We start from the raw sequence: 57671 nt of genomic DNA, 5'->3' as shown, positions 1-57671 counted from the left end.
GCGGCATGCGGTCACGGACAGAAAGGAGCAGAACCATGGAAAAAACAGATTTGAAAACGCAACTGGCAGAGGTGGCGGAGCGCATCCGCACCATGCGGGAGATCACCGGCCTTTCGGAAGAGGAAATGGCCAAGTGCACCGGTGTCTCCAAAGAGGAGTATGAGCAGTGCGAGGCCGGGGAGAAGGACTTCAGCTTCACCTTCATCTACAAGTGCGCCCAGCGCTTCGGCATTGACCCCACCGATTTGATCAAGGGCGTGTCCCCCACCCTGTCCACCTACACCGTCAACCGCAGGGGCGACGGCCTGCCCATCACCCGGCGCCAGGGCTTCAAATACCTGAATATGGCCCCCTTGTTTAAAAACAAGACTGCCGAGCCCTTCTTTGTCACCATGCCCTATGAGGAGGCCCAGCAAAATGTGGCCATCAAGCTCTCCACCCATGCCGGCCAGGAACTGGACATCATCCTCAAAGGCACCATGAAGGTGCAGGTGGGCACCCACATTGAAGTGCTCCGCGAAGGGGACTCTATCTATTACAACTCCGGCACCCCCCACGGCATGATTGCCGTGGATGGGCAGGAGTGCCAGTTCTACGCCATTGTGCTGAAGGGGTCTGAGGAATTTGCCCCCGAGCAGGACCGGTTCCAAAAGCTCATCGACCAGCACCTGGCCCGCCAGGAGCGGGAGACCGTCTCCAGCCCCTTTGTCAAGACCGAACTGGACGAAAACGGCATTCTCAAATCCATCCGCTTTGAGAACGAGGAGAAGTTCAACTTCGCCTTTGACATTGTGGACAAGCTGGCGGAGAAGTCCCCGGACAAGCTGGCCATGCTCCACGTCAGCCGGGACAAGGTGGAGCGCCGCTTCACCTTTGGGGACATCAGCCGCTGGTCCGCCAAAACCGCCAACTACCTGGAAAGCCTGGGCATTCAGCGGGGCGACCGGGTGATGGTGGTGTTAAAGCGTCACTATCAGTTCTGGTTTGTCATCACCGCCCTGCACAAGATGGGGGCCGTCATCATCCCCGCCACCAACCTGCTGATGGAGCACGACTTCGACTACCGCTTTAAAGCGGCCGGGGTGAAGGCCATCCTCTGCACCGCCGACGGCCAGGTGGCCGACGAGGCGGAGAAGGCCGCGAAGAACTGCCCTACCGTGGAAGTGAAGATCATGGTGGGGGAGAACCGCCTGGGCTGGCACGACTTCGACAAGGAAGTGGAAGCCTTCCCCGACACCTATGAGCGCAAGCCCGACGCCCCCTGCGGCAGCGACCCCATGCTGATGTTCTTCACCTCCGGCACCACGGGCTACCCCAAGATCGCCGAGCACAACTATAAATACGCCCTGGGCCACTACATCACCGCCAAGTACTGGCACAACGTCAACCCCGACGGCCTGCACTTCACCATTTCCGACACGGGCTGGGGCAAGGCCCTGTGGGGCAAGTACTACGGCCAGTGGATGAACGAGGCCGCCATCTTCACCTACGACTTCGACAAGTTCGACGCCCACGACATCCTGCCCATGTTCGCCAAATACCACATCACCACCTTCTGCGCGCCGCCCACCATGTACCGGTTCTTTATCAAGGAGGATTTGAGCAAGTACGATTTGTCCTCCATTGAGTACTCCACCACCGCCGGGGAGGCATTGAACCCCGAGGTGTTCGAGCAGTGGAAGCGGGCTACGGGCCTGACGCTGATGGAGGGCTTCGGCCAGACAGAGACCACCCTGACCGTGTACAACCCGGTGGGAACCGTGCCCAAGACAGGCTCTATGGGCATTCCCAGCCCCTTGTACGATGTGGACATCGTTCTGCCCGATGGCACCCCCGCCCCGGTGGGCGAAACCGGCGAAATCGTGGTGCGCACGGACAAGGCTGTGCCCTGCGGCCTGTTCATGGGCTATTACCGGGATGAGGAAAAGACGAAGGAGTCCTGGAGCGATGGGGTCTACCACACCGGCGACACCGCCTGGCGGGATGAGGACGGCTATTTCTGGTATGTGGGCCGCACCGACGACGTGATCAAGTCCTCCGGCTACCGCATTGGGCCCTTCGAGATTGAGAGCGTCATCATGGAACTGCCCTATGTGCTGGAGTGCGCCGTCACCAGCGCCCCCGACCCGGTGCGGGGCCAGGTGGTGAAAGCTATCATCGTGCTGACCAAGGGCACCGAGGGCACCGACGCGCTGAAGAAAGAGATTCAGAACTACGTGAAGAAGAACACCGCCCCCTACAAGTACCCCCGCATTGTGGAGTTCCGGGAGGACCTGCCCAAGACCATCTCCGGGAAAATCCGCCGGGTGGAGTTGAAGGGATAAACCGCGAAGGAGTGTACACGACCCGCCGCCCTTTGCGAAGGGGTGGAAGCCCGTCTCCGCATACTATAATAATAAAGAAAAGAGCCTCCCGGCTGGGAGGCTCTTTTTGTTGGCCTTCAGGGTGTGGTATAGGCGACAGTAGGGCCGTCCGCGCCGCCAATGGTGCCTGTGCTGGCTGTGGAGTTGGGGTCGGGCAGCTCCGCCGTGAAGGGAATCTCCACCTCCCAGTCCTTAGCAGAGCCGTCTGCAGTCGTTTCATGGCAGGTGAGGGTGAGAACGCCGTCTAAGGAACCGTACAGGCCGTATTCCTCCTGATAGTTTGGCTCTTCCGGATGGGATGTGTTAGTGATGGCAAAGGCGAAGGTGTCATAAGAGGAGGAAGGCTCCGCGTTCCTGTTGACGAAGTAGGATCTCTCATCGTCGCTTTTTTCCACGCTCCAGGTGGGCTGGGCTTGGGGGTTTTCTCCGGGGGTGTCCGGCAGGGGGGTCAACGTCAGCTGCCGGCCGTCCGGAGCGGTGAGGGAGAGCTGCGCCTCCCAGGAGTAGTAGTCGCCGGCGTGAGGGTGGTCCAGCGCCATGTCGGTGTCCAGCGCGGCCCGCAGGTGGAGGATCCCCAGCCCCTGGTCGTAGTAGACATAGGGGGCGGTGCCGCCCATCGCTGTCAGGTAAGTGCCGGGGGCAGGAGCGGGGTATTCTGCCGGGTCGGGCAGGGTCACGGAAAAGCCTATTTCCGGGAAGAACTGGATGGGGATTTCCTCCCCTTGGGTCAGGTCGGTGGCCACCAGGTGCAGGGTGGCCTGGACAGCCCCGGAAAGACCGTGCTCCTCCTGGAAACTCAGAGGGATGGGAATGGTGAGGGGAGCGCTTTGGTAGGTGTCCTCCCCGGTCTGGGTCCACTGAGCCAGTGCCTCCAAGCTTTCGCCGTCGTACCGGCCGATGTCCGCATCGCCGCCGGGTGTCCGCAGATACAGGCTGTAATACCAGCTGTAGAGCTGCTGGGCAGCGGCGCTGTCCAGATCCATGTCGGTGCGGGCCTCCAAGGTCACAACGGCGGCCCACTGTTCCCGGTCGAAGGACACATCCGCCGCCGAGGCTTCAAAATAGGTCCCCGGGGCTGTGGGATCTTCCTGGGGAGGGGGGATCTGAATGGCAAAGGTGTTTTCGGCGGAAAGGGTAAGGTCATCCCCTAAAGAGTCCACCTGAGAAGAGCTGATCTGCAGATTAAAGGTCCCATCCAAATCGCCGTATAAGTGGTTTTCAAGCTGGGTCTCTGTATCGACCTCTACAGGGTACCCTTCGCAGCGGTAGGTGTTTTCCCCTGTTTTTTTCCACTGGGCAAGAGCAGCTGTGTCTCCCCCTTCAAAGGAAAGGCCGTTGGTTTCTGTAAAGAAACTGACGGTAGACCACCATTCAAACTCGGTCATTGCGGCGGTATCGTCCAGAGCCATGTCGGTCTTGGCTTCCAGGGTGAAAACCATTTCCCTGCTGCTTTCGTCAAAGGAAGCGTCCACCACGTCTAACTCCAGGTAAGTGCCTAGGAAGGGAGAGGCTTGTGAGACCTGGCCCGGGGCAATCACCATCGTGGACAAGAAGGCGGCGCTCACCGCTACTACGGCCACTAGGCAGGCGGCCGCCGCCCAGGCGAGGGAACGCCACCGGGGGACGGTCACTGCCTGGGCCCACTCTGCCCTGGGGGCCTGGCGCTCCAGCCCCAGCTTTTCAAAGGTCCTGTCCCGCAGGGCCCGCTTGTTCACAGGGGCGGGAGGCGTGCGCTCCAGCTCATCCAGAAAGGCGGTGGTCAGCAGACGGTCTACATCTTTCATCAGGCATCCTCCTTTTTCAAAATGGCCCGCAGTTTCTCCCGCCCCCGTTTTAGACGGCTCTTCACTGTGGATTCGTTCATGTCCATCTCCTGGGCGATCTGCCGGACGCCCTGGCCCCAGAAGTAGTGGCGCAGGAAGATATCCCGGTCCACGGCCTCCAGGCCCAGCACCGCCTCCCGCACCTGCTGGGCGTCCTCCCGCCGCTCCCACAGGGAGGAGGGCCCCTCATCCTCCCCGGGAAGGATGGCTTCCTCTAAGGGGAGGGACAGCCGCAGGGAGCGCAGGTGCTTCAAGCCCTGGTTGCGGGCCACCACCCCCAGCCACAGCTTTAGGGACGTGTCCTCCCGCAGGGAGGGGGCCTGGCGCCACAGGGCCACGAACACGTCGGAGCTCAGCTCCTCCAGGTCCTCTTGGGTGCCCAAGTTTCCCAGCACCCGCTTGATGACCCCCGCCACATAGGGGGCGTACCGGTTGATGGCCGCTTCCAGCCCCCAGGGCTCCTGGGTCCGCAGGGCTTCCAGCAGTTTTTGTTCTTTCCCCTTTTTCAAAACTCCATCCCTCCTTGTCCCTCCATCTATAAGAACCCATTGGGGGCGGGTTTGGTTGCGGAACGGGTGTGAAAAACTTTCAGCCCAAAGAAGGCGGAAAGAAAAGACGCGGCTTCACCTGAAACCGCGTCCCGAAAATATCTTTAAATCACTTATGATACAGCTTTTTGCTCTGATACTGGGGCTCGCAGGTCAAGTTGACCCCCAGCCGGCGGAAGGTGTCCTCGTCCACATGGGAGAGGATGACGGTGGAGTGGGCCTCGCAGCCCCGCAGCTTTTTCAGCTGGGCCATGGCCAGCTCTGCCGTGGGGTTGGTGGCGGCGGAAATGGACAGGGCGATGAGGATTTCATCGGTGTGCAGGCGGGGGTTCACACTGCCCAGGTGGCTGGTCTTCAGCTTTTGGATGGGCTCGATGACGATGGGGGAGATGAGGTGGATGTCCTTGGAGATGCCCCCCAGGGCCTTCAGGGCGTTGAGCAGCGCGGCGGAAGAGGCCCCCAGCAGGGCGGAGGTCTTGCCGGTGACCACCCGGCCGTCGGGCAGCTGAATGGCTGCCGCGGGCAGGCCGGTCTCCTCGGCCTGCTTCAGGGCCGGGGCAATGACAGGACGGTCCTCGGGGGCAATGCCTGCTTTGTTCATCAGCAGCTCAATCTTGTACACGACCTCTTCAGAAAGATTCCCCTGGCGCTGGCCGCACAGGGCGTCGTAGTAGCGGCGGATGATTTCCTGGCGGGCGGCGGCGCAGCAGGCGCCGTCATCCACAATGCATTTGCCCGCCATATTCACGCCCATGTCTGTGGGAGACTGATAGGGTGACTTGCCAGCGATTTTTTCCAGCATGGCGTTGAGCACCGGGAACACCTCCACGTCCCGGTTGTAGTTGACGGCGGTCTCCCCATAGGCCTCCAAATGGAAGGGGTCGATCATGTTTACGTCGTTCAGGTCGGCGGTGGCGGCCTCATAGGCCAGGTTCACCGGATGGGCCAGGGGCAGGTTCCAAATGGGGAAGGTCTCAAATTTGGCGTAGCCTGCCTGGATGCCCCGCTTGTTCTCATGGTACAGCTGGGAGAGGCAGGTGGCCATTTTGCCGCTGCCCGGACCGGGCGCGGTGACCACCACCAAGCTGCGGCTGGTCTCTACATACTCGTTTTTCCCAAACCCTTCATCGCTGACAATGAGCGGGATGTTGGAGGGGTACCCCGGGATGGTGTAATGCCGGAACACTTTCACGCCCAGGGCCTCCAGTTTGGCCTGAAAGGCCTGGGCTGCGGGCTGGGCGTTGTACTGGGTCAGCACCACGCTGCCCACATACAGCCCAATGCCCCGGAACACGTCGATCAGGCGCAGCACGTCCATGTCGTAGGTGATGCCCAGGTCCCCGCGCACCTTGTTCTTCTCAATGTCCCCGGCATTGATGACGATGAGGATTTCCGCCTGATCTTTCATCTGCAGCAGCATGCTCATCTTGCTGTCCGGCTGAAAGCCCGGCAGCACCCGCGAGGCGTGATAGTCGTCAAACAGCTTGCCGCCAAATTCCAGATAGAGCTTGCCGCCGAACATGTCAATGCGTTCCCGAATCTTCTCTGACTGCATCTGCAGGTATTTGCCGTTATCGAAGCCGATGTTCCCCATTTTCCCAAAATGCCCCCTGTTCTGTTCCTCCGTGCCGGGCTGCCGGAAAAAAGCAGACGCGCTCGCGTCTGCCTTTCTGCTGTGCTGTTCCCGGTGGTTTCGCCTTTTTTTTCTATTATAACAGATTCCCGCCGGGGACACAAGGCGGGAGAGCAGAGAAAAGTTTTGTCCGCCGGTGAAAAAGCCGTGCAAACCCCGCTGGGATGTGGTAAAATGTACATACCAATTCTATAGGGGAGGTCGTTGTACATGACGCGAGAAGAGATCCGAGAGGCGGTCCGCCAAGGGCAGGCCGTGCTGGGGCTGGAGCTGGGTTCCACCCGCATTAAGGCGGTGCTCATCGGGCCGGACCACGCGCCCATTGCCACAGGCGCTTTCGATTGGGAGAACCGCCTGGAGAACGGGGTGTGGACTTACTCCCTAGAGGACGCCTGGAAGGGCATCCAGGCCGCTTACGCCCAAATGGCCCAGGAAGTGGAGGCCCGGTATGGCCAGCCCCTGCGCCGCCTGGGGGCCATGGGGGTCTCCGCCATGATGCACGGCTACCTGCCCTTTGATGGGGAAGGGAGGCAGCTCTGCCCGTTCCGCACCTGGCGCAACACCATCACAGAGGCGGAGGCCAAAGAGCTGACGGGGATGTTTGGATTCAACATCCCCCAGCGGTGGAGCATTGCCCACCTGTACCGGGCCATCCGCCTGGGAGAGGGGCATGTGGAAGAAATCCGCACCTTGACCACCCTGGCCGGGTACGTCCATTGGAAGCTCACCGGGAAGCGGGTGCTGGGCGTAGGGGAGGCCTCTGGCATGTTCCCCATCGACAGCGCCGCCTGCGATTTCGATGAGGCTATGGTGGAGCAGTTCGACCGGCTGGTGGCGGAGAAGGGGTATCCTTGGAAGCTGCGGGAGATCCTGCCCCAGGTGCTTCCCGCCGGGGCGGACGGGGGCTGCTTGACGGAGGAAGGGGCCAGGCTGCTGGACCCCACCGGCACCCTGGAGCCCGGCGCGCCCCTGTGCCCCCCGGAAGGAGACGCGGGCACGGGCATGGCGGCCACCAACTCCGTCCGGGCGCGGACGGGCAATGTCTCCGCCGGGACCTCTGTGTTTTCCATGGTGGTGCTGGAGAGGCCCCTCTCCCAGGTGTACCCGGAGATCGACATGGTCACCACCCCGGACGGGCTGCCGGTGGCCATGGTCCACTGCAACACCTGCACCTCAGACCTGGACGCCTGGGTGAAGCTGTTCTCCCAGCTGCTGGAGGCCGCCGGGGCCAAGCTGGAGAAGCCCCAGCTGTATGACCTGTTGTACCAGCAGGCTTTGCAGGGCGACGCCGGATGCGGAGGGCTGGTCAGCTACAACTACTACTCCGGGGAGCCTGTCACCGGCGTGGAGCGGGGCTGCCCCCTGCTGATGCGCCGCCCCCAGGACGCCTTGACCCTGCCTGATTTTATGCGGGCTCAGCTCTACGCCGCCATGGCGACTTTGAGCATCGGCATGGAGATCCTGTGGAAAGAGAACGTCCAGGTGGAGAAGCTCACCGGCCATGGGGGGCTGTTCAAGACCCCCGGGGTGGGCCAGCGGCTGCTGGCAGGAGCCCTGGGCGTGCCGGTGGCCGTTATGGAGACTGCCGGAGAGGGCGGCCCCTGGGGCATGGCCCTGCTGGCCGCCTACCGGAAGGACCGGGAAGCGGGGGAGAGCCTGGCGGACTACCTGGAGAAAAGGGTGTTCGCCGCGGCGGCCGGAACCTGTGTGAGCCCGGACCCGGAGGACCGGGCGGGTTTCCAAACGTACATTGCCCGGTACAAGGCGGGCCTGGCCGTGGAAAAGGCCGCGGCAGAGGCCCTGGCCTGACCTTTTGGAAAAGCTCCCTCAGGCGGGGGAGCTTTTTCCTTGCGCCTCTTCAGAGTTTTGCGCTATAATAAAAGCCATCGCTTGAAAAAAGGAGGAGAGCCCATTGAACGAAAAAGAGGTGGGAGAGCTGCGCCGCCGCTTCCGGCCGGAGAAGAGCAGCGTCACCCATGTGCGGGGATGCTACGTCAGCGAGCAGGGGGAGGTGGTCTCCCAGTTTGACCAGTCTCTGGCGCTGATGCCCCAGGAGGAGGGGGAGAACCTGCTGGCCCTGTTGCGGAAGACCTTGTCCGGCAGCCTGGGCCGGAACCTTTTGAACCTTTCCTTTTCCACCGCCCAGGTGGTGGACAGCCCCGAGCACAAGCTGCTGATGGCCCTGCGGGACTCGCAGCTGCAGGACGGGGCCGCGGTGGAGACGTTCTTCCAAACCGTAGCCCAGAGCTTCCGGCTGGAAGGGGGATACCTCATCCTGCTGGCCTACGACTGCTACGACGTGCCCTACCGCGCTAAGGACGGGGGCAGCCTGGAGGACGCCTCCGAAACGGTGTACTCCTACATCCTGTGCAGTCTCTGCCCGGTGAAGCAGACAAAACCGGCCCTCAGCTACCATATCCCGGAGAACCTGTTCCGCAACCGAGAGGTGGACTGGCTGGTTTCCCCGCCGGAGACGGGCTTCCTGTTTCCCGCCTTTGATGACCGGTGCGCCAACTTGTACGAGGCCCTGTACTACACCAAGAACACCTCGGAGAGCCATCAGGAGCTGGTGGACGCCCTGTTCCGCCAGCCGCTGCCGCCTCCCGCGGACCAGCAGAAGGAGACATTTCAGTCCATCTTAGCGGACACCTTGGGCGGCGACTGCAGCCTGGATGTGGTCCAGTCCGTGCAGGGAAGGCTGGTGGACATGATGGCCCAGCACAAGGAGGATAAAGACCCAGAGCCTTTGGTGCTCTCGAAGGGGGCGCTGGACATGGTGCTCTCGATAAGCGGTGTGGAGGAAGAGCACCGAGAGGCCTTTTCCCAGCGGTTTGAAGAGGCTTTCGGGGAAAACGCCCGGGTCTCCCCCCAGAACCTGGTGGATAAAAAGCGCTTGGAGGTCTGTACCCCAGAGGTGAAAATCCAGGTGCCCCCAGAGCGGGGAGACCTGGTGGAGACCCGCATTATCGACGGGGTGGGATATATCCTCATCCGGGCCGAGGGCGGTGTGGAGGTCAACGGGGTGCCGGTGCGGCTGGCCCGGGAGCAGGACGCGCCGCAGTGAATCATTGTCCGAAAAACAGGACAGAGAAACCGGATAACCCCCAGAGGGGAAAAGAACTGGCCCCAAGGGGAATCTATTGCTTGACAACCGGGGGATTTCCCGATATACTTAACTTGTCATGGGACCGTGTGCTCCATGCAAATACTTCTCTGACCACCCAGTGCGCTGGGTCAAGGCCATACGGACAGCCGGGTCAACTGCCGAAGGATGAAAAGCCGGGCCGTGTTTTCAGCTTGGGCGGGAAAAGCCGCCGGGCCGGGCGTTCATCGTTATTGATTGAGTTAAAAGCTCAATTTTATAAGTTGGTCACTTTATAACCAGCGCGTTTCGCGCATCAACTTGTAAAAGGTCAATAAGCGTGGGTAAAGTGAGTTATTTGCACTGGAGACCAGAGCGCCCTTTTTGCGCCCTGCTTTAGCCGGCAGGGGGGAAGGGGGGTTGTTCCCGGATGCTTTCTGACAAACCATGGACTTTACAGGCGGTGCGCGTTGGGCGCACCGCTTTTTACATATCTATCGAGAAAAAAGGGGTATGGGGCTATGGGAGAAAAATTAAGGCTCTATGGATTTAACAACCTGACAAAGGCGCTGAGTTTCAACATCTATGATGTGTGCTATGCCAAAACTCCCCGGGAGCAGCGGGATTACATTGCCTATATTGACGAGCAGTACAACTCCGAGCGCCTGACCAATATCCTCACCACCCTGACGGATATGATCGGCGCCAAGGTGCTGAACATCGCCCGGCAGGACTACGACCCCCAGGGGGCCTCTGTCACCATTTTAATTGCCGAGGGCTCCATGGTCCCGGCGGGGGAGACCCAGCTGGCCCACCTGGACAAGAGCCACGTCACGGTGCACACCTACCCGGAGTACCATCCGGAGACCTGTCTTGCCACCTTCCGGGTGGATATCGACGTGGCCACCTGCGGGGAGATCACGCCCCTGTCCACGCTGGATTATTTGATCGGCTCCTTCGACTCGGACATCATCACCATGGATTACCGGGTGCGGGGCTTTACCCGGGACCTGGATGGGAAAAAGCTGTTTTTAGACCACGATGTGGTGTCCATCCAGCACTATATCGACCCGGAGACCCTGCGCCGGTATGACGCCGTGGACATCAACGTGTATGAGGCCAACCTGTTCCACACCAAGATGATGGTGAAGGACATCGACCTGCAGAACTACCTGTTCAACACCGATGTGTATGAGCTGCCGCCCAGAACCCGGCTGGAGATTATGCAGAACCTGCGCCGGGAGATGATTGAGATTTTCAGCGGCAGGAATATCTACTGAGAAAAGAGGAGAGCCACGCCGCAGGCGGGGAAGGTTCTTTGCCCAGCTTTCTGCGAAAGAAAGCTGGCGGGGTGTGGGGCGGCGTCCCACGGCCGAAAGCAAAGCGCAGCTTTGCGGGAAAAGAGTGCAGGTCTAAGCCCGCACGCGCCTGCAAGGCGATAGGGCGCTGGGCCGGCTCCCGCCGTGCTCTCCGGTGGGTCTTAGAAGACCGTGCCGGCGAGAAGATCCCCAATTTGTACGCTGCGTGGCCGTTCGCCTGTAGTTTCATTTTGCCATAGGGGGGATACCGATGCTTTCACAAGAGCGCGCCCCGATTTACGAGGCGCTTCAGGAATTTGAAAAACGCCGGGTGGTGCCCTTCGACGTCCCCGGCCACAAGAGGGGCCGGGGCAACCCGGAGCTGACCGAGCTTTTAGGGGAAAAATGCGTGCGCATGGACGTCAATTCCATGAAGCCTTTGGACAACCTGTGCCATCCTGTCTCCGTCATCCGGGAGGCGGAGGAGCTGGCGGCCCAGGCTTTTGGAGCGGCCCATGCCTTTTTGATGGTGGGCGGCACCACCTCCGCGGTGCAGGCCATGATCCTCTCTGTGGCCAAGCGGGGGGAGAAGATCATCCTGCCGCGAAATGTCCACCGCAGCGTTATGGGGGCCATGGTGCTGTGCGGCGCGGTGCCTGTCTATGTGGACCCCGCCTGTGACGACCGGCTGGGCATCCCTCTGGGCATGCGCCGGGAGGATGTGGAGGCCGCCATTAAGAAGCATCCCAACGCAAAAGCGGTGCTGGTGAACAATCCCACCTATTACGGCATCTGCTCCGACATCCGGGCCATCGCCCAAATGGCCCACGAACACGGCATGCTCTGCCTGGCTGACGAGGCCCACGGCACCCACTTTTACTTCAGCGATGAGCTGCCTGTGTCCGCCATGGCTGCCGGGGCGGATATGGCGGCGGTCTCTATGCACAAGTCCGGCGGCAGCTTAACCCAGAGCAGCCTGCTGCTGTGCGGCCCCGCCATGCAGGAGGGCCATGTGCGGCAGATTATCAACCTGACCCAGACCACCTCCGGCTCTTACCTGCTGCTTTCCAGCCTGGATATCTCCCGGCGGAACCTGGCCCTGCGGGGCAGGGAGGCATTCTCCCAGGTGGTGAAATTGGCCGACTACGCCCGGGGGGAGATCAACCAGATCGGCGGCTATTACGCCTATTCCAAAGAGCTGATAAACGGCGACAGCGTCTTTGATTTTGACAGGACCAAGCTCTCGGTAAACACCCTGAACGTGGGCCTGGCGGGCATAGAGGTCTATGACCTGCTGCGGGACGAGTACGACATCCAGATCGAGTTTGGCGATTTGGGCAATTTTTTGGCTTACCTTTCCATTGGGGACAGGCCCCGGGAGGTGGAGCGCCTGGTCAGCGCCCTTTCTGAGGTGCGCCGCCGCTTTGGCAGGCCGGACGCCGCCGGGCTGATGCGCCAGGAGTACATCGAGCCGGAGGTGGTGCTCTCTCCTCAGGATGCTTTCTACGCGGAGAATGTCTCCCTGCCTCTGGAGGAGTCTGCCGGGCACGTGTGCAGCGAGTTTGTCATGTGCTACCCGCCGGGCATCCCCATCTTGGCCCCAGGGGAGCGCATTACCCCGAAAATCGTGGAATATATCCAATACGCCAAGGAAAAGGGCTGCAGCATGACCGGCCCCGAGGACCCGGATATCCGCCGCCTGAATGTGTTGAAGGGAGTGTATTGACATGGAGTTTTGGTTTTCGGAGGAGCACACCCCCAATGTGAAGTTCTCCATCCGGGTGGACCGGCAGCTTTACAGCGGGAAAAGCGAGTTCCAGCGCATTGACGTGTTCGACTCCCCGGAGTTCGGCCGTTTCCTCACCCTGGACGGCTACATGATGCTGACGGAAAAGGACGAGTTCATCTACCACGAGATGATCACCCATGTGCCCATGGCGGTGCATCCCCATGTGGAGAAGGTGCTGGTCATCGGCGCGGGGGACGGCGGCGTCATCCGGGAGCTGGTGCAGTACAGCGACCTTCAGCACATCGACATGGTGGAGGTCGACCCCCTGGTGGTGGAGGTGTGCAAGAAGTACCTGCCCAAAACCGCCTGCCGCCTGGACGACCCCCGGCTCACCATCCACTATGAGGACGGGCTAAAGTTCATCCGTTCCCGCCAGGAGGAGTACGATTTGATCATCGTGGACTCCACCGACCCCTTCGGCCCTGGAGAGGGCCTGTTCACCCGGGAGTTTTACGGCAACTGCTACAAAGCCCTGAAGGAGGACGGCATCCTCATCAACCAGCACGAGAGCCCCTTCTACCCCGGGGACGCCGCCGCCTGCCAGCGGGCCCACAAAAACATTGTGGAGAGCTTCCCCATCAGCAAGGTGTACCAGGCCCACATCCCCACCTACCCCTCGGGGCACTGGCTGTTTGGGTTCGCCTCCAAGAAATACCACCCCCTGCGGGACCTGGACGAGACCCGGTGGAACATGCGGAGCATTCCCTGCCACTACTACACCACCACCCTGCACAAGGGGGCCTTTTATATCCCAGCCTATGTGGAGGAGCTGTTGAAGCATGTTGAGTAAAAATATCGAGACCTTCCTTTCCTGCGATAAAGAGTGGGAAGAGGCGGGCACGGTTCTGTTTGGCGCACCCTTTGACTCCACCACCTCTTACCGGCCGGGCTCCCGGTTTGGAAGCAGCGCCATCCGGCGGGAGTCCCACGGCATAGAGAGCTACAGCCCCTACCAGGACAAGGACCTGGAGGATATCGCCGTGTTCGACAGCGGCGACATCGAGCTGCCTCTGGGGGACGCCGCCCTGTCTTTGGAGCAGATCGAAGAGCGGGCCGCAACTATTCTGGAAGCGGGCAAGCGGCCCTTCCTGCTGGGGGGCGAGCACCTGGTGACGCTGGGCGCCTTCCGGGCGGCTTTCGCCAAGTACCCGGATATCCACGTCCTCCACTTTGACGCCCACGCCGATTTGCGGGACGACTACCTGGGGGTGCAGCTCTCCCACGCCTGCGTGCTGCGCCGCTGCTGGGAGCTGTGCGGGGACGGGAAAATCTTCCAGTTCGGCATCCGCTCGGGGGACCGGGAGGAGTTCCGCTGGGGGAAGGACCACGTCTGTACCCACAAGTTCGATTTACATGGCCTGGAGGAGCGGCTGGAGCAGCTGGGGGACACCCCGGTGTACTTCACCCTGGATTTGGATGTGCTGGACCCCAGCGTGTTCCCGGGCACCGGCACCCCGGAGCCCGGCGGCGTTTCCTTTGAGGAGCTGCGCAAGGCCGTGACCCTGGTGTGCCAGCGGGCCAATGTGGTGGCCTGCGACGTCAACGAGCTGAGCCCGCCCTATGACCAGAGCGGCGTCAGTACCATGGTGGCCTGTAAGATTGTAAGGGAGATGCTGTTAGCGCTGAGCTAAAAGGAAAGAACCGCGAAGCGGCGTAAAAGTTTCGCCAGCCTTTTCAAAGGCTGCGGGGTGTGGGGCAGCGCCCCACGACCGAAAGCAAAGCGCAGCTTTGTGGGAAAGAGAGGTAGGGCCGTTGTCATATCAGGCCGAAGGCCTGTAAACAAGGGCCCGGCCGGTTCGCGGAAGATTAGAGGATTTTCTGAAGGCTGAGTGGAAACTGACCGGCCCTGCGCCCTATTGCCCTGCGGGCATGTGCGGGCTTGTGCCTGACTTTTTCTTCCCGGCTGCGCCCGCAAGGTCAAGGCCGTAAGGCTCCGCCTTACCAACTGCCAGCTTTTTGAAAAAAGCTGGACCAAAAACTTTCACGCGCTTCGCGTTCCACTTTTTAACTTTTACTATAAAGGAGTGTTTCTCATGAGCAAAGTTCTCATCATCGGCTGCGGTGGTGTGGCCAACGTAGCCATCCGCAAGTGCTGCCAGTGCGATGACCTGTTCACCGACATCTGCATTGCCTCCCGCACAAAATCTAAGTGCGACGCCCTTAAGGCCGACCTGGAGGGCAAGACCAAGACCCGCATCACCACCGCCCAGGTGAACGCCGACGACGCCTCTCAGGTGGCGGCCCTCATCCGGGAGTACCAGCCCGACCTGGTGATGAACATTGCCCTGCCCTACCAGGATTTGGCCATTATGGACGCTTGCCTGGAGTGCGGCGTCAACTACTTGGACACCGCCAACTACGAGCCGGAGGACCTCTCCGACCCGGCCTGGCGCGCCAACTACGAGAAGCGCTGCAAGGAGGAGGGTTTCTCCGCCTACTTTGACTACTCCTACCAGTGGGCCTACAAGGAGAAGTTCGAGAAGGCGGGCCTCACCGCTTTGCTGGGTACCGGCTTTGACCCCGGCGTCACCCAGGCCTACTGCGCCTACGCCCAGAAGCACCTTTTCGACCAGATCGACACCATCGACATCCTGGACTGCAACGGGGGAGATCACGGCTATCCCTTCGCCACCAACTTCAACCCCGAAGTGAACCTGCGGGAGGTGTCCGCCCCCGGCTCCTACTGGGAGGACGGCCACTGGGTGGAGATCCCCGCCATGAGCATCAAGCGGGAGTACAACTTCGACCAGGTGGGCCAGAAGGACATGTACCTGCTCCACCACGAGGAGATCGAGAGCTTGGCCAAGAATATCCCCGGCGTCAAGCGCATCCGCTTCTTCATGACCTTCGGCCAGAGCTACCTGACCCACATGAAGTGCTTGGAAAACGTGGGCATGCTCTCCACCGAGCCTGTGGAGTTTGAGGGCCACAAGATCGTCCCCATCCAGTTCCTGAAGGCCCTGCTGCCCGACCCGGCCACCCTGGGCCCCCGCACCGTGGGCAAGACCAACATCGGCTGCATCTTCACTGGCAAGAAGGACGGCAAGGAGAAGAAGGCCTACATCTACAACATCTGCGACCACCAGGAGTGCTACAAGGAAGTGGGCTCCCAGGCCATTTCCTACACCACCGGCGTGCCCGCCATGGTGGGGGCCATGATGCTGCTCACCGGCAAGTGGTCAAAGCCCGGCGTCTACACCGTGGAGGAGTTCGATCCCGATCCCTACATGGACGCCTTGAACCAGTGGGGCCTGCCCTGGCAGATTGACGAGAACCCCGCTCTGGTAGACTGACATGGCACAGCTGAACACCCCCTATTTCCTGGTGGACGAGGGGCTTTTGAAGAAAAACCTGGAGATCCTCCGGCAGGTGCAGCAGGAGGCGGGCTGCAAGATCTTGTTGGCCCAGAAGGCCTTCTCCATGTTCGCCTGCTATCCCCTGATCAGCCGGTACCTGGCCGGCACCACCGCCAGCGGCCTGTATGAGGCCCGCCTGGGCCGGGAGGAATTCCCCGGCGAGGTGCACGTGTTCTCCCCCGCCTACCGGGAGGAGGAGTTCCAGGCGCTGCTGGGCCTGGCGGACCACTTTGTGTTCAACTCCCCCAGCCAGCTGCGCAAATACGCCCAGCGGGCCCAGGAGGCGGGCAAGCAGGTGGGCCTGCGCGTCAACCCGGAGTGCTCCACCCAGGAGGGCCACGCCATCTATGACCCCTGCGCCCCCGGCTCCCGGCTGGGGACCACCCTGGCAAATTTCGACGAGAGCCTGCTGCCCCTGCTGGACGGCCTGCATTTCCACACCCTGTGCGAGCAAAACTCCGACGACTTGGAGACCACCGCCAACGCCTTTGAGGAGAAATTCGGGAAGTACCTGCCCCGGATGAAATGGCTGAACCTGGGGGGAGGCCACCACATCACCCGAAGGGATTACGACATCCCCCGGCTGGTGCGAGTGGTGAAGCATTTCCGGGAGAAGTACGGCCTGGAGGTTTACCTGGAGCCAGGGGAGGCCGTGGTCTTAAACGCGGGCTTTTTAATCTCCTCCGTGCTGGAGATTGTCCACAACGGCATGGACATCGCCATTCTGGACACCTCCGCCGCCTGCCACATGCCCGACGTGCTGGAGATGCCCTACCGCCCGCCGGTGAAGGATTCCGGCAAGGCGGGGGAGAAGCCCTACACCTACCGCCTGGCAGGTCCCACTTGCCTGGCCGGGGATGTTATCGGGGATTACTCCTTCGACCAGCCTTTGGAGGAGGGCAGCCAAATCGTCCTGGAGGACATGGCCCTGTACACCATGGTGAAAACCAACACCTTCAACGGCATGCCCCTACCTACCATCGCCTTGCGCCATGAGGATGGCGCCGTGGAGGTTGTGAAGGAGTTCGGATACCAGGACTTCAAGGCCAGATTGAGCTAACACAGAAGCGCCGCGAAGCGGGATAAAAGTTTTTTGGTCAAGCTTTTTTTCAAAAAAGCTTGCGGGTTGCAGGGCAGAGCCCTGCGGTCTTTCCCTGCAATGGCGCAGCCGGAAAGAAACCAGGGGACAGGGCGCACGCCGCCAAAGGCGGGTAGCCTGCAGCCCCAGCCGGTGGGACAGAAACTTTTCCCTTTGACAGAAGCTCACCTTGCGGAGTTTCCGCCTGTATCCAATAAAACAAAAGGACACCCAGTTTTCCGGGTGTCCTTTTTGCGTGGTTATACATCTACTATGAGCAGGCCTTCCTGGCCGAGAGGGAGCTCCGCCTGTACACTGCCGTTGACAAACTGGGCTGCGCCGCTGTAACCGTCCCCAGAGCAGAGGGAGTTGATAAGCAGCGTGTACCAGCAGCTTTCTTAAAAATCCCAATAGAAAAGGATGTCTTTTTTCCCCTCTTGCGGGGTGCCCTGGTAGACTTTGGTATCTAAGCCGCCAATGACGAACCCCTGTTTTACATAAAACAGGCAGGCGCCCAAATTGTTGTCCTGACCCTGGGTGTAGAGGCCTTGAAAGCCGCGCTCCTTCGCGGCCGCGGCAGCTTTTTCCAGCAAAGCCTTCGCCACTCCCTGACGGCGGTATTCCCGGTTAACCTTTAGGTCATAAAGATACATATACTTGAAAAAGCCGTCGCGGAGAATGGCCAGCCCTACGCATTGTTCCCCGTCATAGGCGCCTATAAAGAGATGGTCAGACGCCATGTCCTCGTAACAGTAGTTTTCGTCTGGGAAACACATCTCTTCCACCGGTTCTAAAGGTTCGGTTGTGTAATCCCAGGTTTCGTTTGTATACGAAGGGACCATCCGGCCAAACAGGGGAAAGGGTTCATTGGGCAAGTGGATATCCACTTTGTGGCATTCGTCTATTAGCCGGATCTCAATGGCACTCATAGAATTTTACCCTTTCAAAGACTCCACAATGGCGTCCTTCAAGGCGTCCAGCTGGGCCTTGCTGTCCTCCTTCAGAGAGGACTTGAGGGTGACGGCGGGCTCCAGGATGTCCATGCCTTTCATGCCGTTCAGCTCGGCCCGCATCAGCTTGCCGCTGGCAGGGTTCCAGGTGCCGTTCTCAATCAGGCCCACCGTGCGGTTCTGCAGCAGCAGGGCCTTCATGTCGTGGATGAGGTTGGCCATGGCGGGATACATGCCGTTGTTGTAGGTGGGGGAGGCCAGCACGATGTGGCTGCACCGGAAGATCTCCGCGATGAGGGTGGAGACGTGGGTGCTGGAGATGTCGTACAGGGCGATGTTCTTCACGCCCGCCTCCGCCAGGCCGTTGGCCAGCAGGTTGGCGGCGTTCTCCGTGTTGCCGTACATGGAGGCATAGAAGATGGCCACGGCCTTCTCCTCCGGCTCATAACGGCTCCACAGGTCGTATTTATTCAGCAGGTAGCCCAGGTCATTGCGCCACACGGGCCCGTGCAGGGGGCAGATGGTGGCGATGTCCAGCCCGGAGAGCTTCTTCAAGGCCGCCTGGACCTGGGGGCCGTACTTGCCCACAATGTTGCCGTAATAGCGGCGGGCGTCCTCCAGCCAATCCTTGTCGAAGTCCACCTCGTCGTTGAACAGGGCGCCGTCCACAGCGCCGAAGGTGCCGAAGGCATCGGCGGAGAAGAGCACCTTCTCGCTTTCCTCATAGCTGACCATCACCTCGGGCCAGTGAACCATGGGGGCGGTGTAGAAGCGCAGGGTGTGGCTGCCCAGCTCCAGGGCGTCCCCCTCCTTGACCACCAGGGCGTGGCTGTCCACGTCGAAGTCGTAGAACTGGCGGATCATCTGGAAGGTTTTGGCGTTGCCCACAATCTTCAGGTTGGGATAATAGGGCAGCAGCATTTCAATGGTGGCGCAGTGGTCGGGCTCCATGTGGTTGACGATGAGGTAATCCAGGGGCCGGTCTCCCAGGGTAGCCCGCACGTTCTGGAGGAACTGCAGGGCAATGGAGGAATCCACCGTGTCCAGCAGGGCGGTCTTCTCATCCAGAATCACATAGGAGTTGTAGGAGACCCCCCGGGGGATGGGAAACAGGTTTTCAAACAGGGCCAGGCGGCGGTCGCTGCCGCCCACCCAGACAATGGAGTCGCTGACATTTCTCGTGTAGACCATGGCATATTGCTCCTTTCCAAGCATCAAGGCTCCGAGTGGACGGAGCGCGAAGGCAGTTTTTCCCGGCGCCGGCAGCCCAAAGAGGCGCCCGGCCTTCCGGCGATTTTTGGGAATGGATATTGTTTTATCGACTAAGGAGAGAGTACCACATTTTCGCCCAAATGGCAAGGGAATCCGCAGGGGAATCACTGGGATTTTCCCCCTTTTTCCGAAGAAAACGGAAGTTTTTCCCTTTTGAAGAAAAGCCGGGACAGGACGCTGGAAAAACTTGGACACTTTTCCGGGATTGCCCCGCGGTTGACAGGAAAGCTGGCCCTGTAGTATCCTTAACTCTATAACAGAAAGGGGGAATGGGCTGTGCTGGGAGTGCTGGTTACGCTGGCTGTCCTCTCTTTGGGCGTCCTGCTGCTTTTGCGGTGCCTGGCTGCCTGGGGTGCGGGGGGAAGGCTTGTTTCCCTGGTTTCCCTGGCCCAGGGGGAAGCGCGCTCCGGGGAGGAAGGGGTCCCTGGCTGGCAGGTGTTTCTCTGGTCCTTTGGATTCCGGGTCCTTTTGGTGGGGACAGGAATGCTGGCAGCGGTGCTCCTTTCCCAGGGGGAGCTGTCTCCGGAAGGGGCCTTCCGCCAGCTGCTGCGTTGGGATGGGAACCACTATAAAAACCTGGTGGAGCTGGGCTACGCCGGGTATGTGGAAAACGGCCAGCACCTGTTTTTGGTGTTCTTCCCCGGCTATGTGTGGGCCGTGCGCCTGCTGCGGCTGCTCATCCCAGACACCCAGGTGGCGGGGATGCTCCTCTCCTGCCTGTGCGCCAGCGGGGGCAGCTGCTACGTCTACAAGCTGGCCCGGGACTGCGGGGGCCCTGCCGTGGCGCGGGACGCCCTGTTCTATCTTTCCCTGTTCCCCTTCTCTTTTTTCTCCAGCCTGATGATGACGGAGGGGCTTTTTTTGCTGGCCTCTGCCGGGGCCTGCTATTATGCCCGCCGGCGCCGGTGGATTCTGTACGGGGTTTTCGGCGCGGCGGCCGCCCTCACCCGGATGACAGGCCTGCTGGTCATCCTTCCCGCTGCCGTTGAGCTGCTGGCGGGAGAGCGGCCCTTGGCGCCCGCGGCAGGGCGTTCCAAGCACTGCTGGAGAAGGGTGTTCCGCCGCCTTCCCCCGGTGCTGCTCCCCGCTGCGGGGACGGTGTTCTACCTGCTGCTCAATGCCTGGGTGGATGGGGACCCCTTTGCCTTTGTGAAGCACCAGGAACACTGGTACCAGGGGTTTTTATGGGTCTCTCAGGTGGTAGAGTATATGGTGGACTACTTCGCGGGGAATGCGCTGCTCTCTGTGGGATGGGCGGTGTGGTTCCCCGGCCTGGTCCTGTTCCTGGGCGGGATACTCCTTCTTTATTGGGGCGTCCTCCGGGGAGCGCTGCCCCCCAGCTTGCTGGCCTATGGGTTCTTTTTCTTTACGGCTACCTACTGCCTCTCCTGGCTGCTCAGTGCAGGGCGGTATCTCTCCTGCTGCTTCCCCCTGTTCCTGCTGCTGGGAAGGCTGACGGAAAACCGGCCGGGTTTCCGCAGCGCCCTGCTGGCCGGGGAGGGAATATCCCTGGGGCTTTATTACTGCGCCTTCCTCACGGGCGCCCAGGTGATGTGGGCGTGCCGTTGGCCCTCTTGAACAAAAAGGAGAAGGGGCCGCCCATTTGGGCGGTCCCTTCTCCTTTTTGTATGAGCGGATGGATTTACTCTGCCAGCGCCCGGGTCAGCCAGGCGTCGGCAATATCCAGGGCCAGGTACAGGCCGTTTTTCTCGCTGGTTTTTACGATCTGCTTGCGGGTGCGGATCTCGGGGTCGGTGTACATCAGCTGAATGGTCACCTTATCGGCAACCTCCAGGTCTCCCACCTTCTTCTTCGACTTGATGTTCATTTTGATGACATACTTATCCCGCATGCTGCCATAGTAAAGAGTGTCTCCGCTGCGTACCAGGGGTTTCCCCTTATAGGTAGGGAAGCTCTGCTTTTTCTGTTCGCTCAAAGAATCACCGCGCTTTCTGTAGATTTGCTGTTGGATCACTCGCCCAGGTAAGAACGCACCATGGCTTTCAAAAGCTCGTCGCGGTCGATCCGGCGGATGAGGCTGCGGGCGTTGTTGTGGGTCGTGATGTAGGTGGGGTCTTCCGAGAGGATGTATCCCACAATCTGGCTGATGGGGTTGTAGCCCTTTTCCTTCAGGGCGTCATATACCGTCAGCAGGATGCGCTTCATATCGGCCTCGCGCACCTCTTCCATGGAAAAAGTGATCGTGTTGTTGGTGTAATCGTCCGGCATGTGGAACACCTCCAGTTCGTCCCAAAACTTCTCATCCTTTATCATACAGGATAATCCTTGGGAATGCAAGCACTTTTTCCACTGGCGCCCCCTTTTGCTGGGGAAAACCCGCTTAAGAGCGCAGGGCTACCCCCACTTTTGCCAATTTTTCCACGATGCCGTCCACCCAGGGCTGGACCTCCTCTTTTGAGAGGGTGTGCTCTTGCGAGGAGAAGGCAAACCGCAGGGTGATACTCAGCAGGTCGCCCTGCTGGAAGGAGTCGATGAGGGTGACGCTGGAAAGGGTTTCCGCGTCCAAATCCGCCCAGGCAGGGGCCAGCTGGGCATAGGTCATGCCTTGGGGGAGGGCCAGGGACAGGTCGATGTCAATGCCGGGGAAGCGGGAGGGCTCCCGATAGGCAATGTCCGTCTCCTGGATGGCGGCGAAGGCGTCCATATCCAGCTGCGCGCAGACCACGGCGGCTTTCTTGTCCAGCTTGGCAGCCACCGCGGGATGGAGGGCGCACAGCCAGCCCAGCTCCTGCCCCTTGCAGGAGACGAAAGCCGTGTTCCGGGGATGCTGCCAGCCATGCCGGGGTTCGCCGTTTTTAAAGGTGAAGTCCGCCCGCTTGATGTCCCGGCCCAGGGCGGTGAAAATCTCCAGCAGCTCCATGTACAGTTCCTTTTCGCTGCGGGTGCGGCTGTACAGGGCAATGCCCAGTTTTTTCCGCTCGTTGCACAGGCCGTCCTCCTTCACCCCCTCGCAGACGCGGCCGATCTCGAAGATGCCGAAGTCCGGGGCAAAGGGCTTGTTCTCATTCACAAAGCTGAGCAGCGTGGGGCCCATGTTGGTGCGCAGGGTCTCCAAGTCCGGGCTTTGGGGAGAGAGCAGCTTCACGTTCTCTTCCAGGGCGATGCCCAGCTCCTTGCACTTCTTTTGGTCGAACCAGATGTAGGAGTGGACCTCGTGCAGGTGGTACCGCTGCACCAGGATGTCCTTGGTGAAGTTGTCGGCCTTGTTGCCGGCGCTGCGCTTTTCGGGGTAGAGGGCGCTGCGGGTGGTTTTGATTTGGAAGTTGTCATAGCCGTAAATACGGGTGATCTCCTCGATGATGTCCGCCTTGATGGTCACGTCCTTGGTGGCCCGCCAAGAGGGCACCTCCACCTGGAACTCCCGGCCGTCGAACTGGGCGCCGAAGCCCAAAGCCCGCAGGGTCTCCAAAATGCGGTCGTTGCTGATTTCAATGCCGGTGTAGCGGTCCACATAGGCCTTGTCAAAGGTCAAAGAGACCTGGGGGTACTTCTTGCAGTACACATCGGTAAGCCGGGAGATGACCTGCGCCTGCGGGTCGATGTCCAGCAGCAGCTTTACAAACCGGGCGATAGCGGTGGGGCACATCTCCGGGTCCAGGGTCTTCTCATAGCGCATAGAGGCGTCGGTGCGCAGGCCCAGCCGGGTGGAAGACTTCCGCACGCTGACTGCGTCGAAGTTGGCGCTCTCCAGCAGCAGGCTGTCGGTGTCGTCCTCGATTTCAGAATCCAGGCCGCCCATAATGCCCGCGATGGCCACGGGCTGGCCCTTGCAGCAGATCATCAGGGTATTCTCGTCCACGGTGCGCTCCTGGCCGTCCAGGGTGGTGAAGGCGAAGGGCGCCTCAAAACGCTTGACCTCAATCTGGTCCACCTTGGCGCAGTCGAAGGCGTGCATGGGCTGGCCCATCTCCAGCATCAGGTAGTTGGTCAAATCGGCCAGCAGGTTGATGCCCCGGCTGCCGCAGTAGTACAGGCGGATGCGCATATCCACAGGGCTCACCTTTTTCTGGATGTTGCGCACCTTCAAGCCGGTGTAGCGGTAGCACAGGTCGTCCTGCACGTCAATCTGAATGGGCTCTAAATTGTCATAGGCTTCCAGGGAGACCGTCTCCAGGGGCTTCAGCTCCCGGCCGGACAGGGCGGCAAACTCCCGGGCGATGCCGTAATGGCCCCACAGGTCCGGGCGGTTGGTCAAAGACTTGTTGTCCACCTCGAACACCGTGTCCTTAATGGCGTACAGGTCGCAGATGTCCGTGCCCACAATGGTGTCCTCGGGCAGCTCCATCAGGCCGGCGTGGTTGTCAGAGATACCCAGTTCCTTTTCAGAGCAGCACATGCCGTGGGACTCCACCCCGGCAATGGAGGCACAGGCGATCTCCTGCCCGGAGACCATGCCCCCCTCCTTGACGAAGGGGACGATCAGGCCCTCCCGCACGTTGGGGGCGCCGCAGACCACGTCGTAAATTGTATCGCCGGTATCCACCTTGAGCAGGTGGAGCTTTTTAGAGTTGGGGTGAGCCTCCACAGAGAGGATCTTGCCGGCGACCACGTCCCGCAGGTCCTGTCCCATGTGATAGACGTCCTCCACCTCGGCGGTGGAGAGTGTGAACCGGTGGATAAGTGCCTCCAGGTCCAGGCCGGAAAGGTCCACAAAATCCCCGATCCAATTCATAGAGATATACATAGCGGTTTTCCCCCTTCTTTATTCGTGCTTAAACTGGCTCAGGGCCTTCAAGTTGCCGCTGTTCAAATCGCGGATGTCCTTGATGCCGTACTTCATCATGGCCAGGCGGGTCAGCCCCAGGCCAAAGGCGAAGCCTGTGTACTCCTCTGGGTCGATGCCGCCCATCTTCAGCACGTTGGGGTGGATCATCCCGCAGGGGCACAGTTCCAGCCAGCCGGAGTTTTTGCAGCTGGGGCAGCCCTCGCCGCCGCAGATCAGGCAGGAGATGTCCAGCTCGAAGCCGGGCTCCACGAAGGGGAAGAAGCCGGGCCGCAGCCGCACCGTGATATCCCGCTCAAATACCTCAGAGAGCATGGTTTTCATAAAGTAGATCAGGTTGGAGATGGAGATGTCCTTGTCAATCATCAGGCCCTCCATCTGGAAGAACGTGTTCTCATGGCAGGCGTCGGTGGACTCGTTGCGGAAGCACCGGCCCGGGAACACCGCCCGCAGGGGGGCGCCGTACTTGCGCATGATGGCGTTCTGGGCGGCGGAGGTGTGGGTCTTCAGCAGCTGGCCGTTGGAGAGGTAGTAGGTGTCCTGCATGTCTCGGGCGGGGTGGTGCTTGGGGATGTTCACCGCCTCAAAGCACTCATAGTCCGTGACGATCTCCTTGTAATCCTCAATGGTGAAGCCCATGGAGGAGAAGATTTCCTCCAGCTGCCGCTGCACCAACGTGATGGGGTGGTAGGACCCCTCGCTCTGGTCCACAGGCAGGGTTACGTCATACTGCTCAGCAGAGGCAATAAGCCTTTCCTCCTCCGCGGCGCGGATGGCCTCTACCTGTTGGGCAATGCCCTCCTCCACCTGGTGCTTCAGCTGGTTGATGAGCTGGCCCATCTCCTTTTTCTGGTCACCGGCCACAGCCTTCAGGCCCTTGAGCAAATCGGTGACAGAGCCCTTTTTACCCAGGTAGGCAACGCGCAGCTTCTCTACAGCGTCGCTGTTCTGGGCCGCCTGCAGCTCGCTTTCAAAGCGCTGCCGCAGGGCTTCGATCTGTTCCTTCATGTGTGCTGACCTTCCTTTCCTATAGGGGAAATATGGGGACAAAAAAACTCCGCCCCCGAAAAAAGGGGCGAAGTAATGCTTTACTACGCGGTACCACCCAATTTCAGCGGGACGTCCTCCCCTGCAAAAACAGGAGGGGCAGCCCGCCCTCGTTCCGGCCTGTAACGGGACCTTTCCCGTCGGCGCCTAGTGCGGCCCCCTTTCCCAGGGCCGGTTCAGCGCCGCCGCTCCGAAAGGAACTTCTCCCCGCCCGCCGCGCAGCTCTGCTTTCAGCCGGTGGCAGAGCCTCTCTGGCCGGGTGGAGCGGGGGTACTTTCTTTCATCCGCGCGTTTCATCTATCATAGCACAAAAAACCGAGCGGTTCAAGGGGGTGGGGGCCATTTTCCCCGCCTTGCGGGCTGACGGGCGTTTTTTTAAAAAAGCCTTGGGCTGTTCACAAAAGATTTATTGAATCTTGTAAAAAGATATGGTACAATGTTCAAGAAAATCCGCCGGGCGGCAGGCGCGGCGAAAGGATGGGATTGTAAAAATGGGCGACGTTTTTATTGAACGCATGGTAAAGAAAAAGTTCGAGTCCACGGACATGCTGGTAACAGCCGGCATTTTTTTGGCAGTGCTGGTGGTGGCGCTGATCGGCTTTGTGGTGGGCTTTATGATTGTGCCCATACCCATGCTGTCGCTGCTGGTCGCAGGCGGCGCGGGTTTTGGCGGCTACAAGCTGATTTCCATGCGGCTTTTGGAGTATGAATACAGCCTGACCAACGGCTATGTGGCGGTGGACAAAATTATGAACCGTTCCAGCCGCAAGCGCATGACTTCTTTTGAGTGCAGCACGGCCGAGGACATTGGGCAGTACGCCCAGAACGAGGCCCGCTTGAAGAACCAGAGCTTTGACGCGCGGATTTTTGCCACGGAGTACAGCGACCACCGGGATGCCTGGTATATGATTGTCCGCAGCGGCAAGACGGGGAAGACGCTGTTTGTGTTCAACCCGGATGAAGAGCTGCTGGAGGGGATTAAGAAGTTCATCCCCCGCCAGCTGAAATTCGAGAAGTTTGGAAGAAATTGACAGCGGACACAGCGGGACGGGGGGCTTTCCCTTCCGCTGGGAAAGGAAGCTGTAAAAGGAAAGGGAAGGGCGCCGGCCTGTTTAGGCTGGCGCCCTTCCCCGCTTTATGGCGGCAAGTTTATTCCGTATACACTTTTGCCAGGCCGCCCTCGCTGGTCTCGCGGTACTTGGAGAACAGGTCCCGGCCGGTTTCGTACATGGTTTTCACCACCATGTCGAAGGAGATCTTCCGGGTGTAGGTGAGGAAATTGGCCAGGCTCAGGGCGTTGATGGCGCGCATGGCCGCCACAGCGTTGCGTTCGATGCAGGGGATCTGCACCAGGCCGCCGATGGGGTCGCAGGTCAGGCCCAGGTGGTGCTCCATGGCCACCTCTGCCGCGTACTCAATCTGGTCCAGGTCCATGTGGTACAGCTCCGCCAGGCCCGCCGCCGCCATGGAGCAGGCGCTGCCCACCTCTGCCTGGCAGCCGCACTCCGCCCCGGAGATGGAAGCGTTGGTTTTGATGATGTTTCCCACAATGCCCGCCGCCGCCAGGGCGTGGAGCACGTCCGTGTCGGAAAAGCCCTGCTGCTCCTGCTTGAAGAGCAGCACCGCCGGCAGTACGCCGCTGGCCCCGCAGGTGGGGGCGGTCACCACCACGCCGCCGCCGGCGTTTTCCTCGCTGACGGCGAAGGCGTAGGCGCACACCTTCCGGTTTTCCCGGGTCTCGGGGCTCTCATCCATGTGGCGCTGGCGCACCAGGTATTTGGCCTTCCGCTGGACGCCCAGTCCCCCGTGGAGCACCCCCTCGGTGTTGAGCCCCGCGTAGACGGTGGCCTTCATCTGCTTCCACACGTCCCGCAGGTAGTCCCAGATTTCAGGCCCCTCGTTCTCCTCCACGAACTGCCAGAGGAACATCCCATTCCTGCCGCAGTATTCCTTGATCTCCCGGAAGGTGGAAAGAGGGTACACATCTTGGGGGGCCACGGCGGGCTGCCCCTCGATCTGGATCTTTCCGCCGCCCACGCTGAACACCCGCCACTGGCCCAAGGGCCGCTCCTGCTGGAAGGCTTGCAGCGCCAGGGTGTTGGGATGGGGCAGGCTTTCCTCGGGTGTCTCTGTATCAAAGACGATTTCCGTGGGAAGGGGAGCGAAGGCGTCCCGGATGGCCACGTCTGTCAGGTGGCCCCTGCCCGTTTTGGCGAGAGAGCCGTACAGGGTGGCGCGAAACCGGTCCGCCTGGGGAAATTCCTGCCGAAACAGGACGGCCGCGTGGGACGGCCCCATGGTGTGGGAGCTGGATGGCCCCCGTCCAATGCGATACAGCTCCCGCAGTGATTCCATAAGAAAATACCCCCATCTCTGACTTGTTCTTCACTGGAATACACTTATTTTCCCACAGCCCGGGCGGAAAATCAAGGGGTTCCCATGAGAGGGGGAATTTTGCCATTTCTTTTATAAAATTTGGGATATAAACAAAGCGTTTCCTATTGAAATCTTACAGAGCCCGAGTATAATAAAGGTATCAATTCCCTGTCCTAAGGGGGACAGCTGAAGGAGGAAGTAATGATGAAACGCAAACCCATGAAACGCAAACCCATGAAACGGCTCTTTGCTCTGGTGCTGGCCGCCTGCCTGCTGCTGGCCGGACTGCCCCTTTCCGCAGGGGCGACGGGGTCTGTCGATTATCCGATTTCTGTTGGCTTAAGCACATTGATTTATGGATCGATTTCAGAAGATGAAGACGGAGATTACTATGAGTTCACTATTCCAGAAACTGGAACGATTGAACTAAAAGCAGAAGCAGATGTCTCCCAAATTTACTTGCGGATTTATAACAGCGAGAACGAGAGGGTTATCGACGAATATTATCTCTGGGATTCGACAACTGAAAAATTGGTTCTCCAGGAAGAATTCTACCTAAAAGGCGGTACATATTGTTTGGCGATAAACAAGCGGAATGGCAGGCTGGGAAATTATCAGTTTGCAATCGAGTTTACTTCGGCAAATGAAACCATGAGCATAAGAGAAACTTCCTCTTCCACCAATGATACGGTGGAAACGGCGGATTATATCACCTTGGGGAATCAATACTATGCGCAAATGTCTTCTGGCGAAGAGAATGACTATTATCACATTGCAACCACGCGAGCTGGCCGCATAAACCTGCGTTTTGTTGGTGAGTTGGCTCAAGTCTATCTGCGTCTGTATGACGGACATAAAAATCAAATTTGGGGCGATTACTATATTTGGAATAGTACCACCCAACAGTTCACAGCAGATGTAAATTTGGATATAACCGCGGGAGATTACTATCTGTTGGTTTTGAAGCGAAACGGCCACACGGGAAACTACTCATTCTCTACAGAATTTTCCTCTGCCAATGAGAGCTTCAAAGAAAATATGGGAGGGAGCGATAACGGACTGGATACGGCCAATTCAATTGAGCTTGATACGCAGTATAACGGACAGATCGCTCTGAATGATGACCGGGATTTTTATGAGTTCAGTTGCTCATCGGGAACGCTTGATTTTGTTTTCTCTTCCGCAGCGGAACAGATGTATGCCCGCATTTACGACGCGGACGGAAATGAAGTATGGGATGATTATTTTATCTGGAACAGTACCACGCAAAGGATTGATGCGGAGAGAGAGGTCACATTAGAATCGGGAAACTATTATCTGTGCCTATTGGAAAGAAACAGCCGCACAGGCCCCTACACCTTTGCCCTGAGCACCGGCGGTACGCCCATTGACCCGGGCGACCCGGAGAACCCCGAAGAGCCCGAAGAACCCGAAGAGCCCAGCGGCCTGCCCTTTAAGGACGTGCACTCCGGCGACTACTTCTACAATCCTGTGAAATGGGCGGTGGAAAACGGCATCACTTCCGGCACCAGCGCCACCGCCTTCAGCCCCAACGCGGACTGCACCCGTGCCCAGGCCATGACCTTCCTGTGGAAGGCCGCCGGCCAGCCGGAACCCACCCGGACTTCCAATCCTTTCCGGGATGTGAAGTCCAGCGACTACTACTACAAAGCGGTGCTGTGGGCGGTGGAGAACAATATCACCGCTGGCACCAGCGCCACCACTTTCGGCCCCAATGAGGGCTGCACCCGCGGGCAGATCATGACCTTCCTGTACAAGGCGGCGGGGTCCCCCTCCGTCAGCGGCAGCAATCCCTTCCGGGATGTGGCGTCCGGGGATTACTTCTACCGTCCCGTGCTGTGGGCAGTGCGGAACAACATCACCGCCGGCACCAGTGCCACCACCTTCAGCCCCAATGACGGCTGCACCCGCGGGCAGATCGTCACCTTCCTGTACAAGCACTACGCTTCCTGAGCGCGGTAAAGAGAGCTCCCCTCCGGGCTTGCCGGAGGGGAGCTTTTGCGTTTATTTCAGCCGGTAGCTGACAAAGGCCAGATTCTTCCCGTCGGGGGACCAGCTGTTCACGTTCAAGGTTCCCTGGCCGCCGAAGAGCTTTGCCAGCACCCGGGTGTTTTGGCCCCCGGCGTCCATCACCCGGATCTCCACGTTTTTGTGGGCGGGGTGGTCGCCGGGCTCCACATCCCCCTTTTTGTAGGCGATGTAGGCCACCTGGGTCCCGTCGGGGGAAAGGTGGGGGAACCAGCAGTTTAAGTCCTCCTCCCAGGTTATACGGGTCTGGTCAGAGCCGTCCGCGTTCATGCGCCACACCTGCATCAGCCCGGAGCGCACAGAGTTGAACCAGATGTGCTTTCCGTCCGGGGAGTATTCCGGGCCGTCGTTCAGGCCGGGGGTGTGGGTCAGGCGGGTCTCCTCGCCTCCCTCCACCGGGATGGTGTAGATGTCAAACTCCCCGTTGCGCTCCGCGCAGTAGGCCAGGGTCCTCCCATCCGGCGACCAGCCGTGAAGATAGCTGGGGGCCATGGGAGTGATGAGCCGGGGCACGCCGCCGGAAAGGGGCAGGGTGTACACCCGGGAGCGCCCGTCCTCCCCGGTGCCGTGGCTGATGCCCACCCGGGTCCCGTCCGGGGAGAGCACATGGTCGTTGTTGCAGCAGTCCGCAAAACCGGTGTTCACCGCTTCGCTCTCCAAGGTGTCCAGGTGGAATTTCCACAGCCGCCCCCCGGCGTTGTACAGCAGGGCGTCCCCGCCAGGGAGCCAGTTGGGGGCTTCAATCAGGTGGCGGAACTCTTTGAGCACCTGCCTCTGCCCTGTGGCCGCGTCAACAGTCTCCAAAAGGGAGATGGCGTCCCGCTCCTGAAAGGGCTGTTTTTCCGTTCGCACTTCCATGATAAATTCCTCCCAAATAGATTTTAGCGCAGGGCCCCGGGCCGTATTCCCCAAGTTAGTTTTCGGGCCGATCCCCCACCATGTTTTTGGCCCAGATGCCGGAGACCAGCATCACCGTGCCAATTCCCGCCTTGAGGATATCCGCTGCCGACACGAAGAAAAAGACCCATACCACCGAAAGGCCGGTGAACTGGCACAGGCAGAAGGCAATGGGCAGGCACACCACCCAAGTGAACACGCAGTCAAACAGGAAGGTGATGAAGGTCTTCCCGCCGGAACGGATGGTGAAATAGGTGCCCTGGGTGTAGGCGGACAGGGGTAAAAACGAACCGGAGACCATCAGCAGATGGGTGGCGGTCTGGCGCACCGAGGGCTCGGTGTTGTAGATGTAAGGGATAAAGGGGGACACCGCCACAATGAGCCCGCCGATCACCGCGTTGACACACACGCTGAAAAACAGCAGCTTGCGCACGGTGTCCTTGGCGCCCGGAATGTCATTGGCCCCCAGCAGCTGGCCGGAGAGGATGCCGATGGCGTTGCCCATGGCCGCCATGACAATGGCGAACAAGTTCCACACCGTGGAGTTGATGTTAGTGGCCGCCACAGCCTCCAGCCCCCGGAAGGAGTAGCACATGTTCACCGCCGCCGTGCCAATGGACCACAGGGTCTCGTTGAGCAGCAGGGGCGTGCCGGTGACGGCGATCTGTTTGACCAGGGACAGGGGCACCCGGAAATGGCGGAACAACCCCTGCAGGAAGGGGAACTGCTTCCGGTGGCGCCAGGTGCGCAGCAGCAGATATCCCATTTCCGCCCACCGGGCAATGACAGTGGCCAAGGCCGCCCCGGCCACCCCCATTTTGGGAAAGCCAAAGCTGCCGTAAATCAGCAGGTAGTTGCCGGTCAGGTTGACGCAGATGGCAATGAGGCTGGCCACCATGGGAGAGAAGGTCTCGCCCACATCCCGCAGGGTGCTGGAAAAGCACTGGTTTATGGCAAAAGGCAGAAGCCCAAAGAGCATGATGGCGATGTACTCCTTGGCATAGCCCAAAGTGGAGGCGATCTCCTCCGGAGAAGAGGACTCCTTGTTCAAATACAGCTGGAACAGCTGCTCCCCAAAGAGAAGAAAGATCAGAATGCCCAGGGCGCACACCACCACGCTGAACACCAGCCGGAAGCGCAGGGTGTAACGCACCCCCTCGTGATCTTTCTTGCCGGCGAACTGCGCCCCAAAGAGGGAGGCGCCGCCCAGCCCGCCGAAAATGGTCAGGTTGAAGATGAAGATGATCTGGTTGACAATGGCCACGCCGGACATGGGAGTTGTGCCCAAACGCCCCACCATCACGTTGTCCAAAAGGTTGACAAACTGCGTGATGCCCTGTTGGACGATCATGGGCACCAGCAGGGCCAGCACCGACGCGTAGAAGGCCCGGCTGCCAATCAGCTTTTTCCGTAAACCGCTCATATGTTTCCCATTTCTCCTTGCTTTCCAAAGGAATACGTGCCTTAGCCCAAAAGCTCTCCCAGGCTTTGGGCCAGGTCCTCCGGCGGGGTCAGGGCCTGGATCAGCTCCTCATAGTCCCGCAGGTAGAAGTCAGAGAGCCGGGCAATGCCCTCCCGGGTTTCCAGCTGGCCCTCTCCGTCCCCCGAAATGCCGTCCTCCACTGCCACCACGGGGAAACCGGCGGCCTTGGCGGTGCGGATGGCGTAGGCGGAATCCTCGAAGACCACGCTCTCTTCCGGGGCCGCGCCAAAGCTTTCCGCGCAGCGAAGGTACACATCCGGGTGCTCCTTGCTTTTCCCCACTTCTGTGCAGGTGACGAACTCCTCCACCAGGGGCAGCATCCCCAGGCGGCGCAGGGCAGCCAGCACACCCTCCCGGTTGGAGGCGGTGGCCACCGCAATGTGGATGTGATTTTCCTGCAGCAGCCGCAGGAACTCTCCCGCATGGGGTTTTTCCGGCACCCGGGTGCGATAGCCTTCCAGCGCGCATTGGGAAAGCTCCTGGGCAATTTCCTCCACGGTGCCCGGAACCCCCAGGCCCTGGTAATATGCCGCGCATTGCTCCAGGCTCAGCCGGTTCAGGGTGCGGTGCAGCCCCTCTGGGGCATGAATTCCTTTTTGCTGGGCGTATTCGTAAGTGATGTCCCGCCACATGGGCATGGAGTCCAGCAGGGTGCCATCGGCGTCAAAAATACAGCATCGAATCATGGGTTTGCCTCCTCTTCTGCTTTCTGTCCCAGTATAGCAGAAACCGGGGGGCGGCGCAAGGCGGTGCGGAGCCGGGGATAGAAAAAGCACCGCCCCGGCTGGGGGCGGTGCTGTAGAGGGGGCGCGCTTACCGGGGCTCGGGCGCGGGGGTGGCCTCTTCCCGGGACTCCTCTTTGGATTCCTCTCTTCGGGAGGAATCGGGGTCTAGGGCGGACTCCACGGCCGAGCCCACCCGGCTGCCGGCTTCCTCCAGGCCGCTTTCTATGCGGGAGACGGTTTCCCCGGCGCCGCTCTCTACCCGGGAGGCGGTGTCCGACACATCGCTGGCGGCCTTTTCCATGCAGCCCGCCAGGGAAAGGGCCAGACCGGCACAGAGGGCAAAGGCGCAGATCTTATTTCGCAGCATGACACAATCTCCTTTCCTGTAATTTGGCTTCCGTCCCAAAGTCTGGGAGGATGCGTTTTCTAGTGTTTCCAGCGAAGAGAGGGATATGCGCGGAAAGGGCGGAACCGCGCATCTCCTCCAGCCTCAAACCCGCGGACACAGGGCCGGCGCTTTCCGCCTGAGGGAGTAAGCGAAGGGCGCGACTCCGCGGCATGCGTCCAGGCGCAGCGAAACAGCAGAATCCGCGCATCTCCTCCAGCCTCAAACCCGCGGACACAGGGCCGGCGTTTTCCGCCTGAGGGAGTAAGCGAAGCGCGCGACTCCGCGGCATGCGTCCAGGCGCAGCGAAACAGCAGAATCCGCGCATCTCCTCCAGCCTCAAACCCACGGACACAGGGCCGGCGTTTTCCGCCTGGGGGAGTAAGCGAAGGGCGCGACTCCGCGGCATGCGTCCAGGCGCAGCGAAACAGCAGAATCCGCGCATCTCCTCCAGCCTCAAACCCGCGGACACAGGGCCGGCGTTTTTCGCCTGGGGGAGTAAGCGAAGGGCGCGACTCCGCGGCATGCGTCCAGGCGCAGCGAAACAGCAGAATCCGCGCATCTCCTCCAGCCTCAAACCCGCGGACACAGGGCCGGCGTTTTCCACCTGGGGGAGTAAGCGAAGGGCACGACTCCGCGGCATGCGTCCAGGCGCAGCTTGGTTGAAAAAGTTTTTTGAAAATGATAGAATACCTTAAGGAAGTTGTAAGGGAGGAAACGTATTATGATAGTTACAGTGACACTGAACCCGGCACTGGACCATTTCATCTTTTTGGAGAGCTTTGAGCGGGGCGTGATCCAACGCTTTTCCCAGGATGCATTTGCCCCCGGAGGCAAGGGGGTAAACGTCTCTTTGCTGCTGTCCTCCCTGGGGGTGGAGAACCGGGCCCTGGGCCTGGCCGGGGGCTTTACCGGACAGGAGCTCTGCCGCTTGCTGGAGGAGGCTGGCTGCCAAACGGATTTCGTCCAGCTGCCCCAGGGGAATACCCGGGTGAATGTGAAGCTGCGCTGCGCGGACGGAGAGGAGACCGCCTTTAACGGCGCCGGTCCCGCCATTCCGGAGCAGGCGGTGGAAGAGCTGCTGGAAAGGCTTTCCCGTTTGCGGGAAGGGGACGCCCTGGTGCTTTCCGGCGTGCTGCCCGCCGCCCTGCCGGAAACGGCCTTTCCCCGCGTGTTGGAGGCCGCCCGGCAGAGAAAGGCCCGGCTGGTGGTGGACATGGAGGGGGACCCGCTGCTGGCGGCCCTGCCCTACCGGCCCTTCCTCATCAAGCCCAACGAGGAGGAGCTGGCCCAGATTTTCGGCATTGCGGGCAGCCTGAACGTGCAGGAAGTGAAGGAGTACGCCCGGGAGCTTCAGCGCATGGGGGCGCGGAACGTGGTGGTCTCCCTGGGGGCCAAGGGCGCCCTGCTTCTGGAGGAGAACGGCCAAGCGCTGTTCTGCCGCAGCGTCCGCGGGGAGGCGGTCTCCACCGTGGGGGCGGGAGACTCCCTGGTTGCGGGCTTCCTCTATGGGTACGAGCTTCACGGCAGCGCCCTGGGCGGGCTGAAGTGGGGCGTGGCCGCAGGGGCGGCCACGGCCTTCTGCGAGGGCATTGCCACGGGGGATCAAGTCAAGGCGGTTTTCCCCAGAGTGGGAGAGCCCCATCCCGTGTGAGCGCTTTTCTCAACGGCTGGCTTGTGAAATGCCGGAAAAGCGCCGCGGGGCCTAGAATTCAGTTGACACCGCCCTCTGTTTCACAGTACAATGGTAACAATATAAATCCTTCCCACTGCGAAAGGATTGTGATTTGCAGCGGGAGTTTTGCCGGAACATGGAGGCAGCCCTGATGGATAAACGAGAAAACCAACCCCTGCAGGAGGAGCTCCGCTCCTCCCAGGTATATAGAACACTGAAAAGTTCAGGCATTCCCATGGCAGGAAAGCTTGCGGAGGGCCTGGGCAAAGCGGCGCAAGGCTTGGACCAGGCGCTGAACTTGGGCAAGAATGGAGGCCCGGGGCCCGGCGGCCACCCCTATCAGGCGCCCCCGCCACAGGGGGTGGGCCAAGCGCCCCAGCCGGGACCCAGGGCTGGGCAGACGCAGCAGACGCGGCAGGCGGGGCATCAGGCGCCGCCCCAGGGAAGCGCTCCACCCCAGAATGGAACAAAGCAGGCCAATGGCTATTACCGCTATACCTATACCCAGGGCAAGCCCGTCGCGCCGCCCCCCTCCCAGCAGGCAAAGGCCCAGAGAGCTGCGGCGGCGCAAAGGGCGGCAGCCGCGCAGCATGCGGCGGCCAACCAAGCCGCTGCCGCCCAGCGGGCGGCGGCAAACCGGGCGCGGCAGGCTCCCTGGCAGGGGGCGCCTGTCCCCCCGGGTGCTGGGCAGCCGCCTATGAAAATGGTGCGTAAGGGAAGCCCCGCCAAGTTTTATATCACAGGCGGCGTGGCCCTGTTCTACGCCTTGAGTTTCCCATTGTACGAGCCCTATCACTTCATCGTTTTTGCTGTGGTGCTGGTATTGGTGTTCCTGGCTTCGGGAGCACTGTTCAAGGGGAAGAAAATGTTCGTGCCGGTGGAGCCGGAAAAGCCCAAGGAAGAGCCGAAAAAGGAGCCGGAAAAACCGGAGAAGTCCCACACAGGGGACCCAGAGGTGGACAAGATTATCGACGAGGGCCGGGAGTATTTGAAAAAGCTCCGTGCCGCGGATGACGCCATTCCCGACGAGACCCTTTCCGAGGACATCACCCGCATGGAGCGGGCTTCCGCCGATATTTTCCGCTATATCGCCGACCATCCGGAGAAGGCGCAGCAGATCCGGAAATTTATGAACTATTACCTGCCCACCACCATGAAGCTTTTGAACAGCTACCAGCGGCTCTCCGCCCAGAACGTGAAGGGTGAGAACATCACCTCCACCCTGTTTAACATCGCGGGGATGATGCACACGGTGGCGGATGCCTTTGAAAAGCAGCTGGACTCCCTCTATGCGGAAGAGGCCATGGATATTTCCGCGGACATCACCGTGTTTGAGACCCTCTTAAAGCAGGAGGGATTTGTGGAGGAAGAAAAGCAGGAGGAGGCCAAAAAATAAACCGCAGAACGGTGAAAGGCGGGGGTTCGGCGCCTGGCCTTTCCGCCAGCAGCCCCGTCATTTTCAAAGAAATTCCAGAAACGCCCGAGCGGCGGTTTCCATTATGAGAAGCAAGGAATGATCAAGGAGGTTAGAAACATGCCCGACGATATCAAATTGACCTTGGAAAACGAGGCCCCCAAAATGCCCACCCTCACCCTGGAGGGAGTGGAGACCCCCTCTCTGACCCTGACCCCCGAAGAGGCGCCCGCGCCCCAAAAGCCCAAAGAGGATGAGATCTCCTCTCTGGACGAGAGCGCCCTTACCCCCGAGGAGCGCCAGGTGGTGGAGGACTTTGCGGAGAAAATCGACATCTCCAACAGCACCTTGGTGCTGCAGTACGGTTCTGCCGCCCAGAAGAAGATTGCCTCTTTCTCCGACAACACCCTGAACAATGTGCGCACCAAGGATTTGGGCGAGGTGGGGGATCAGATTTCCCAGCTGGTGGTGGAGCTGAAGGGCTTTGATATCCAGGAGGAGGAAAAGAAGGGGATCTTTGGCTTCTTTAAAAATACGGGCAACAAGATCACCGCCATGAAGGCCCGGTACGACAGCGCCGAGCACAATGTGAACAAGATCGCCGCGGCCCTGGAGTCCCACCAGGTGCAGCTGATGAAGGATATTGTCATGCTGGATAAGCTCTACGAGATGAACCTGGGCTACCACAAGGAGCTTTCCATGTACATCATCGCCGGGAAGAAGAAGCTCCAAAAGGAGCGGGCCACCACCCTGGTGGAGCTGGAGAACAAGGCCAAGCAGTCCGGCTTGGCGGAGGACGCCCAGGCCGCCAACGACTATGCCCAGCAGTGCGACAACTTTGAGAAAAAGCTCCACGACCTGGAGCTGACCCGCATGGTCAGTGTGCAGATGAGCCCTCAAATCCGCCTGGTGCAGAACAACGACAAGCTGATGAGCGACAAGATCCAGTCCACCCTGGTGAACACCATCCCCCTGTGGAAGAGCCAGATGGTGCTGGCGTTGGGCCTGGCCCACTCAGAGCAGGCGGTGAAGGCCCAGCGGGAGGTCAGCGACATGACCAACGAGCTGCTGCGCAAGAACGCCGAGCGCCTGAAGATGAGCACCATCGAGACCGCCAGGGAGTCCGAGCGGGGCGTGGTGGACATGGAGACCCTGCGCCAGACCAACCAGTCCCTTATCCAGACTCTGGACGAGGTGGTGAAGATTCAGGACGAGGGCCGGGCCAAGCGCCGCGCCGCCGAGGCCGAGATCGGCCGTTTGGAGGGCGAGCTGAAGCAGAAGCTGCTGGATATCCACACCTGAGCACAGGTTTTGCCCCGGCCCGAACAAGGGGCCGGGGAACCTTCTATTCCTAGAAAGGGAGGCTTGTGAAATTGAAAAAGAGCAGCATTGTGGGGGCCTGCGTCATGGCGGGGCTCATCCTTCTTTCCATCCCCGTAGGGGTGCACACCTCGCTGACGGACCTGCGGGACGAGGCGGAGGGCTCCTATTATTACGACCAGACCGGCTACGCCATCTATCAGGGGCTGGAGGCTCGGGAGGCCACCGGCAACAACCTGATCACCGTGGCGGAACGCTATACCAGCCAGAACCCGGAGCTGACCGGCCTGATTGGGGAGCTGGAGTACGCCATCTCCCTGACCCAGAACAGCTACAGCGATTTTTCCGACGAGGCCCAGGCCAACCAGTTGATGGGAGACGCCGCCCAGAACCTGTATGAGGAGCTGAAGCAGACAGAGCTCTCGGAATCGGATGAAAAATACCCGGATCAGCTCATTGCCGAGATGGAGTCTGAGCAGGACAAGATCAACCGCTCCAGCTACAACGACGACGCCCGGGAGTTTAACGCCAGGCTGGAAAAGTTCCCGGTAAACCTGCTGCGCTTTGTGGCGGGGGTGGAGCCTTTGGCCACCTATGATCTGGACGAATAAACGAAAGGAGGCGTCCGCCGTGACACTCGCAAAGCGCGTCCCGAAAAAAGCCCTGGCCTTGGCGCTGGCCCTGTGCCTGGCCTGGGGCCTGGCGCTGCCCGCCCTGGCTATTGTGGTGCCGGAGCGCCCGGAGAACCAGTATGTGCTGGATGAGGCCGGGGTGCTCTCAGAGGAGACGGAACAGGAGATCATCACCCAGAACCAGAGCCTCTTTGAGGAGACCGGCGCCCAGATCGCGGTGGCGGCGGTGGACTTCCTGGGCGGGGAGGACATTGAGGACTACGCCAACTATATGTTCAACTACTGGGGCGTGGGTGACTACGAGCGGAACAACGGCCTGCTGCTGGTGCTGGCCATTGGCGAGGACAACTATTATGCCACCTCTGGCTACGGCATCGAGGACTATTTCGATGGGGCCAAGCTGCAAAGCATGCTGGATGAGTACTTGGAGCCGGACTTCGCGGTTCAGGAGTACGACGCCGGGGTGAAAAAGTTCTTTGAGGCTGCCCTTTCTGAGATGGAAGGCTATTACGCCGGCTACACAGAGCCCTCCTCCCTTGTGGAGGACCCCAGCTATGACAGCTACGAGGAGCCCAGCTTTGCCTACGATGTGGGGCGCTCTGTGGGCCAGTTCTTCGGAAGAGCGCTGCAGATCATCGTGATCCTGGGAGTGGTGCTGGTGATTTCCCTGGTGCTGCGGGCCATGCGCAACGGCGGCGGCCGGGGAGGCCCCCGTTCCGGCGGCGGAGGCGGCGGTTTCTGGACCGGCATGTTCCTGGGCAATATGATGGGCAGCTCCCGCAGAAGGGGCGGCTGGCGTCCGCCCCCGCCTCCTCCGGGAGGGTTCGGTCCCCGTCCCCCCAGGGGCGGTGGCGGCTTTGGAGGCGGCTTCCACAGCGGGGGCCGCTCCGGCGGATTCGGCGGCTCCCGCGGCGGAGGGGGCGGTTTCCGCAGCGGCGGCGGCAGCCGCGGCGGCGGAGCTGGACGCCGTTGAGCACAGGAAAAAGGCTCTTCCGTGGGAAGGGCCTTTTTTAGACAAAAGCGTCCGGCCTGTTTGCGGGCCGGGCAGGATGGGAGAACAATGAAACGCTATTTTCTCTTTGACCTGGACGGCACCATCGCGGACAATGGGGAGGGCATCCTCAAATCCGCCCAGTACGCATTGGACGCGTTCGGTATCCACAACGAGCCGGAGGAGCGCCTGCGCCGGTTTGTGGGGCCGCCCCTGCATCAGTCCTTTATGGAATTCTATGGGTTCTCACAGGAACAAGCCTTTGCCGCGGTAGAGAAGTACCGGGAGCGCTACCGGGTGAAGGGCGTGTATGAGAACCGGCTTTACCCCGGGGTGCGGGCCCTGGTGGAAGGGCTCTCCTGCCGGGCCAAGGTGTGCCTGGCCACCTCTAAGCCGGAGGTGTTCGCCCGGAAAATCTTGGAGATGCAGCATGTGCTGCCCTGTTTTGACGTGGTGGTAGGCGCGGAGCTGGACGGCTCCCGCACGGACAAGGCGGAGGTCATCCAGGCGGTGCTGAAAGCCCTGGGAGATCCGCCCAAAGAGCAGGTGGTCATGGTGGGCGACCGGAAGCACGATATCCTGGGGGCCAAAGCCCTAAGCCTGCAGTCCATCGGCGTGGAGTACGGTTTTGCCCCGCCGGGGGAGCTGGAGGAGGCCGGGGCGGACTGGACCGTCCCCACGGTGGAAGGTTTGCAAACGCTGTGCCTGTCCCTTTGCGGGGCAGGCAACGGATAGGGAGGGAAGGCAAATGGAAAAGAAAGTGTTGGTTGTGGTGGATATGCAGAACGACTTCATCACAGGCGCCCTGGGCACCCCAGAGGCCCAGGCCATTGTGCCCCGGGTGGTGGAGAAGATCCGGGGATTTGATGGGACAGTGCTCTTTACCCAGGACACCCACGGGAAGGATTACCTCCAGACCCAGGAGGGGAAAAACCTGCCGGTGGAACACTGCCTGCGCGGCACCTGGGGCTGGCAGCTGGAGCCCCGGGTGGAGGCGGCGCGGAAGAGCGCGCCCATCGAAAAGCCCACCTTTGGCAGCAAGGGCCTGGCGGAGGTGCTGAAAGCACGGCACACCTACGAGGGGCCCCTGGAGGAGATTCAGCTCATCGGGCTTTGCACAGATATCTGCGTCATCTCCAACGCGCTGCTGCTGAAAGCGTTTTTGCCAGAGGTGAAGATCTCGGTGGACGCCGGCTGCTGTGCCGGGGTTACGCCGGAGAGCCACGAAAACGCCCTGAAAGCCATGGCTGCCTGCCAGGTGGAGATCCTATGAAGCGCCTGGTCTTGATTGGCGGGCCCATGGCTGTGGGAAAGACCGCCGTCTGCCGGGAGCTGAAACACCTCGCCGCCCCCTGCGCCTTTTTGGACGGAGACTGGTGCTGGGATATGGAGCCTTTCCAGGTGACGGCGGAGACCAAGGCCATGGTGCAGGAGAACATCGCGTTCCTGCTGGGACAGTTCCTCCGCTGCCCCGCCTATGAAACCGTGATCTTCTGTTGGGTGATGCACCAGCAGGAGATTCTTGACGGGCTGCTGGCCCGCCTGCCCCTAGAGGGCGTGGAGGTGTTCTCCCTGTCCCTGCTGGCCAAGCCGGAGACCCTGTGGGAGCACATCCGCGGGGATGTGGAGCGGGGCCTGCGCACCTGGGACGTGCTGGACCGCAGCTTGGAGCGGCTTTCCCACTATGGGGAGCTGAACACCCACAAGCTGTGGGTGGATGGCCTGACTGCCAGGGAGGCGGCGCAGCAGATTGCCGCCCTTTTGGAGGAACAGAAAAAGGACCTGCCTTAAAGCAGGTCCTTTTCTTGTTGGCAGGGTTATTCTCCCGAGGTAAACTCCTGAGAGACGATGACGTTGCCCTGGCTGTCCTTGTAAGTGACTACCACCACGGGGTTTTCCACATCCACAGCGGCTTTCAGGGTCTGGGCCACCAGCTCGAACGTGGAGGCCTGCTCCTGCAAAGCGGCGGACAGGGCGTCAGCGATGCCCTCGGTGTTGACGTCGGGGCCGTAAGTAAATTCGTAGATCAGTTTGTTGCCCTCCGCCAGAACATCCACTCCCAGCTCTTCGGTCTGCATAGCCTCCAGCTGGGTTTGTACGATATCGGAGTTGACGAATTCCTCAATGGAGGAATACATGCCGGTAACTTCGCCGGCGGCTTCCTCTTCGGAAGACGCAACAGCTTCCGCTTCGGATTGAGCGGCCGAGCCAGCTTCTTCCTCAGCCTCCAGAGCGCTCTGCTCTGCCTGGCTTTCGCTGGATTCGCTCTGGCTCTCTTCCACAGTGCTGCTGGCGCTGCTCTCCGAGGGGGCAGAGCTTTCCCCGCCGCCGGAGCAAGCGCTTAAAGACAGCAGGCACACAAGGGCCAGCATGGCGGCGAACAGTTGGACAAACTTCTTTTTCATAATCGGTCACGCAGCCTTTCCGCGTAAATTGCCCGGACTTCCTCGTCCCGGGCTGTTTCCAGTATAGAGGACGGGAGGGATTGTGTCAAGAGAAATGAGTGCGTTTGATGTAAAATTTATTTTATTCCCGTATATTATGCGATTTTTTAGGGCGATTTATATAAAAATGCCTCGTTTGGCCCTTGCAACAACTTGTTACAAGGCGTATAATCAAAAGTAGTTTGATCCCGGGGAAGGACAGCCGGGGATTTATTTTTGTTCACAGAAGGAGAGATGCTGCATGGAACGCTTTACCGCCAGCCAATGCCCCCATGGGGTGACCATGATTACGGATTTGTCCGGGGTGCACTGCTTTTTAGTGGAGGGCCGGGAAAAGGCCCTGCTCATCGACGCCATGACCGGCCTGCGGGGCCTGAAGGACTTTGTGGCGACCCTGACGGACCTGCCCGTAGAGGTGGCCGCCACCCACGGCCACATGGACCACGTGGGAGGGGTGTTTGAATTTGGCGGCTGCTATATCCACCCTCTGGACATGCCCATGCTGGCGGAGGAGTCCCTGCGCGCCCGGGTCAGCTATGTGAAGGGCCAGCTGGAACAGATGGGGGCTTCTGCCTTCCCCCAGGAGGGAGACTTTGTCCCAGACAGCCCTGTGACGTGCCGTCCCGTTAGGGCCGGGGACAAGCTGGACCTGGGCGGCCGCGCCTTGGAGGTTCTGGAGGTGCCGGGCCACACCCAGGGCTCTGTGTGCTATCTGGACCCGGAGAGCGGGGACTTCTTCGCGGGGGACGCCTGCAACAACAACACCCTGGTGATGATGGATACCTCCGCCACCATTGGGGAGTACCTGTCCGCCCTGGGGGCGCTGAAGCAGCGCCAGGGGGAAATAGAAAATTTCTATATCTTCCACGGGGAGACCCCTGTGGCCAAGACCTGCATCGACGACAACATCCAGTGCTGCGAGGACATCCTAGCGGGCACGGATGACCATATCCCCGTGGAGTTTTTGGGGCGGACGGGCTATTTGGCGAAGGAACGGGTTCCGGGGGCCTTCCAGCGGAAGGACGGGCGCTTCGGCAACATCATGTACACCCAGGAAAAGGTGAAATAACACAGCCTGCTGAGACGGCAGGGAGAAAGAAAAGAGGGACACGCAGCCATTGGCTTGCGTGTCCCTCTTCTGTTTCAAAGCGGGGCCGCTTTGAAAGGAATGTTAGTGCAGCATGGTGACTTCTTCCTCGTGCAGGTCCTTGGGGTTCACCGCCACGGGGAGATAGGCCTCATACAGCTTGTCGTCAAAATTGTGGACCAGCTTGCATTCCCTGTCCAAAAGCATGGTGGGCAGGTCGCCGGGCACACAGGGGTCCCACTGGGGCAGGCCGGGTGCGGTGGGCACGCCGGTGCGGGCAAAGTTCACGAACAGGCTGGACATGGTTTCCTCCAACTGGTCAGAGACGCCGGGTATGTTGCACACAGGCACCTTGTCCGTGTTGTGGAACACGAAGGGGATGTCCGCGCAGTGCCAGGCCGGGGTGCCGTCGTCGATGGGGAAGTCGAAAGTGAACAGATAGTTGTAAGTGGCGGACTGGGCGTGCTCTGCCTTCTTGCGGCAGAAATCCTTGGTGGCCACCCGGGAGAAGGTATCCAGCAGCACCAGGTCGGTGATGGGCCGCCCGGGGTAGCATTCCTCAAACAGGGGCACCAGCTCTTCGGTCTTGTCCCTCAGGAACTTTCGCAGGTAGGTCAGCTGGTCCTCCCGGCTGCGGGTGCGCCGGTCCGGCAGGCCGGGGCCAAAGGTGCACATCTCTCCGATGACGGTGCCCACCAGCACAGGGATCGTTCTGGCGTGGGGGGTGAAGCCCACCACCCGGGGGTCGCCGGGGTAGTACTCGTTGGGGATGGGCACGCAGCCCACATAGCCGCCCTTTTCCTGAATGGCGGGAGAGACCTTCTTATAGGCCTCTGCCAACGCCTCATAGGGCAGGGTTTCCAGCTGCTCTATGTCCTCTTCCGCCAGGCCCAGCTCTTGCAGCATGGCCTGGACCAGGGGGCGGCTGTCGGGTTTTTCCGGGCACAGGGTGCCGTTGTACACGCCGCTCATAATGATGCCCTTTTGGAACAGGCCGTTGGCCGCCGGGGTCTGCATGAGAGAGGAGACCTTCCCGCCGCCGCCGGACTGGCCGAAAATGGTGACGTTCTCCGGGTCGCCGCCGAATTGGGCAATGTTGTCATGCACCCACTGGAGGGAAGCCACCAGGTCCGCGTTTCCGGCATTGCCGGAGTTCCAGTACTTCTCCCCATAGGGGGAGAGGTCCAGGTAGCCCAGAATGTTTAAGCGGTGGTTCACGGTGACCACCACCACGTCCCCAAAGCGGGAAAGGTTTTCCCCGTCATAGGCCACATGCTCAATGGAGGAGCCGTCCCGGAAGCCGCCGCCGTGGAGCCAGACCATCACCGGGCGCTTGGCCTGTGGGTCCAGGGACTGGGTCCACACGTTCAGATACTGGCAGTTCTCGTCCTTGGGCCAATAGCGGTGGGGGATCTTCACTTCACCAGAAGCGGTTTCCCGGTTCAGGATGGGGCTGACATAGCCGTAGGAAAGGGCGTCCCGAATCCCCTCCCAAGGGGCAACGGGCTGGGGCATCTGGAACCGTTTGGCGTCCGCGTACTTAATGCCATGGAAGGTATAGGTGCCGTCCACCACAAACCCGCGCAGCTTCCCGGCGTTTGTCTGCACCACAGGGCTGGCGGCAGAGCAGATGAATTCTTTTGCCATAATACATACTCCTTCATTCAAAAGATTTTGGATATATTATAGCATAGTAATCCGGCGCTTTCCAGAAGGTTTTTGTAAAAAACTTCAAAAACTGACAGGGCGCTCTTTAAGAGAGGAAGAGCTCCTGCTTTGCGTCTTCCATTCCCGGGCAGGAGAGGGTGAGGACTGCCTTGCCCGGCGTGTGCCCTGCCCGCAGGATTGCCATGGCCCGGCCGTCAAAGCTGGTGATCTTCCCACTTTCGTAGTTCTCATCGGTGAGGGGGTTGGCGGAGGCAAAGCTCAGCAGGCTGGCAGCCCCCTCCACCCGGGCGCTGAGGGGAAGCCGCACCCCCGGCACCCGCCGGCCTTGGGCGTCCTGAAACTCCACCAGGACAAACAGCAGAGACTCCCCATCGGCCCGGGCTTCTGTGCTTTCCGGCCGCAGGACCAGGCGCGCCGGCTCCCCGGCGGTCTCCAGCCGGTCCCGGGAGAGCTCCGCCCCGTTCCGGTAGCTCACTGCCTCCAGCACACCGGGCTGATAGATGGTCTCGAACCGGGCGGTGAAGCGCTCTACGGGTTCCGCGCCCAGGGACTTTCCATTGAGGAACAGCTCCACCCGGTCCCCGGGGGAGTAGACGTCGATCTGAATGGGATGGCCCTCAAAGCCGGGGTAGGTCCAGCTGTTCCACACCTGGGGCCAGGCCCACCGGCTGAGCAGCTCTTTTTTGCCATAGGTCTCCGGGTCCCGCACAGCCAGATAGGTCTCTGTGCCGCCCCACACAATTTTCCGGTAGGCCAGCTGGGGACGGGGCTGGTTCAGGATGTCCCAGTCGGCGTCGTAGGCCAGCTTCCAGGGGTAGGGCCGGCTGTTGTGGTCGGCCAGCTCCTCCTCTGGGGTGGAGGGGTCCACATAGACAGCGGCGCCGATGCCCGCCTCGCCGATGTAGTCGGCAGAGGTCCAGGTGAAGTCCCCGATGACGTAGGGGCACTGCTCCACCAGCTCCCACACCCGGCCAATGGCCATGGGGAAGGACTCCGTCCCGCAGATGACACGGCTGGGGAAGAGCGCATGGTCGGAAAGGTACCGGTCCTCCATGTAGTTATAGCCCACAATGTCCACGGGAGAGGCCATGCTCTCGGTGCGGTCCGCCCAGATTTCGTTGGTGTAGCTGGATTCTCCGTTCTGTCCCAGCGGTTCCCCTGCCCGGCGCTGCAGTTCTTGGGCGTCCTGGTCATCCAGGCCGTTCCACAGGGTGCACAGGGCCAGCAGCACCGGCCGGGTGCTGTCCAGAGAGCGGACCTTCTCCGCCAGCCGCTGGGAGACCCAATATCCGTCTCCCGTGCCGGCCCGCTCGAAGACCTCATTGCCAATGGACCAGATGATGACGCTGGGGTGGTTTCTGTCCCGCAGCACAAAGGCTTCTACATCCCGCTCCCACCACTCGTCGAAGAACTGGTGGTAGCCGTGGGGCGTTTTGCCGATGTGCCAGCCGTCAAAAGCTTCGTCGATGACGAAGAGGCCATACTCGTCGCACAGGTCCAAAAACCGCTGGGAGGGCGGGTTGTGGGCCAGCCGCAGGGCGTTGTAGCCGGCCTCTTTGTGGGCCTTCAGCACCCGGCGGGTCTGGCAGTCGAAGTCCGCCGCGCCCAAGGGGCTGGTGACATGATGGATGCAGCCGCCCTTGAGCTTCACGGTTTTGCCGTTGACCCGCAGGCCATGGACCGCGTCCACCGCCACGGTGCGGATGCCGAAGCGGGTGGAGGCACGGTCCACCGGGGCCGCATTGCCCGGGGAGGTGAGGGCGGCTTCCGCGGCGTACAGGGCGGGGGTGTCCACATCCCACAACTGGGGGCTTTGCACCACCAACCGCAGCCGGGCGGGGGCAGTCTCGCCCGGCTCCACCCAAACCGAAGTACGGCCCTGGGCCGCCTCCCCGCCGGGAGCTGTCAGCGTAAGGTCCACATGGCCGTGGAAGGGCAGGGCGCCGTCATTGACCACCCGCACCTCCGCGGAAATGGTGGCGGTGTCCCCGTCGATGCTCTCTGTTTTTATGAAAATGCCCCGGTGCTGGATGCGGCACAACGGCCCGTGCAGCAGCTTTACCTCCCGGTAGAGGCCCGCCCCCGAGTACCACCGGCAGTTGGGGGCCTGGGTGTTGTCCACGGCCACCTCCAGGCGGTTGGGCTCTCCAAAGCGCACCCGGCGGGTCAAGTCCACCACAAAGGGCGTGTAGCCGTAGGGGTGGAAGCCTAGGCGGCTGCCGTTGAGAGAGACCGTGGTGTTCCCATACACGCCGTCGAACTCCACAAAGACTTTCTCCCCCTCCCACTCCTGGGGGATGTCCAAGGTTTTCTCATAGGTCCCCGCGCAGCCGGGGAAAAACCCAGAGGCTGCGTTGGCCTCCCTGCTTTGAGGCAGCCCTACCTGCATGTCGTGAGGCAGGTCTACAACAGTCCTTTCCGGCGTGGAGAACCGGTCTGGAACACCCCGGTAAAAGCTCCATCCGGCCATAATGCGCTGTTCCTGCATGATGACTCCTCCAATCCATGTTCTCCCAGTGTCCCTGGGATATTTGTCTATACAACTATTATAGCATTTCCTGCCCCCTTTGTAAAGGAAGAGTCCCTTTGGCTTCGCTCCCCACCGCGCCGCCGCTGGGCAGGAAGACGGCAAAATGAAGCAAACAGGGAGTTGCGTTGGACAAAAAATGTTAAATAATCATAAATGCCGCCATTTTGTTTTCCAAGCTCCCTCCTTATAATAAGCTGCATAGAAGAGGCCGGATACCCAAAATCCCGGACTTTGTTTGGGGCGGCATGGAGAAAGGATGATGAAGTTTATGTCAGTGAAATCAGTGGGAAAAGAGAGGGTGCCCTGGTCGACCCGGGCCATCCACACCTGCAGAGGCATTCGGCGGAACTGGGGGCTGTACCTGCTTCTGCTCCCCGCGGTTGTGCTGCTGTTCTGCTTTAACTATCTGCCCATGTACGGTGTGCAGATTGCGTTTAAAGATTTTACGCCTTCCAACGGCATTGAAGGGAGCCCCTGGGTGGGGTTTGCCAATTTCCAAACCTTCTTCAACTCCTTTCAGTCTAAAAACCTGATTTGGAATACCATCACGCTGAGCCTGTACAGCCTGATCGCAGGCTTCCCGTTCCCCATCTTCCTGGCGCTGATGATGAACCAGATCCGGGTAAAGCGTTTTAAACAGACACTGCAGGTGGTCACCTATCTGCCGCACTTCATTTCCACAGTGGTTATGGTGGGCATCATGCTGATCCTGCTCTCTCCCAGCAACGGGATCTACGGCAACTTGGCCCACGCGCTGGGGGTCCAGAGCCCGCCCAACATCATGGGGCAGGCAAGCGCTTTCCAGCACATCTATGTGTGGAGCGACGTTTGGCAGCACGCCGGATGGGACAGCATTATCTATATTGCGGCCTTGGCTGCCATTGACCCAACACTGTATGAGGCGGCCACCGTGGACGGCGCCAGCAAGTTCCAGCGTTTGATTTACATAGACCTGCCCTTCCTGATTCCCACCGCTGTCATCCTTCTGATTATGCGGGCCGGAAACATTATGAACCTGGGATTTGAGAAAGTGTATCTGATGCAAAATCCCTTGAACACCTCTATCAGCGAAGTCATTTCCACCTATGTGTACAAAATCGGCATGATCAGCAACCAATACAGCTTGTCCGCTGCGGTGAACCTGTTCAATACCATCATCAACTTTGTGCTGCTGGTGCTGGTCAACGGGGTCTCCAAAAAGCTGGGGGACACCAGCCTGTGGTAAGAGCGTGCGGATGCAGAGAATTTTTGGTGAGAGAGGCGAATCTGTTCTATGACACAAGCAAAGAAAGCAAAGAAACAGGCCAGCGGCAAGGATATTGCCTTTAATATCTTCTTGTACGCCCTGTGCATATTGATCCTGATTATCATTGCGTACCCGCTGTACTTTATCATCATCGCGTCCTTCAGCAATCCCTCAGAGGTTGCCAACGGAAATGTGTGGTTCTGGCCCAGCCAGTTTACCGTAGACGGCTATAAAGAGCTGTTCCGCCACGGAGATATCTGGATGGGCTATTGGAACACCATCCTCTACACTTTGGTGGGCACCCTCATCGGCCTGGTGGTCAATATCTCCGCAGCCTATTCCCTGTCCCGAAAGGACCTGGTGGGGCGCAAGCTGATTACATTTTTCTTCATTTTCACCATGTTCTTTAACGGCGGATTGATCCCCACCTATTTTACCATTCGGGATTTCCACCTGTACGACACCTTCTGGGTCATGGTGCTGCCCTTCTCCGTGGTGGTGTACAACATCATTGTGGCACGGACCTTTTTCGACAGCAGCCTGCCCAAGGAGCTGCTGGACGCCGCCCAGATTGACGGATGCGGGAACCTGCGGTTTTTCTTCTCTATCGCCCTTCCCCTTTCCAAGGCGGTCATCGCTGTTATTGCGCTGTATATTGCAGTGGCCCAGTGGAACTCCTATTTCAACGCCCTGGTCTACATCCGCAGCGAGAACTTAAAACCGCTGCAGCTGGTGGTGCGAAATATCTTAATTACCAACCAGTCCCTGGTGGGCGCCGGCGACGGCCTGGCCGCCCAAGAGGCTATGCGGCTCGCCAACCTGATGAAGTATGCCGTTATCATCATCACAACCGTACCCATTATGTGCGTGTATCCCTTTGTGCAGAAGTATTTCAGCCAGGGCGTGATGATCGGCGCCATCAAGGGATGAGTCCCTTCCCTATGTGACACTGCCGCTGCCACATGCGCTGCGGTTGAAAAGTCAAAATATCCAATTGCAAGGAGATGTAAACATGAGGAACAAATGGACAAGAGTGGGCAAGGCCCTGCTCTGCCTGACCCTGGCGGCTTCCATGCTGGCAGGCTGCGGCGGAGGCGGCGGAAGCAGCAGCTCCAGCGGGGCTGCGGAAAGCTCTGGAAGCGGAGAGGCCTCCACCTCCAGCGCGGCGTCCACTCCGGACGAAAACTTCAATGAGACCGGCCTTCCCATCGTCAACGAGCAGGTAGAGCTGACCTTCCTGTATGTGAAGGGCGCCAACATGGCGGACTTTGAGGAAAACGCCATGTTCCAGCAGATGGAAAAGGACACCAACGTCAAGATCAACTGGCAGTATGCCGGCGACGCGGACTGGTCTGAGCAGAAGTCCCTGCTGCTGGCCAGCGGGGACCTGCCGGACGTTTTCTTCGGCAGCAACTCTTTGAAGGACATGGACATCGCCACCAACCTGGAGCTGTTCATCCCGCTGGAGGACTATGTGGAGAAGTACTGCCCCAATATCCAGGCGGCTTGGGAGGCTGAGCCCACCATGGAGAAGATGGTCACCAACCCGGATGGCCATATCTACACTCTGCCCGGTAAAAAGCCCCTGCGTCCCAAGGGCTGTGACACCCCCTTCATCAACCAGAAGTGGCTGGACAACCTGGGCCTGGAAATGCCCACCACCGTGGACGAGTGGTATGAAGTGCTGAAGGCCTTTAAAGAGAAGGACCCCAACGGCAACGGCGTCGCCGATGAGATCCCCCTGACGGGCAGCGCCAAGCAGAACCTCTTTGACTGGATCCGTTACATCAACCCCTGGGGTATTACCGACAGCCTGGAGGAGAACTATCTGGCGTTGGACCAGGAGACAGAAAAGCCGGTCTTTATCCCCGCAGACGAGCGCTATAAAGAGGCTGTGGCCTTCTTCCACAAGCTGTACGCAGAAGGCATTATGGACCCGGAGTTCATCACGCAGGACGGCTCTATGTCTGACGCCAAGATGAAGAACGAGGAAGTGGCCCTGGTGGGCACCGGCATCACTTGGGAAGTTACCTCTGGCACCCAGCCGCACCAGGATGAGTACGTCCCCATGCCTCCTCTGGCAGGCCCCAACGGGGACCGCTACATCCGCGGCAATGACCAGACCATCACCTATTCCCGCAACGAGTTCACCATTACCACTGCCTGCGAGCATCCTGAGGTAGCGATGCGCTGGGCTGACTGCTTCGCCACCGACGACATCTCGGTCCAGTCCTACTGGGGCCCCTATGGCGTGGTGCTGGAGAAGCAGGATGACGGCACCATCACCTTCCTGGATCCGCCCGAAGGCAAGACTGGCGACCAGTGGTACTGGGAGATCTCTCCCCGCGACCACGGCCCCAAATATGTGAGCCCCGAGTTTGAGGAGAAGATCATCCTCCCCGAGGACAGCGGCGACGGCGCGAAGCTGAAGGAAGACGAGATCATGAAGGAGTTCGTGGCCAAGCCCTATCCCCTGGTGAACTACACCAGCGAGCAGGCCGAGGAGATCTCCTCTCTGACAGTGGATATCTACAAGTATGTCAACGAGTCTTGGGCCAACTGGATTGTCAACGGCGGCATTGAGGAGCAGTGGGACGCCTATGTGGACCAGCTGAACCAGATGGGCCTGGAGCGCCTGATGGAGATTTATCAGGAGGCTCTGGACGTATACAATAACGCAGGCTGATAAACGCTATTCGTTTCGCTTAAAAGTAGTTTGTGCGGGGCCTGGAGGCTGATCCGGCTTCCAGGCCCTGCCTTTACTTTCTGGGCGCCTGGAGAGCGTTGCCTGGCAAGACCGCAGAATTTTAGGAGGAGTTTTGTACAATGGAGAGAAAGGTTTTTCGTGTGGGCAGTGTGGGCATTGGCGGGATCTCCCGCGGCGTGCACCTGCCCGGAATTGCCAAAAGCCCAGATTTGGAGCTGGTGGCTGTGTGTGATCTCAAGCCGGAGCGGATGGCCTATGCCCGTGAGGCCTATGGGATTGCGGAGGATCACTGTTTTGCGGATTATCACGATCTGGTCAACTGCCCAGATGTGGATGTGGTGGACATCTCCACCTCTAACAACGCCCATTTTGAGGTGGCAAAGGCCGCCATTGAGGCGGGAAAGCCCTATTGCCTGGAGAAGCCGGTCACCCTTACCGCGGAGGAGGCCGATATCCTGGCCAAGATGACAGCGGAGCGGGGCCTGCCCAGCATGGTCTGTTTCTCTTACCGGTTTAAGGCTGCGGCCCGTTACGCCAAGGAGCTGGTGGACAAGGGGCTGCTGGGGGAGATTTACCACGTTTACATGCAGTACCTGCAGGCGGGCGGCGGCCCCTCTTACGACCTGCCCCGCTCTTGGCGGTATCAAAAGTCCCTGACAGGGACGGGCGCCCTGGGCGATCTGGGCTGCCATGCCCTGGATTTGGTGAGCTTTGTCACCGGGAAGGATTACTGCAAGGCAGTGGGCCATGCCGATACCTTTGTGCACCAGCGCCGTTTGGAAGAGGGCGAAGGCATGGGCGAGGTGGATGTGGACGATTTCTGCCATTACCTGATGGAGATGGATGGCAAGACTTCCGCGAATTTCTCCGTTACCCGGTTTGCCTATGGCCGCGGCAACTATCAGCGCATGGAGATCTATGGCAGCAAGGGGGCGCTGGTTTACAGCCTGGATGTGACCCCTGGGGTGGATGAGCTGGAAGTCTGTATTGGTTCCCCCTATGACCGGGTGGGCGCCTTTACAAAGCTGCCGGTGCCGGACCGCTTCCGCACGGACCAGATGCAGTCCTTCGCGGATATTCTCAACGGCCGCGGCGATGGGATGGCCGCCACCATTGAGGAGGGGCGCCGTATCCAGCATGCGCTGGACGTGATCATCCGTTCGGCAGAAGAGGAAAAATGGCTGCCCTGCCGCTGAGCGGGCAGCAGGTTTCGGAGAGGAGTTTTGAATAGATGGCAATTCGTGTTACAGTTTGGAATGAGTACCTCCACGAGGTGCAGTTCCCGGAAGTGGCAGAGGTGTACCCCAAGGGCATCCATGGGTGCATTGCGGACTTTTTGAAGGACGCGGGCATGGAGGTGCGCACCGCCACCCTGCGGGAGCCGGAGCACGGTCTGGCCCAGGAAGTGCTGGACAACACCGACGTGCTGATCTGGTGGGGGCACATGGCCCACCATGAGGTGGCAGACGAAATTGTGGACCGGGTATATAAGCGGGTTTTAGAGGGTATGGGGCTCATTGTCCTGCATTCCGGACACGCGTCGAAAATTTTCCAAAAGCTGTGCGGTACGGACACATGGAAGCTGAAATGGCGGGAAGATGGGGAGAAGGAGATCCTGTGGGTAGTGGACCCCAGCCATCCCATCGCCGATGGCCTGGATGAGAAGATCATCATTCCCCACGAGGAGATGTACGGCGAGCGGTTTGACATTCCCCAGCCGGACGAGCAGGTGTTCATCAGCTGGTTCGAGGGCGGAGAAGTGTTCCGCAGCGGGTGCTGTTGGCACCGGGGCAAGGGAAAGATCTTCTATTTCCGCCCCGGCCACGAGGTGTTCCCCATCTACCACCAGCCGGAGATCCAGCATGTGATCATCAACGCGGTGAAGTGGGCCGCGCCCATTCGCTTCCCCAATACGACCTTTGGCAATCCCCCGCCGGTTGTGCCTGTGCAGGGGAAAATGGAGCACAGTGTGCAGGGGCTCCATGAGCAGAAAAGCATCACTTGAGAAAGAGTCCCGTGAAGCGGGCCCCTGTGGCTGGCGGCATCCGTCCCGCAGGGGCCCTTTTCAGGAACGCAAGGAGGTATTATTTTGAAGCTTCAGGCAATTTTGCATATTCCCAAAAGCAGCGCCTATGCCTACCCGCTGGCGCCCAAAAAATTCCATGTGCGGCTGCGCACCGCCAAAGATGATGTGGAGCAGGCATGGCTGGTGATTGGAAACCAGTACCTGTGGAAGACCCGAGAGCGCTTTCCCATGGAAAAGACAGGCTCCGACGCGCTGTTCGACTATTTTGAAGCCACATACTGCTGTGAAGACACCCGCTTGGGCTACTATTTTGAGATTTCCAGCGGGGAGGAGTGCCTGGTCTACGCAGAGAGCGGTTTCCACAATCCCCATACGGTCAATATTGATGGGGAGCGCACGGAGTTCCTCCATTTCCAGTTCCCCTATATCCACGCGCAGGAGGTGCACCAGCCCCCTGAATGGGTGCGCAGCGCGGCTTTCTACCAGATTTTCCCCGAGCGCTTTTGGAACGGAGACCCCGCCCTTTCCCCGGAGGGGACAGAGCCCTGGGGAACGCCGCCTACCCCCTCTAACTTTATGGGCGGCGATTTGAAGGGTGTGGTTCAGAAGCTGGACCACCTGACAGAGTTGGGGGCGAACGCCATTTACCTGACCCCCATTTTCGAGGCCACTTCCAACCATAAGTACGACACCATCGACTACACCCGCATTGACCCCCATTTTGGGGACGAGTCCACCCTGGTGGAGCTGGTGCAGCAGGCCCACCGGCGGGGAATCCGCATTATGCTGGACGGCGTATTCAACCACTGCGGCTTCTATTTCCGGCAGTTCCAGGATGTGCTGCGCCATGGAGAAGCCTCTCCCTACAAGGACTGGTTCCACATCCATTCCTTCCCTGTCACGCTGGATCCCCCCAATTTTGACGGGTTTGGCATAGGGCCCGGCATGCCCAAGCTGAACACCCAAAACCCAGAGGTCAAGGAGTATCTTCTGGGGGCTGTGGCAAAGTGGACCCGCACGGGTATCGACGGCTGGCGGCTGGATGTATCCGATGAAGTGGACAGTGACTTTTGGAGGGAATTCCGCAGGACGGTCAAGGGCATCAATCCAGAGGCCGTCATCATCGGAGAGAACTGGTGGGACGCGGAGCCCTGGCTGCGGGGAGACCAGTTTGACGGGGTGATGAACTATGAGGTCCAGCGGGCTTGCGTGCTGTACTTTGCCCAGCGGAAGATCCATCCCCAGGAGCTGCAGGAGCGCCTGACGCGTGCCTGGATGCGCAATACGGATCAGGCCAACTTCTCCATGCTGAACCTTTTGGACAGCCACGACACGCCCCGGTTCCTCACCGAGTGCGGGGGAGATATAAACAGGCTGATCGCGGCGGCGGTCTTCCAATACTCCTATCCCGGGATGCCCTGCACCTACTATGGCACAGAGATTGGCATGACAGGGACAATGGACCCGGGCTGCCGCGCCGCCTTCGACTGGGACCAGGAGCATTGGGACCAGCCCCTGTTCCAGATGTATCAAAAACTGATCCGGGCCCGTCTCCAGTCAGAGGCGCTGCAAAAGGGTACGCTCCGGTTCTGTTCCCAAGGCGAGGTATTCGCCATGAAGCGGGCGACGGCAACAGAGACGGTCCTCACGGCCATCAACCAGACAGACGCCCCCCAGACCTATACACTGCCTTGGCAGGGCAGAGGAACGGACCTTTTGGAGGGGAATGTCTATGAATCTACGGGGGGAAGCCTTTCCATCCCGCTGGCCCCCGGCGCCGCCGCGCTGGTTCGCTTAGAGCCCACCGCGTGAGGGGGTTCCTCCCAATAGGGAATGGCAAAAGCCGCGCTCTTCAACGCTTGGTTGAAGGCGCGGCTTTGCTTCGTTAAATGCCTTCGGAAAGGGCTTCGCCTTCCGGCGGCTGAAATTCCAGCTGTGGTTCCTCCAAAAGATCCAGGGCCTTTTGATAGCGGGTCTGTTTCCAGTCCAGCAGCAGGCGGTACTCCCCGCTTTGCAATGCTTGTACGATTTGGTTGTATTCCGGTTCCACCTCCTCAGGGGAGCAGTCCTCTACCAGGCGCACCACTTGCGTTTGGCAATAGGCGGTTTTCCGTTCTGCCACAGCGGCCAAGCGTGTGTTGGAGTAGTGGGAGAACAAAATCTCATAGTGGGTGATGGGCACAACATAGGGTTCCTCCGGTGAGGCGGGCTGCGGCTTGGGCTGTTGGTCAAGCAAGGTTTCCAGCCCTGCCGCCCGGAGGGCCTCTTCCTGCTGGAGGGAAAGCTCCATATTTTGGAGATAGAAGCCTGCCAGCAGCCGGGCCTGGGCCTGGGGATGAGGGCTGTCCTTCAGAAACAGGGTGGAGGGGTATTGCTCGTCAAAGTTGTTGGCAAAGGCGGGCTCCCGGCCGGAATCGGAGCGAATGGGGGAGATGGCTTCATACTGCTTTAAGATGGGGTGGTTTTCCGGCAGCTGGGCCAGCAGGCGTCCCAGCCCGGAAGAGGAGGCTAGGAAAAGCTCCCCCTCCTCCAGCTGGGAAAGCAGGGTATCCTCGCTGAGGGTAAACACATCCGGGGAAAGCAGGCGCTCCCGGTAAAGGGTGTTCATGTATTCCAGTGCCTCCAGGGTGGCTGGATGGAAGAAGGGGTCCTCCCATTCGCCGCCGGAGACCGGGGAGGCGCCGAACATTTGCTGCAGGCTGGAAAGCTCCAAATAGCAGGGCGTCAGCTCGGGAGAGGTTTTTCGGATGGTTTTCAGCTGCTCTAAAACGCTTTCTTTTTTCTCAAAGTCCGTGCGTTCCCAGTGGAATTTTTCCAGCAGGTCGCGCCGCGCGATCAGGACAGTGTCCGCCTGTTCGGGTTCCTCTGGGGAGAGGACGGTGTCCGTATGGGGATACGCATAGACTTTTCCCAGCAGATTGCCGCACCACAGGACAAAATCTTTTGGCAGGGAGAAGCCCGGCACCTGCTGATCCAGCAGGTCCTGCAGAGGCCAGAACTCCCCGCCGGTCTCCAGCCGCTTAAAGCTGGAGTCTGTGTACCAGCAGGTCACCAGGTCCACGGGCAGCCCGGCCGTGTTCATGTTTAGAAATTTTTCCATGGTGCAGAAGGTGAGCTCAACAGGCATGCCAGCCAGCTGGGCGCACTCCTCCTGGGTGGGGAAGAGCGCCTGGTAAGAGGGGCTGCCCTCTCCATTGGGGGTGACAAACACCCACCGCAAAGCGGGCTCTGGTTCTGTGGGAAGGGGCTTGAAAGGGACGCTGCGGGAGTGAACAAAGGTAAACGCGGTTAAAACCAAAAGGCCCGCAATTCCCGCGGCGGCAAAGCAGGTTCTGCGCCTGCGGCGCAGCCAAAGGGAGAGCTTGTGGAAATGGTTCATGGATCCCACCTCTTGTTTTTTTATCACAGCAATTGGAAAACCACAAAAATCTTATAGGAAACCGCTATAGTTTTTGATACACTAAATCATAAGCGAAAATCAGAGAAAAGTCTAGTGGAATCCTTCAAAACTGTAAAATTGCAAGGTGCTATCCCAGCGTTGACGAAGGGAGGGATGTGTATGAAACGCTGGTGGGATGGGCTGAAAATCTCCCACAAGATTGTTTGGGCCTTCTTGGGTTTGATCGCGTTTCCCTTTTCCCTTTTGCTGCTGTGGAATTTTGGCTCCTTTGCCGTCCAGTATGAACAGCAGCTTTCTCAAAGCGGCCAGTATATGCTGGGGATGGTGGTGCAGGATGTGAATGAAAAGCTGGACCATGTGGAGATGCTGGTGCACGCGCTTTCCTCCAACCGAAGGCTGATCTCTTTTCTTTCCCACGATTATACCGGGGCTGCTTCCTACGAGGAGTACACCCAAACGGTGCTCCCCCTGCTGCAGGGGGTGGGGAACACGGTGTCCCCGCCTATCGACCGGATTTTCCTTCTAACGGACAACACCAGCATTCCCGAGGGGTACAGCACGGTGTATCATAGGGACTCTGCGCCAGAGCAGCTCCTTCTAAAAATCCCAGAGGATGGCCGGGAGGACCTCTGGTATGTAAAAGCGCAGGACGGAGAACAGGTGTTGTATTACCTGTGCCCCATTATAGCGGATTCCCGCAAAAGCGAGGGCTTCCTGCTGGTGAAAATGCGGGGCGAAAAGCTGTTTTCAGAGATTGGCAAGCCCCAAGAAGGGGGCACGGCCCTGTTTTTGCTGGATGAGGAAAACCGGCCGCAGTTTTCCAATGTTGAGACAGAGCCAGGCTTTTTGTTCCCCAAAAGCCAGGTCCCCCGCGGGCCGGTGCGGTATTTTTCCGCCCCTCTGGACCGGCTTCCCCTGCAGGTGGGGGTGGCACTTTCCGCGGGCGAGCATGGAATCCTGCAGAAAAATTCCCTGGTTACGCTGGCGTTTATGGGAATCCTTTCCTTCCTGTTTTTGTCCCTGTTTTATTCGCTGGTTCGCTCCATCATAGCCCGGCTGCGCCGGTATGGGGACGATATAGAGCGCATTGCCGGGGACAACTTCCACGGGGCGCTGGCGGTTGACCGCAGGGATGAGATTGGCACGATTGGAGAACAGTTCAACCGGGTTTTGAACAGGATGCGCGTGCTGATGCGGGAAAATATCCAAAAGGAGACCGCTTATAAGGACGCCCAGCTGAAGGCCCTTCTCCTGCAGATCAACCCCCACTTCATCTACAACACCCTGGACATGTTCGCGGGAAAGCTTACACTGGACGGGGAATATGAGGTGGCGGACACCATGTGCGACTTTGCCCAGATGATCCGCTACAACACCACGGCCTCCAGCACCATGCTGCCTTTGCGGGAGGAGCTGAACCATGTGAGAAATTATGTGAGCCTGCAAAGGTGCCGCTATGGGAACAGCGTGGTGCTGCGGGTCCATGCGGCGGAGGCGCTTTTAAACCTGCCCATTCCCCGGTTTTTGCTCCAGCCCATTGTGGAAAATTCCTTTGAGCACGGCTTCGCCGGCAAGGCGCCGGACGCGGAGCGCCTCATTGTGGTCAGCGCCCGGAAAGTGGGGAAGAGGCTGA

At 59.9% G+C, this 57671-nt stretch carries 46 protein-coding genes (1 of these 46 only partly in view); 28 read left to right on the top strand and 18 right to left on the bottom strand.

The annotated features are described in order from the left end of the window. Positions 1-35: 35 nt before the first annotated feature. A complete protein-coding gene (locus ODJ80_RS01255) occupies positions 36-2324 on the top strand; it encodes an AMP-binding protein (protein ID WP_263040565.1) in 2289 nt (762 codons plus the stop codon). Between the two features lie 116 nt (positions 2325-2440). Here the strand turns inward: ODJ80_RS01255 and ODJ80_RS01250 are convergent, their stop codons facing one another. The 3 genes from ODJ80_RS01250 to ODJ80_RS01240 form a co-directional block, all read right to left on the bottom strand. Next, positions 2441-4147, bottom strand: coding sequence for a sodium ion-translocating decarboxylase subunit beta (locus ODJ80_RS01250; protein ID WP_263040564.1), 1707 nt, complete (start codon positions 4145-4147; stop codon positions 2441-2443). Next, positions 4147-4695 carry an RNA polymerase sigma factor gene (locus tag ODJ80_RS01245; RefSeq protein ID WP_263040563.1) on the bottom strand — a complete coding sequence of 183 codons (549 nt, stop codon included), beginning with the start codon at positions 4693-4695 and terminating at the stop codon, positions 4147-4149. Before ODJ80_RS01245 ends, ODJ80_RS01250 begins: the two co-directional genes overlap by 1 nt. Positions 4696-4843: 148 nt before the next feature. Further along, positions 4844-6328, bottom strand: a complete 1485-nt coding sequence (locus ODJ80_RS01240; RefSeq protein ID WP_178864470.1) for a DUF1846 domain-containing protein — start codon at positions 6326-6328, stop codon at positions 4844-4846. 249 nt (positions 6329-6577) lie between these two features. Between ODJ80_RS01240 and ODJ80_RS01235 the strand changes: the two genes are divergently transcribed. The 8 genes from ODJ80_RS01235 to nspC all read left to right on the top strand — a co-directional run bounded on the left by ODJ80_RS01235 (position 6578) and on the right by nspC (position 16952). Next, on the top strand, positions 6578-8176 hold the full coding sequence (locus tag ODJ80_RS01235; RefSeq protein WP_263040562.1) for a xylulokinase: 1599 nt from the start codon (positions 6578-6580) through the stop codon (positions 8174-8176). Between the two features lie 103 nt (positions 8177-8279). Continuing rightward, complete coding sequence (locus tag ODJ80_RS01230; protein WP_178864468.1) at positions 8280-9431, top strand: DUF4317 domain-containing protein; 1152 nt, start codon at positions 8280-8282, stop codon at positions 9429-9431. 539 nt (positions 9432-9970) lie between these two features. Further along, positions 9971-10729: an adenosylmethionine decarboxylase gene (gene speD / locus ODJ80_RS01225; RefSeq protein WP_178864467.1), complete on the top strand. Its 759-nt coding sequence runs from the start codon at positions 9971-9973 to the stop codon at positions 10727-10729. A 289-nt stretch (positions 10730-11018) separates the two neighbouring features. Beyond that, entirely contained in the window at positions 11019-12473 is a 1455-nt protein-coding gene (locus tag ODJ80_RS01220; protein ID WP_442863873.1) for an aminotransferase class I/II-fold pyridoxal phosphate-dependent enzyme, read from the top strand. Position 12474: 1 nt separating this feature from the next. Then, positions 12475-13326 (top strand): polyamine aminopropyltransferase, encoded by an 852-nt coding sequence (gene speE, locus ODJ80_RS01215; protein ID WP_178864466.1) that lies wholly within the window; start codon positions 12475-12477, stop codon positions 13324-13326. Next, positions 13316-14167, top strand: a complete 852-nt coding sequence (gene speB, locus ODJ80_RS01210) for an agmatinase (RefSeq protein ID WP_263040561.1) — start codon at positions 13316-13318, stop codon at positions 14165-14167. Before speE ends, speB begins: the two co-directional genes overlap by 11 nt. Positions 14168-14569: 402 nt before the next feature. After that, entirely contained in the window at positions 14570-15829 is a 1260-nt protein-coding gene (locus ODJ80_RS01205) for a saccharopine dehydrogenase family protein (protein WP_263040560.1), read from the top strand. Between the two features lies 1 nt (position 15830). Continuing rightward, complete coding sequence (nspC, locus tag ODJ80_RS01200) at positions 15831-16952, top strand: carboxynorspermidine decarboxylase (protein ID WP_263040559.1); 1122 nt, start codon at positions 15831-15833, stop codon at positions 16950-16952. 416 nt (positions 16953-17368) lie between these two features. Here the strand turns inward: nspC and ODJ80_RS01195 are convergent, their stop codons facing one another. Both ODJ80_RS01195 and ODJ80_RS01190 read right to left on the bottom strand, forming a co-directional pair. After that, entirely contained in the window at positions 17369-17899 is a 531-nt protein-coding gene (locus tag ODJ80_RS01195) for a GNAT family N-acetyltransferase (RefSeq protein ID WP_263040558.1), read from the bottom strand. A gap of 6 nt (positions 17900-17905) precedes the next feature. Then, positions 17906-19111, bottom strand: coding sequence for an FprA family A-type flavoprotein (locus ODJ80_RS01190; RefSeq protein ID WP_178864462.1), 1206 nt, complete (start codon positions 19109-19111; stop codon positions 17906-17908). A 357-nt stretch (positions 19112-19468) separates the two neighbouring features. Here ODJ80_RS01190 and ODJ80_RS01185 point away from each other — a divergent pair, with 357 nt between their 5' ends. After that, positions 19469-20770 (top strand): glycosyltransferase family 39 protein, encoded by a 1302-nt coding sequence (locus ODJ80_RS01185; protein ID WP_263040557.1) that lies wholly within the window; start codon positions 19469-19471, stop codon positions 20768-20770. Positions 20771-20834: 64 nt separating this feature from the next. Here ODJ80_RS01185 and ODJ80_RS01180 read toward each other — a convergent pair whose 3' ends face one another. The 4 genes from ODJ80_RS01180 to pheS all read right to left on the bottom strand — a co-directional run bounded on the left by ODJ80_RS01180 (position 20835) and on the right by pheS (position 24944). Then, a complete protein-coding gene (locus tag ODJ80_RS01180; RefSeq protein WP_178864460.1) occupies positions 20835-21128 on the bottom strand; it encodes a hypothetical protein in 294 nt (97 codons plus the stop codon). Between the two features lie 35 nt (positions 21129-21163). After that, positions 21164-21421, bottom strand: coding sequence for an IreB family regulatory phosphoprotein (locus tag ODJ80_RS01175; protein ID WP_178864493.1), 258 nt, complete (start codon positions 21419-21421; stop codon positions 21164-21166). Positions 21422-21533: 112 nt separating this feature from the next. After that, positions 21534-23897 (bottom strand): phenylalanine--tRNA ligase subunit beta, encoded by a 2364-nt coding sequence (pheT, locus tag ODJ80_RS01170; RefSeq protein ID WP_263040556.1) that lies wholly within the window; start codon positions 23895-23897, stop codon positions 21534-21536. 18 nt (positions 23898-23915) lie between these two features. Further along, positions 23916-24944: a phenylalanine--tRNA ligase subunit alpha gene (pheS, locus tag ODJ80_RS01165; protein WP_178864458.1), complete on the bottom strand. Its 1029-nt coding sequence runs from the start codon at positions 24942-24944 to the stop codon at positions 23916-23918. A gap of 530 nt (positions 24945-25474) precedes the next feature. On the opposite strand from pheS, the gene ODJ80_RS01160 reads away from it, so the two are divergent. Then, a complete protein-coding gene (locus tag ODJ80_RS01160) occupies positions 25475-26014 on the top strand; it encodes a DUF6106 family protein (RefSeq protein WP_263040555.1) in 540 nt (179 codons plus the stop codon). Between the two features lie 118 nt (positions 26015-26132). Here the strand turns inward: ODJ80_RS01160 and ODJ80_RS01155 are convergent, their stop codons facing one another. Further along, positions 26133-27338 (bottom strand): L-serine ammonia-lyase, iron-sulfur-dependent, subunit alpha, encoded by a 1206-nt coding sequence (locus ODJ80_RS01155; RefSeq protein WP_263040554.1) that lies wholly within the window; start codon positions 27336-27338, stop codon positions 26133-26135. Positions 27339-27560: 222 nt separating this feature from the next. On the opposite strand from ODJ80_RS01155, the gene ODJ80_RS01150 reads away from it, so the two are divergent. Beyond that, a complete protein-coding gene (locus tag ODJ80_RS01150; protein WP_263040553.1) occupies positions 27561-29333 on the top strand; it encodes an S-layer homology domain-containing protein in 1773 nt (590 codons plus the stop codon). Positions 29334-29384: 51 nt separating this feature from the next. Here ODJ80_RS01150 and ODJ80_RS01145 read toward each other — a convergent pair whose 3' ends face one another. The 4 genes from ODJ80_RS01145 to ODJ80_RS01130 form a co-directional block, all read right to left on the bottom strand. Beyond that, the gene (locus ODJ80_RS01145; RefSeq protein WP_263040552.1) at positions 29385-30266 is read right to left on the bottom strand and encodes a TolB family protein; all 882 of its coding nucleotides are present in this window, start codon (positions 30264-30266) and stop codon (positions 29385-29387) included. 55 nt (positions 30267-30321) lie between these two features. Then, a complete protein-coding gene (locus tag ODJ80_RS01140; protein ID WP_263040551.1) occupies positions 30322-31728 on the bottom strand; it encodes an MATE family efflux transporter in 1407 nt (468 codons plus the stop codon). A gap of 41 nt (positions 31729-31769) precedes the next feature. Next, on the bottom strand, positions 31770-32474 hold the full coding sequence (locus tag ODJ80_RS01135) for an HAD family hydrolase (protein ID WP_263040550.1): 705 nt from the start codon (positions 32472-32474) through the stop codon (positions 31770-31772). A 127-nt stretch (positions 32475-32601) separates the two neighbouring features. Then, positions 32602-32880 carry a hypothetical protein gene (locus ODJ80_RS01130; RefSeq protein ID WP_263040549.1) on the bottom strand — a complete coding sequence of 93 codons (279 nt, stop codon included), beginning with the start codon at positions 32878-32880 and terminating at the stop codon, positions 32602-32604. Between the two features lie 742 nt (positions 32881-33622). Between ODJ80_RS01130 and pfkB the strand changes: the two genes are divergently transcribed. The 8 genes from pfkB to ODJ80_RS01090 all read left to right on the top strand — a co-directional run bounded on the left by pfkB (position 33623) and on the right by ODJ80_RS01090 (position 40721). After that, on the top strand, positions 33623-34552 hold the full coding sequence (gene pfkB, locus ODJ80_RS01125) for a 1-phosphofructokinase (RefSeq protein ID WP_263040548.1): 930 nt from the start codon (positions 33623-33625) through the stop codon (positions 34550-34552). 133 nt (positions 34553-34685) lie between these two features. Then, entirely contained in the window at positions 34686-35969 is a 1284-nt protein-coding gene (locus tag ODJ80_RS01120) for a 5-bromo-4-chloroindolyl phosphate hydrolysis family protein (protein WP_263040547.1), read from the top strand. Positions 35970-36107: 138 nt separating this feature from the next. Continuing rightward, positions 36108-37289: a toxic anion resistance protein gene (locus ODJ80_RS01115; protein ID WP_178863522.1), complete on the top strand. Its 1182-nt coding sequence runs from the start codon at positions 36108-36110 to the stop codon at positions 37287-37289. Between the two features lie 65 nt (positions 37290-37354). After that, positions 37355-37918, top strand: coding sequence for a LemA family protein (locus ODJ80_RS01110; RefSeq protein WP_178863520.1), 564 nt, complete (start codon positions 37355-37357; stop codon positions 37916-37918). A gap of 19 nt (positions 37919-37937) precedes the next feature. Then, positions 37938-38912 carry a TPM domain-containing protein gene (locus tag ODJ80_RS01105; RefSeq protein WP_263040546.1) on the top strand — a complete coding sequence of 325 codons (975 nt, stop codon included), beginning with the start codon at positions 37938-37940 and terminating at the stop codon, positions 38910-38912. Positions 38913-38999: 87 nt separating this feature from the next. Continuing rightward, positions 39000-39665 carry an HAD hydrolase-like protein gene (locus tag ODJ80_RS01100; RefSeq protein WP_263040545.1) on the top strand — a complete coding sequence of 222 codons (666 nt, stop codon included), beginning with the start codon at positions 39000-39002 and terminating at the stop codon, positions 39663-39665. Positions 39666-39678: 13 nt separating this feature from the next. Then, positions 39679-40203 (top strand): cysteine hydrolase family protein, encoded by a 525-nt coding sequence (locus ODJ80_RS01095; protein ID WP_263040544.1) that lies wholly within the window; start codon positions 39679-39681, stop codon positions 40201-40203. Beyond that, a complete protein-coding gene (locus ODJ80_RS01090; RefSeq protein WP_263040543.1) occupies positions 40200-40721 on the top strand; it encodes an AAA family ATPase in 522 nt (173 codons plus the stop codon). The genes ODJ80_RS01095 and ODJ80_RS01090 overlap by 4 nt, the downstream gene beginning before the upstream one ends. 26 nt (positions 40722-40747) lie before the next feature. On the opposite strand, the gene ODJ80_RS01085 is transcribed toward ODJ80_RS01090, so the two are convergent. Next, positions 40748-41335, bottom strand: coding sequence for a DUF4854 domain-containing protein (locus ODJ80_RS01085; RefSeq protein ID WP_263040542.1), 588 nt, complete (start codon positions 41333-41335; stop codon positions 40748-40750). A 280-nt stretch (positions 41336-41615) separates the two neighbouring features. On the opposite strand from ODJ80_RS01085, the gene ODJ80_RS01080 reads away from it, so the two are divergent. Continuing rightward, positions 41616-42443: an MBL fold metallo-hydrolase gene (locus ODJ80_RS01080; RefSeq protein WP_263040541.1), complete on the top strand. Its 828-nt coding sequence runs from the start codon at positions 41616-41618 to the stop codon at positions 42441-42443. 102 nt (positions 42444-42545) lie between these two features. Here ODJ80_RS01080 and ODJ80_RS01075 read toward each other — a convergent pair whose 3' ends face one another. Both ODJ80_RS01075 and ODJ80_RS01070 read right to left on the bottom strand, forming a co-directional pair. Further along, a complete protein-coding gene (locus ODJ80_RS01075) occupies positions 42546-44108 on the bottom strand; it encodes a carboxylesterase/lipase family protein (protein WP_263040540.1) in 1563 nt (520 codons plus the stop codon). Between the two features lie 106 nt (positions 44109-44214). Beyond that, on the bottom strand, positions 44215-46617 hold the full coding sequence (locus tag ODJ80_RS01070; RefSeq protein ID WP_263040539.1) for a glycoside hydrolase family 2 protein: 2403 nt from the start codon (positions 46615-46617) through the stop codon (positions 44215-44217). Between the two features lie 310 nt (positions 46618-46927). On the opposite strand from ODJ80_RS01070, the gene ODJ80_RS01065 reads away from it, so the two are divergent. From ODJ80_RS01065 to ODJ80_RS01040, 6 genes are all read left to right on the top strand, one after another. Next, a complete protein-coding gene (locus ODJ80_RS01065) occupies positions 46928-47884 on the top strand; it encodes an ABC transporter permease (RefSeq protein ID WP_178863501.1) in 957 nt (318 codons plus the stop codon). Positions 47885-47932: 48 nt separating this feature from the next. Beyond that, positions 47933-48835: a carbohydrate ABC transporter permease gene (locus ODJ80_RS01060; protein WP_178863499.1), complete on the top strand. Its 903-nt coding sequence runs from the start codon at positions 47933-47935 to the stop codon at positions 48833-48835. A gap of 82 nt (positions 48836-48917) precedes the next feature. Continuing rightward, positions 48918-50591 carry an extracellular solute-binding protein gene (locus ODJ80_RS01055; RefSeq protein ID WP_263040538.1) on the top strand — a complete coding sequence of 558 codons (1674 nt, stop codon included), beginning with the start codon at positions 48918-48920 and terminating at the stop codon, positions 50589-50591. Between the two features lie 140 nt (positions 50592-50731). Beyond that, positions 50732-51808 carry a Gfo/Idh/MocA family protein gene (locus ODJ80_RS01050; RefSeq protein WP_263040537.1) on the top strand — a complete coding sequence of 359 codons (1077 nt, stop codon included), beginning with the start codon at positions 50732-50734 and terminating at the stop codon, positions 51806-51808. A gap of 35 nt (positions 51809-51843) precedes the next feature. Further along, a complete protein-coding gene (locus ODJ80_RS01045; protein ID WP_263040536.1) occupies positions 51844-52617 on the top strand; it encodes a ThuA domain-containing protein in 774 nt (257 codons plus the stop codon). A gap of 84 nt (positions 52618-52701) precedes the next feature. Further along, the gene (locus ODJ80_RS01040) at positions 52702-54450 is read left to right on the top strand and encodes a glycoside hydrolase family 13 protein (RefSeq protein ID WP_263040535.1); all 1749 of its coding nucleotides are present in this window, start codon (positions 52702-52704) and stop codon (positions 54448-54450) included. Positions 54451-54523: 73 nt separating this feature from the next. Here ODJ80_RS01040 and ODJ80_RS01035 read toward each other — a convergent pair whose 3' ends face one another. Then, the gene (locus tag ODJ80_RS01035; RefSeq protein WP_263040534.1) at positions 54524-56017 is read right to left on the bottom strand and encodes a hypothetical protein; all 1494 of its coding nucleotides are present in this window, start codon (positions 56015-56017) and stop codon (positions 54524-54526) included. A 180-nt stretch (positions 56018-56197) separates the two neighbouring features. Here ODJ80_RS01035 and ODJ80_RS01030 point away from each other — a divergent pair, with 180 nt between their 5' ends. Continuing rightward, positions 56198-57671, top strand: partial view of a cache domain-containing sensor histidine kinase gene (locus tag ODJ80_RS01030; RefSeq protein WP_263040533.1) — the 5' portion only. It continues 239 nt past the right edge of the window; only the first 1474 of its 1713 coding nucleotides appear in the window; the start codon lies at positions 56198-56200; the stop codon falls past the right edge of the window.

Source organism: Acutalibacter sp. LFL-21 (genome assembly GCF_025630755.1).
Taxonomy (GTDB): Bacteria; Bacillota; Clostridia; order Oscillospirales; family Acutalibacteraceae; genus Acutalibacter; species Acutalibacter stercoravium.
Note: the sequence above shows the minus strand (reverse complement) of the source record. Positions and strands in the feature narration are given on the sequence as shown.

Coding starts and splice junctions, on each gene's coding strand:
- ODJ80_RS01160 (WP_263040555.1), top strand. CDS start 25,475: ATGGGCGACGTTTTTATTGAACGCATGGTAAAGAAAAAGTTCGAGTCC.
- ODJ80_RS01250 (WP_263040564.1), bottom strand. CDS start 4,147: ATGAAAGATGTAGACCGTCTGCTGACCACCGCCTTTCTGGATGAGCTG.
- nspC (WP_263040559.1), top strand. CDS start 15,831: ATGGCACAGCTGAACACCCCCTATTTCCTGGTGGACGAGGGGCTTTTG.
- ODJ80_RS01085 (WP_263040542.1), bottom strand. CDS start 41,335: ATGAAAAAGAAGTTTGTCCAACTGTTCGCCGCCATGCTGGCCCTTGTG.
- ODJ80_RS01145 (WP_263040552.1), bottom strand. CDS start 30,266: ATGGAAGTGCGAACGGAAAAACAGCCCTTTCAGGAGCGGGACGCCATC.
- ODJ80_RS01080 (WP_263040541.1), top strand. CDS start 41,616: ATGGAACGCTTTACCGCCAGCCAATGCCCCCATGGGGTGACCATGATT.
- ODJ80_RS01205 (WP_263040560.1), top strand. CDS start 14,570: ATGAGCAAAGTTCTCATCATCGGCTGCGGTGGTGTGGCCAACGTAGCC.
- ODJ80_RS01035 (WP_263040534.1), bottom strand. CDS start 56,017: ATGAACCATTTCCACAAGCTCTCCCTTTGGCTGCGCCGCAGGCGCAGA.
- ODJ80_RS01130 (WP_263040549.1), bottom strand. CDS start 32,880: ATGCTGCGAAATAAGATCTGCGCCTTTGCCCTCTGTGCCGGTCTGGCC.
- ODJ80_RS01135 (WP_263040550.1), bottom strand. CDS start 32,474: ATGATTCGATGCTGTATTTTTGACGCCGATGGCACCCTGCTGGACTCC.
- ODJ80_RS01190 (WP_178864462.1), bottom strand. CDS start 19,111: ATGGTCTACACGAGAAATGTCAGCGACTCCATTGTCTGGGTGGGCGGC.
- ODJ80_RS01050 (WP_263040537.1), top strand. CDS start 50,732: ATGGAGAGAAAGGTTTTTCGTGTGGGCAGTGTGGGCATTGGCGGGATC.
- ODJ80_RS01100 (WP_263040545.1), top strand. CDS start 39,000: ATGAAACGCTATTTTCTCTTTGACCTGGACGGCACCATCGCGGACAAT.
- ODJ80_RS01220 (WP_442863873.1), top strand. CDS start 11,019: ATGCTTTCACAAGAGCGCGCCCCGATTTACGAGGCGCTTCAGGAATTT.
- ODJ80_RS01175 (WP_178864493.1), bottom strand. CDS start 21,421: ATGCCGGACGATTACACCAACAACACGATCACTTTTTCCATGGAAGAG.
- ODJ80_RS01065 (WP_178863501.1), top strand. CDS start 46,928: ATGTCAGTGAAATCAGTGGGAAAAGAGAGGGTGCCCTGGTCGACCCGG.
- ODJ80_RS01055 (WP_263040538.1), top strand. CDS start 48,918: ATGAGGAACAAATGGACAAGAGTGGGCAAGGCCCTGCTCTGCCTGACC.
- ODJ80_RS01045 (WP_263040536.1), top strand. CDS start 51,844: ATGGCAATTCGTGTTACAGTTTGGAATGAGTACCTCCACGAGGTGCAG.
- ODJ80_RS01075 (WP_263040540.1), bottom strand. CDS start 44,108: ATGGCAAAAGAATTCATCTGCTCTGCCGCCAGCCCTGTGGTGCAGACA.
- pheS (WP_178864458.1), bottom strand. CDS start 24,944: ATGAAGGAACAGATCGAAGCCCTGCGGCAGCGCTTTGAAAGCGAGCTG.
- ODJ80_RS01255 (WP_263040565.1), top strand. CDS start 36: ATGGAAAAAACAGATTTGAAAACGCAACTGGCAGAGGTGGCGGAGCGC.
- ODJ80_RS01115 (WP_178863522.1), top strand. CDS start 36,108: ATGCCCGACGATATCAAATTGACCTTGGAAAACGAGGCCCCCAAAATG.
- ODJ80_RS01095 (WP_263040544.1), top strand. CDS start 39,679: ATGGAAAAGAAAGTGTTGGTTGTGGTGGATATGCAGAACGACTTCATC.
- speD (WP_178864467.1), top strand. CDS start 9,971: ATGGGAGAAAAATTAAGGCTCTATGGATTTAACAACCTGACAAAGGCG.
- pfkB (WP_263040548.1), top strand. CDS start 33,623: ATGATAGTTACAGTGACACTGAACCCGGCACTGGACCATTTCATCTTT.
- ODJ80_RS01150 (WP_263040553.1), top strand. CDS start 27,561: ATGATGAAACGCAAACCCATGAAACGCAAACCCATGAAACGGCTCTTT.
- ODJ80_RS01235 (WP_263040562.1), top strand. CDS start 6,578: ATGACGCGAGAAGAGATCCGAGAGGCGGTCCGCCAAGGGCAGGCCGTG.
- ODJ80_RS01155 (WP_263040554.1), bottom strand. CDS start 27,338: ATGGAATCACTGCGGGAGCTGTATCGCATTGGACGGGGGCCATCCAGC.
- ODJ80_RS01090 (WP_263040543.1), top strand. CDS start 40,200: ATGAAGCGCCTGGTCTTGATTGGCGGGCCCATGGCTGTGGGAAAGACC.
- ODJ80_RS01195 (WP_263040558.1), bottom strand. CDS start 17,899: ATGAGTGCCATTGAGATCCGGCTAATAGACGAATGCCACAAAGTGGAT.
- speE (WP_178864466.1), top strand. CDS start 12,475: ATGGAGTTTTGGTTTTCGGAGGAGCACACCCCCAATGTGAAGTTCTCC.
- ODJ80_RS01240 (WP_178864470.1), bottom strand. CDS start 6,328: ATGGGGAACATCGGCTTCGATAACGGCAAATACCTGCAGATGCAGTCA.
- ODJ80_RS01140 (WP_263040551.1), bottom strand. CDS start 31,728: ATGAGCGGTTTACGGAAAAAGCTGATTGGCAGCCGGGCCTTCTACGCG.
- pheT (WP_263040556.1), bottom strand. CDS start 23,897: ATGTATATCTCTATGAATTGGATCGGGGATTTTGTGGACCTTTCCGGC.
- ODJ80_RS01070 (WP_263040539.1), bottom strand. CDS start 46,617: ATGCAGGAACAGCGCATTATGGCCGGATGGAGCTTTTACCGGGGTGTT.
- ODJ80_RS01060 (WP_178863499.1), top strand. CDS start 47,933: ATGACACAAGCAAAGAAAGCAAAGAAACAGGCCAGCGGCAAGGATATT.
- speB (WP_263040561.1), top strand. CDS start 13,316: ATGTTGAGTAAAAATATCGAGACCTTCCTTTCCTGCGATAAAGAGTGG.